Annotated in this window: 52 protein-coding genes (2 of these 52 cut by a window edge); 11 read left to right on the forward strand and 41 right to left on the reverse strand. The window is 42.0% G+C overall.

Annotation, left to right across the window (positions count from 1 at the left end; genetic code table 11):
- The 6 genes from ACDD58_RS05450 to ACDD58_RS05475 form a co-directional block, all read right to left on the reverse strand.
- Nucleotides 1-711: the 5' portion of an undecaprenyl-phosphate glucose phosphotransferase gene (locus ACDD58_RS05450; protein ID WP_370776283.1), read on the reverse strand. Its footprint begins 708 nt before the window's first position; only the first 711 of its 1,419 coding nucleotides appear in the window; it begins with the start codon at nt 709-711; its stop codon lies off the left edge, out of view.
- A 147-nt stretch (nt 712-858) separates the two neighbouring features.
- Complete coding sequence (locus tag ACDD58_RS05455; RefSeq protein WP_186900135.1) at nt 859-1,815, reverse strand: glycosyltransferase family 2 protein; 957 nt, start codon at nt 1,813-1,815, stop codon at nt 859-861.
- 11 nt (nt 1,816-1,826) lie between these two features.
- Complete coding sequence (locus tag ACDD58_RS05460) at nt 1,827-3,767, reverse strand: glycosyltransferase (protein WP_370776285.1); 1,941 nt, start codon at nt 3,765-3,767, stop codon at nt 1,827-1,829.
- A 2-nt stretch (nt 3,768-3,769) separates the two neighbouring features.
- Nucleotides 3,770-3,970: a hypothetical protein gene (locus ACDD58_RS05465; RefSeq protein ID WP_006855882.1), complete on the reverse strand. Its 201-nt coding sequence runs from the start codon at nt 3,968-3,970 to the stop codon at nt 3,770-3,772.
- Nucleotides 3,971-4,001: 31 nt separating this feature from the next.
- The gene (locus ACDD58_RS05470) at nt 4,002-6,485 is read right to left on the reverse strand and encodes a glycosyltransferase (protein WP_370776288.1); all 2,484 of its coding nucleotides are present in this window, start codon (nt 6,483-6,485) and stop codon (nt 4,002-4,004) included.
- 15 nt (nt 6,486-6,500) lie between these two features.
- Nucleotides 6,501-7,685, reverse strand: a complete 1,185-nt coding sequence (locus tag ACDD58_RS05475; protein WP_370776290.1) for a nucleotide sugar dehydrogenase — start codon at nt 7,683-7,685, stop codon at nt 6,501-6,503.
- Nucleotides 7,686-7,855: 170 nt separating this feature from the next.
- On the opposite strand from ACDD58_RS05475, the gene ACDD58_RS05480 reads away from it, so the two are divergent.
- Entirely contained in the window at nt 7,856-8,779 is a 924-nt protein-coding gene (locus tag ACDD58_RS05480; protein WP_370776294.1) for a ComEC/Rec2 family competence protein, read from the forward strand.
- A 140-nt stretch (nt 8,780-8,919) separates the two neighbouring features.
- Here ACDD58_RS05480 and ACDD58_RS05485 read toward each other — a convergent pair whose 3' ends face one another.
- From ACDD58_RS05485 to gmd, 5 genes are all read right to left on the reverse strand, one after another.
- The gene (locus ACDD58_RS05485; RefSeq protein WP_370776296.1) at nt 8,920-10,332 is read right to left on the reverse strand and encodes a M56 family metallopeptidase; all 1,413 of its coding nucleotides are present in this window, start codon (nt 10,330-10,332) and stop codon (nt 8,920-8,922) included.
- The gene (locus tag ACDD58_RS05490; protein ID WP_117920980.1) at nt 10,319-10,693 is read right to left on the reverse strand and encodes a BlaI/MecI/CopY family transcriptional regulator; all 375 of its coding nucleotides are present in this window, start codon (nt 10,691-10,693) and stop codon (nt 10,319-10,321) included. The genes ACDD58_RS05485 and ACDD58_RS05490 overlap by 14 nt, the downstream gene beginning before the upstream one ends.
- A 373-nt stretch (nt 10,694-11,066) precedes the next feature.
- A complete protein-coding gene (locus tag ACDD58_RS05495) occupies nt 11,067-12,404 on the reverse strand; it encodes a sugar phosphate nucleotidyltransferase (protein ID WP_117920981.1) in 1,338 nt (445 codons plus the stop codon).
- Nucleotides 12,405-12,520: 116 nt separating this feature from the next.
- Nucleotides 12,521-13,462 (reverse strand): GDP-L-fucose synthase, encoded by a 942-nt coding sequence (locus ACDD58_RS05500; protein WP_117920982.1) that lies wholly within the window; start codon nt 13,460-13,462, stop codon nt 12,521-12,523.
- Nucleotides 13,463-13,567: 105 nt separating this feature from the next.
- Nucleotides 13,568-14,602, reverse strand: coding sequence for a GDP-mannose 4,6-dehydratase (gene gmd, locus ACDD58_RS05505; RefSeq protein ID WP_117920983.1), 1,035 nt, complete (start codon nt 14,600-14,602; stop codon nt 13,568-13,570).
- A gap of 128 nt (nt 14,603-14,730) precedes the next feature.
- On the opposite strand from gmd, the gene ACDD58_RS05510 reads away from it, so the two are divergent.
- The gene (locus ACDD58_RS05510; RefSeq protein WP_117920984.1) at nt 14,731-15,609 is read left to right on the forward strand and encodes an AraC family transcriptional regulator; all 879 of its coding nucleotides are present in this window, start codon (nt 14,731-14,733) and stop codon (nt 15,607-15,609) included.
- Nucleotides 15,610-15,921: 312 nt separating this feature from the next.
- Here the strand turns inward: ACDD58_RS05510 and ACDD58_RS05515 are convergent, their stop codons facing one another.
- The 9 genes from ACDD58_RS05515 to ACDD58_RS05555 form a co-directional block, all read right to left on the reverse strand.
- A complete protein-coding gene (locus ACDD58_RS05515; RefSeq protein ID WP_370776300.1) occupies nt 15,922-16,950 on the reverse strand; it encodes an acyltransferase family protein in 1,029 nt (342 codons plus the stop codon).
- A 3-nt stretch (nt 16,951-16,953) separates the two neighbouring features.
- Nucleotides 16,954-18,828 (reverse strand): asparagine synthase (glutamine-hydrolyzing), encoded by a 1,875-nt coding sequence (asnB, locus tag ACDD58_RS05520; RefSeq protein ID WP_117920986.1) that lies wholly within the window; start codon nt 18,826-18,828, stop codon nt 16,954-16,956.
- 117 nt (nt 18,829-18,945) lie between these two features.
- Nucleotides 18,946-19,674 carry a WecB/TagA/CpsF family glycosyltransferase gene (locus tag ACDD58_RS05525; RefSeq protein ID WP_186900127.1) on the reverse strand — a complete coding sequence of 243 codons (729 nt, stop codon included), beginning with the start codon at nt 19,672-19,674 and terminating at the stop codon, nt 18,946-18,948.
- A gap of 64 nt (nt 19,675-19,738) precedes the next feature.
- Nucleotides 19,739-20,572 (reverse strand): Nodulation protein Z (NodZ), encoded by an 834-nt coding sequence (locus ACDD58_RS05530; protein ID WP_370776303.1) that lies wholly within the window; start codon nt 20,570-20,572, stop codon nt 19,739-19,741.
- On the reverse strand, nt 20,569-22,314 hold the full coding sequence (locus ACDD58_RS05535; protein ID WP_117920989.1) for an ABC transporter ATP-binding protein: 1,746 nt from the start codon (nt 22,312-22,314) through the stop codon (nt 20,569-20,571). Before ACDD58_RS05535 ends, ACDD58_RS05530 begins: the two co-directional genes overlap by 4 nt.
- 13 nt (nt 22,315-22,327) lie before the next feature.
- Nucleotides 22,328-23,230: an alpha-1,2-fucosyltransferase gene (locus ACDD58_RS05540; RefSeq protein WP_370776306.1), complete on the reverse strand. Its 903-nt coding sequence runs from the start codon at nt 23,228-23,230 to the stop codon at nt 22,328-22,330.
- A 56-nt stretch (nt 23,231-23,286) separates the two neighbouring features.
- The gene (locus ACDD58_RS05545; RefSeq protein WP_370776307.1) at nt 23,287-24,987 is read right to left on the reverse strand and encodes a hypothetical protein; all 1,701 of its coding nucleotides are present in this window, start codon (nt 24,985-24,987) and stop codon (nt 23,287-23,289) included.
- 61 nt (nt 24,988-25,048) lie between these two features.
- Nucleotides 25,049-25,909, reverse strand: a complete 861-nt coding sequence (locus ACDD58_RS05550; protein WP_118210155.1) for a UbiA prenyltransferase family protein — start codon at nt 25,907-25,909, stop codon at nt 25,049-25,051.
- Nucleotides 25,910-25,920: 11 nt separating this feature from the next.
- On the reverse strand, nt 25,921-27,531 hold the full coding sequence (locus tag ACDD58_RS05555) for a glucosyltransferase domain-containing protein (protein WP_370776310.1): 1,611 nt from the start codon (nt 27,529-27,531) through the stop codon (nt 25,921-25,923).
- Between the two features lie 177 nt (nt 27,532-27,708).
- On the opposite strand from ACDD58_RS05555, the gene ACDD58_RS05560 reads away from it, so the two are divergent.
- The 3 genes from ACDD58_RS05560 to ACDD58_RS05570 all read left to right on the forward strand — a co-directional run bounded on the left by ACDD58_RS05560 (nt 27,709) and on the right by ACDD58_RS05570 (nt 30,859).
- The gene (locus tag ACDD58_RS05560) at nt 27,709-28,662 is read left to right on the forward strand and encodes a hypothetical protein (RefSeq protein ID WP_370776313.1); all 954 of its coding nucleotides are present in this window, start codon (nt 27,709-27,711) and stop codon (nt 28,660-28,662) included.
- 17 nt (nt 28,663-28,679) lie between these two features.
- Nucleotides 28,680-29,699: a hypothetical protein gene (locus ACDD58_RS05565; protein WP_117920995.1), complete on the forward strand. Its 1,020-nt coding sequence runs from the start codon at nt 28,680-28,682 to the stop codon at nt 29,697-29,699.
- A 113-nt stretch (nt 29,700-29,812) separates the two neighbouring features.
- On the forward strand, nt 29,813-30,859 hold the full coding sequence (locus tag ACDD58_RS05570; protein WP_186900121.1) for an acyltransferase family protein: 1,047 nt from the start codon (nt 29,813-29,815) through the stop codon (nt 30,857-30,859).
- Between the two features lie 84 nt (nt 30,860-30,943).
- On the opposite strand, the gene ACDD58_RS05575 is transcribed toward ACDD58_RS05570, so the two are convergent.
- From ACDD58_RS05575 to ACDD58_RS05615, 9 genes are all read right to left on the reverse strand, one after another.
- A complete protein-coding gene (locus ACDD58_RS05575; RefSeq protein WP_186900120.1) occupies nt 30,944-31,978 on the reverse strand; it encodes an acyltransferase in 1,035 nt (344 codons plus the stop codon).
- A gap of 43 nt (nt 31,979-32,021) precedes the next feature.
- Nucleotides 32,022-33,101 (reverse strand): hypothetical protein, encoded by a 1,080-nt coding sequence (locus ACDD58_RS05580; RefSeq protein WP_117920997.1) that lies wholly within the window; start codon nt 33,099-33,101, stop codon nt 32,022-32,024.
- Nucleotides 33,091-34,224 carry a hypothetical protein gene (locus tag ACDD58_RS05585; protein ID WP_370776318.1) on the reverse strand — a complete coding sequence of 378 codons (1,134 nt, stop codon included), beginning with the start codon at nt 34,222-34,224 and terminating at the stop codon, nt 33,091-33,093. The genes ACDD58_RS05580 and ACDD58_RS05585 overlap by 11 nt, the downstream gene beginning before the upstream one ends.
- Nucleotides 34,225-34,235: 11 nt before the next feature.
- The gene (locus ACDD58_RS05590) at nt 34,236-34,967 is read right to left on the reverse strand and encodes a toxin-antitoxin system, toxin component (protein WP_241070895.1); all 732 of its coding nucleotides are present in this window, start codon (nt 34,965-34,967) and stop codon (nt 34,236-34,238) included.
- 121 nt (nt 34,968-35,088) lie between these two features.
- Complete coding sequence (locus ACDD58_RS05595; protein ID WP_241070894.1) at nt 35,089-36,183, reverse strand: DUF3048 domain-containing protein; 1,095 nt, start codon at nt 36,181-36,183, stop codon at nt 35,089-35,091.
- 135 nt (nt 36,184-36,318) lie between these two features.
- Nucleotides 36,319-38,352 carry an InlB B-repeat-containing protein gene (locus tag ACDD58_RS05600; protein WP_370776321.1) on the reverse strand — a complete coding sequence of 678 codons (2,034 nt, stop codon included), beginning with the start codon at nt 38,350-38,352 and terminating at the stop codon, nt 36,319-36,321.
- Between the two features lie 26 nt (nt 38,353-38,378).
- A complete protein-coding gene (locus ACDD58_RS05605) occupies nt 38,379-39,323 on the reverse strand; it encodes a glycosyltransferase family 2 protein (protein WP_117921001.1) in 945 nt (314 codons plus the stop codon).
- Nucleotides 39,324-39,331: 8 nt separating this feature from the next.
- Nucleotides 39,332-40,309, reverse strand: a complete 978-nt coding sequence (locus ACDD58_RS05610) for a glycosyltransferase family 2 protein (RefSeq protein ID WP_117921002.1) — start codon at nt 40,307-40,309, stop codon at nt 39,332-39,334.
- A 67-nt stretch (nt 40,310-40,376) separates the two neighbouring features.
- Nucleotides 40,377-40,838, reverse strand: coding sequence for a GtrA family protein (locus ACDD58_RS05615; protein WP_370776324.1), 462 nt, complete (start codon nt 40,836-40,838; stop codon nt 40,377-40,379).
- Nucleotides 40,839-41,289: 451 nt separating this feature from the next.
- On the opposite strand from ACDD58_RS05615, the gene ACDD58_RS05620 reads away from it, so the two are divergent.
- The 3 genes from ACDD58_RS05620 to ACDD58_RS05630 all read left to right on the forward strand — a co-directional run bounded on the left by ACDD58_RS05620 (nt 41,290) and on the right by ACDD58_RS05630 (nt 45,150).
- Nucleotides 41,290-43,038 carry an IS1634 family transposase gene (locus ACDD58_RS05620; RefSeq protein ID WP_370775937.1) on the forward strand — a complete coding sequence of 583 codons (1,749 nt, stop codon included), beginning with the start codon at nt 41,290-41,292 and terminating at the stop codon, nt 43,036-43,038.
- Nucleotides 43,039-43,340: 302 nt separating this feature from the next.
- Nucleotides 43,341-44,594 carry a transposase gene (locus ACDD58_RS05625; protein ID WP_370775537.1) on the forward strand — a complete coding sequence of 418 codons (1,254 nt, stop codon included), beginning with the start codon at nt 43,341-43,343 and terminating at the stop codon, nt 44,592-44,594.
- A gap of 334 nt (nt 44,595-44,928) precedes the next feature.
- Nucleotides 44,929-45,150 carry an alpha/beta-type small acid-soluble spore protein gene (locus ACDD58_RS05630; protein ID WP_015559764.1) on the forward strand — a complete coding sequence of 74 codons (222 nt, stop codon included), beginning with the start codon at nt 44,929-44,931 and terminating at the stop codon, nt 45,148-45,150.
- A gap of 150 nt (nt 45,151-45,300) precedes the next feature.
- Here ACDD58_RS05630 and ACDD58_RS05635 read toward each other — a convergent pair whose 3' ends face one another.
- Nucleotides 45,301-45,861 carry a DJ-1 family glyoxalase III gene (locus tag ACDD58_RS05635; protein WP_370776327.1) on the reverse strand — a complete coding sequence of 187 codons (561 nt, stop codon included), beginning with the start codon at nt 45,859-45,861 and terminating at the stop codon, nt 45,301-45,303.
- Between the two features lie 658 nt (nt 45,862-46,519).
- On the opposite strand from ACDD58_RS05635, the gene ACDD58_RS05640 reads away from it, so the two are divergent.
- Nucleotides 46,520-46,966: a CYTH domain-containing protein gene (locus ACDD58_RS05640; protein WP_370776330.1), complete on the forward strand. Its 447-nt coding sequence runs from the start codon at nt 46,520-46,522 to the stop codon at nt 46,964-46,966.
- A 59-nt stretch (nt 46,967-47,025) separates the two neighbouring features.
- On the opposite strand, the gene ACDD58_RS05645 is transcribed toward ACDD58_RS05640, so the two are convergent.
- The 4 genes from ACDD58_RS05645 to ACDD58_RS05660 form a co-directional block, all read right to left on the reverse strand.
- On the reverse strand, nt 47,026-47,586 hold the full coding sequence (locus ACDD58_RS05645; RefSeq protein WP_370776332.1) for an SAM-dependent methyltransferase: 561 nt from the start codon (nt 47,584-47,586) through the stop codon (nt 47,026-47,028).
- The gene (locus ACDD58_RS05650; protein ID WP_370776334.1) at nt 47,583-48,188 is read right to left on the reverse strand and encodes a methyltransferase; all 606 of its coding nucleotides are present in this window, start codon (nt 48,186-48,188) and stop codon (nt 47,583-47,585) included. Before ACDD58_RS05650 ends, ACDD58_RS05645 begins: the two co-directional genes overlap by 4 nt.
- An 84-nt stretch (nt 48,189-48,272) precedes the next feature.
- A complete protein-coding gene (locus ACDD58_RS05655) occupies nt 48,273-48,809 on the reverse strand; it encodes a DUF1653 domain-containing protein (RefSeq protein ID WP_117921007.1) in 537 nt (178 codons plus the stop codon).
- Between the two features lie 24 nt (nt 48,810-48,833).
- Nucleotides 48,834-49,442: a hypothetical protein gene (locus tag ACDD58_RS05660; RefSeq protein WP_117921008.1), complete on the reverse strand. Its 609-nt coding sequence runs from the start codon at nt 49,440-49,442 to the stop codon at nt 48,834-48,836.
- Between the two features lie 120 nt (nt 49,443-49,562).
- Here ACDD58_RS05660 and ACDD58_RS05665 point away from each other — a divergent pair, with 120 nt between their 5' ends.
- Together ACDD58_RS05665 and ACDD58_RS05670 are read left to right on the forward strand one after the other, a co-directional pair.
- Nucleotides 49,563-50,906 (forward strand): TrkH family potassium uptake protein, encoded by a 1,344-nt coding sequence (locus ACDD58_RS05665; RefSeq protein ID WP_370776339.1) that lies wholly within the window; start codon nt 49,563-49,565, stop codon nt 50,904-50,906.
- 15 nt (nt 50,907-50,921) lie between these two features.
- Complete coding sequence (locus tag ACDD58_RS05670) at nt 50,922-51,572, forward strand: TrkA family potassium uptake protein (RefSeq protein ID WP_186900112.1); 651 nt, start codon at nt 50,922-50,924, stop codon at nt 51,570-51,572.
- Here ACDD58_RS05670 and ACDD58_RS05675 read toward each other — a convergent pair.
- The 7 genes from ACDD58_RS05675 to ACDD58_RS05705 all read right to left on the reverse strand — a co-directional run.
- Nucleotides 51,567-52,709 carry an aldo/keto reductase gene (locus tag ACDD58_RS05675; RefSeq protein WP_370776340.1) on the reverse strand — a complete coding sequence of 381 codons (1,143 nt, stop codon included), beginning with the start codon at nt 52,707-52,709 and terminating at the stop codon, nt 51,567-51,569. The two genes, ACDD58_RS05670 and ACDD58_RS05675, sit on opposite strands and share 6 nt — an antisense overlap.
- 571 nt (nt 52,710-53,280) lie before the next feature.
- A complete protein-coding gene (locus ACDD58_RS05680; protein ID WP_370776343.1) occupies nt 53,281-53,904 on the reverse strand; it encodes an AAA family ATPase in 624 nt (207 codons plus the stop codon).
- A gap of 12 nt (nt 53,905-53,916) precedes the next feature.
- Nucleotides 53,917-54,627 (reverse strand): ABC transporter ATP-binding protein, encoded by a 711-nt coding sequence (locus ACDD58_RS05685; RefSeq protein ID WP_118210172.1) that lies wholly within the window; start codon nt 54,625-54,627, stop codon nt 53,917-53,919.
- An 18-nt stretch (nt 54,628-54,645) separates the two neighbouring features.
- Nucleotides 54,646-55,404 carry an ABC transporter ATP-binding protein gene (locus ACDD58_RS05690; protein ID WP_117921015.1) on the reverse strand — a complete coding sequence of 253 codons (759 nt, stop codon included), beginning with the start codon at nt 55,402-55,404 and terminating at the stop codon, nt 54,646-54,648.
- Nucleotide 55,405: 1 nt separating this feature from the next.
- The gene (locus tag ACDD58_RS05695) at nt 55,406-56,482 is read right to left on the reverse strand and encodes a branched-chain amino acid ABC transporter permease (protein ID WP_370776346.1); all 1,077 of its coding nucleotides are present in this window, start codon (nt 56,480-56,482) and stop codon (nt 55,406-55,408) included.
- A 20-nt stretch (nt 56,483-56,502) separates the two neighbouring features.
- Nucleotides 56,503-57,384 (reverse strand): branched-chain amino acid ABC transporter permease, encoded by an 882-nt coding sequence (locus tag ACDD58_RS05700; RefSeq protein ID WP_117921017.1) that lies wholly within the window; start codon nt 57,382-57,384, stop codon nt 56,503-56,505.
- A 215-nt stretch (nt 57,385-57,599) separates the two neighbouring features.
- Nucleotides 57,600-57,671: the 3' end of an ABC transporter substrate-binding protein gene (locus tag ACDD58_RS05705; protein WP_370776350.1), read on the reverse strand. The gene runs 1,125 nt beyond the window's last position; 72 of the gene's 1,197 nt are visible here — the last part of the coding sequence; its start codon lies off the right edge, out of view — the gene reads right to left on this strand; the stop codon is at nt 57,600-57,602.

Below are 57,671 nucleotides of genomic sequence, written 5' to 3' on the forward strand. Positions count from 1 at the left end.
ACATTCCGCAACGATCTTCTCCAACTTATAATATTCTTCAAGTCCAAGTGTGATCGCAATCTCATCTAATTTATTCTCCGGCAGAATATAAAGCAGATTGCCAATACTTCCAATGACCTTTATCCCCTTATAAGTTGTCCCTCTCGCTATATTGTCGTCTAAAATCCCCCTGACATTGTACCCCCACTGCGGATTCTGCTGTATCCGGTCTATATACTGCTCAGCGGCACGCGAATATCCCACAAGTAGAACATGCTTAAGGTTATAGCCGTTTTTGCGTATCGTGCGCAGAAACTGACGTATCAGCAGACGTAATACCTCTTCTAATACCGTGTTGATCGCAAAGAAATAAAAGAACATCTCACGTGAGAAATTTCGAAACTGCTCCACATAAGACTGCAGGTTGTACAATACTGTAAAAATCAACAGAAAACCTACAATATTCGCCATCACGATATTGGAAAACTCCAACCGCCGTCCCTGTACCCTCTTTGGCGCATAAAGATTAAACGCATAATACAAGATCAGATACAATGGAATGATTACGACCAGTGCCCTCATGTAAAATCCCAAAGACAATGCACCGCCCGGTGAGTCCAAAATACCGCTCGAAAACTTCAGCCACCATGCTATGATATATGATACCGCAATGACAAACGCATCTATGATCACATGCAGTCTGTTAAAATGCTGTTGATTATCTTTTATCATAATGTCATCCTTTTTTCATTTTCAAGCTACCATAAAAATAATAATACAATAATTTTCCATAAAGCACAACTTCTTTTTCTTAAAACTCTTGTCACAATTTCTTAATTATTTCTTTATTATTCTTTGACGCTCAAACGATTTTTCCTGTTATCTGTGCGATAACACACGAAATATATTTGTAATGAGTTCCCACTCAATTTTTACATAATTGCGAAGATTCCCCGCCTTAAAATGAACTTTTCTGCATTTTTTACACTGCGTAATTCCTTCTGTGATCCCTTTCAGATAACAATGACCAAATCCTTTTCTGCAAAAAAACAGCCACTTGATCAGAACACCTGCAAGTAAAAACGGCAGATTGATCAAAAGCTGCAACACCGGCATATTTTTATAGATCACATACATGGAGTTGCGTGCAGCAAGAAATACTTTTTTTTCATTATAGCGTGAGCCTGTCGTAGCACTTCCGACATGATACACCTTCGCCCCCGGAATATAACAATTGCGATATCCTGCGATTTTTGCACGGTATCCAAGATCAAGATCCTCCAGATAGGCAAAATGATTTTCATCCAGCACACCGATCTTCTTTAACACAGACATCCGGTAAATGGCTGCACCGCCACAGCAGGAAAATACTTCCTCTGGTTTTCCATAATCTGCAGCCGGTCTGCCTTTCCCCCGTGCCACTGCCCAGCCTGGCAGCGTATAAAGGTCTCCTGCATTATCAATCAGATCCCGCTGTCTGAAATCAAGCATCTGCGCTCCACAGGAAAAAATATGTTCCGACTGCCTGATTCCTTTTAGCAGTTCCTCCACAAAATGTGGTTCTACCTCTGTATCGTTATTCAAAAGGATTGCATAGGGTGTTTCTGTCATTTTAAAACCAAGGTTTACCGCTCCACAGAACCCGGTATTTTCCGGCAGTGCGACCATTTCCATATCCAGGCTTTCCGATGTAACTAAAGTGCTTCCATCTGTAGAGCCATTATCGATCACAAGCAGTTTAAATTCCTGACAAGTCTGCCGTTCCAGTGTTTTTATGCAGTTTTCCAAAAGTTTTTTTCCGTTATAATTCGGAATGATAATCGTAACTTCCGTCATCCATCCTCCCTTCAACTGTTATCCTTCAGTGAATAATTATTATAAACCGAAGAAAAGTTTGGATTATAATACGGATCTCCATTTTTTAAGATACCGATCCAGTGATTTCTCATATATTCGATCTCGCGCTGGAAACGCGCTGTTTTTTCTGCCGAATCCTCCGCACCACGGGATTTCGACTCGTAATGATATGCCTGGACATGCGGATCATAGACAACTAATTTTCCAAGTCTGCGCACTTTTAAGCAGAAATCCACATCATTAAACGCAACCGCAAGCTGCTCCTCAAAGCCGCCTGCCTGCTCGTAAATCTCTCTCTTCACCATCAGACATGCTGCCGTAACTGCACTGTAATCCAGCTGGATCGATGCCTTATGCATATAACCGCTGCGCTCTCCGGCGAGTCCGACAAACATATTGTCTCCGATTCCACGTGCATTTCCTCCGATCCCGACCACGATTCCGGCATGCTGGATCGTATGATCCGGGTAAAACAGTTTTGCACCGACAACTCCTGTTTCTTTTCGCAGGCAGTTTTCTAACATCCGCTTCATCCAGTCATTTCCGATCATTTCAATATCATTGTTCATCAGGAGATAATAACTGCCCTCTGCAAATTTTACGCCAAAGTTATTTAATCTGGAATAATTAAAGCCTTCCGTGTAAACCGCAACACAGATGCGCTGTCCACCGGCAAGTTTTCCTTCCATGCAGCGTATTCCATCAACCATATTTTCTTCCGGTGCAATATTTTTATAGTAATCGAATGTCTCCTCACAACTGTTATTCTCCACCACGATAACTTCATAATTACCATAAGAAGACTTTTCAATCGCAGCAATACATTTCTGTAAGGTTTCCACCTCATCCTTACTTGGTATGATGACCGACACAAGTGGTTTCTCTGTCAGAGCATATTCTACCTCATAAAATCCCATATCCTTCGTCGGTGTCACAACCGCATCCACACCAAGCCGCTTTAAATGCTCCCCGATCGCACGCTTTCCCGCATCAACCGCATATTGTTTTGAGAAAGGATTCTCAGCAGTCGACTCTTTATGACATCTCCAGTGATACAGTATCCTTGGGATATGACCAATTGCTCTCGCCTGTTCTGCACAGCGGAGAATAAAATCATAATCCTGCGCCCCGTCAAAATCAGGGCGGATGCCACCCACTCTTTCAAGAAGGGATCGTTTTACCGCAAGGAAATGCGTAATGTAGTTATTTGACCGGAGCAGATCAATATTAAAATCCGGCTTTAAATGCGGCTGAAAATGTGTTTTACCATCCATATCAACCTTATCTTCATCCGTGTAGATCATTTCATAGTCACTGCCGGCTTCCTGATAGATTGTTGCTGCCAGTCCGTCTTCATTATGAAATCCCTGTCTTATCATCTTTACCAGCTCAAACAGAGCATCCGGTGCAAGCAGGTCATCATGATCCATAAATGCGATCCAGTCTCCATCTGCTAATGCGATCGCTGCATTTGTATTTCCTGCGATCCCCAGATTTTTGTTAAGACACTGATACCTGATCCGTACATCTGCCGATGCATATTCGGCTGCAACACGCTGTACAACTGATGATCTAAGATCTGTTTCTTCCTCCGCAGATTCACTGCCATCCGCAAGACACAACTGCCAGTTTCCATAAGTCTGCGCCTGCACCGACTCGATCATCCCTCGAAGAAAAGTTTCCGGTGTCCGGTAAAGCGGCACCACAATACTGATCTTTGGCGCATCTTTCCATTTTTCTGCCTGCTTTTTTTGTTTTTCAAGCTGATCCGCTGCTGCCTTATGTTTTTCATACCATGGCTCATACGGAACATTTTCCGCCTCCATTTTTTCCTGAAGACGTATCACAAATTCTTTCCATCCATAATGCTTCAGATAGCGTAATCCTTTCACAACTTTCTGAATGGTTATTTTCTGAAAAATTGATTTCATGTTTATTTTTTCGCTTTCTGATGGATATAAAGCCATCCGTTTGCGTAATCCTTTCGTTCCTCCTCCGACATTGAGGTAAATGCATCAAAATCCACCTTTGCCAGCGTCATCTGCTCGTTTCCACATTTAAAGCACTCCACGTCTTTGCGTCTTGATACAACACGCATCCATCCGCATTCCGGGCAAATAAATACTTTCATCATAGGAACTTCTGCCTCTCTCCTTTTTTACTTCCTATCTGCGCAGGGAAAAATCTGAATTATCCAGTGTCAGATTCGGATTATAATACGGATCCCCCTGCTCAATGATCTCTCTCCATGAACGAAGCAGTATATCCACCTCGTCATTAAACCGTTCCACTTTCTCCGGTGAATCCTCATATCCTCTGGATTTCGATTCATAATGGAACCACTCTGCATACGGATCGTAGACCACAAGTTTTCCTGCTTTCCTGACTTTCAGACAAAAATCCACATCATTAAATGCAACTGCAAGTTCTTCTGTCAGTCCGCCGACTTCATCAAACACGCTGCGTTTTATCATCATACAGGCAGCCGTTACAGCCGAATAATCCTGTGCACATAAAATTCTGCCAAAATAACCGGTATCATACCGCGGTTTGCCGATAAATGCGTGTCCGGCTGTTCCTCCAAATCCCAAAACGACTCCGGCATGCTGTATGGTCTCATCCTCATATAACAACTTTGCGCCGACAATCCCGACATCCTCTCGCATGCAATAGCCTAACATTTCATTGACCGCGCCACCATCGATCATCTCCGTATCATTATTGAGGAGCAACAGATACGATCCCTTTGCAGCATCTGCGCCGAAATTATTGATCTTTGAATAATTAAAATCTCCCTCATAGAAAACGACATGTACATTTTCATGCATCACTTCAAGTTCTTTGTAATAATCAAAAGTTTCCTGTTCCGTACTGTTATTTTCCACAATGATAAACTCAATGTTCGGATAAGTGTTTTTTCCGAGGATAGAATTCATACATTTTTCAAGGTCTTTCTTATGATCTTTATTCGGAATAATGACCGATACCAGAGGTTTTTCCTTCCAGTCATATTTTGTCCGGTACATCCCGTAAAATGCTGCATTCTCCACAGTTACAGGAATTTCCATCCTGTCATAATGTGCCTCTATCGCGCGTCTGCCTGCCTCAAAAGCGTACAGCTTGCTCTCCGGATTTGCAGCCGTAGACTGCATATGACATCTCCAGTGATACAAAATCTTTGGAATATGTCTGATATTTTTCGCATTCTCACAACATTTTAATATAAAGTCAAGATCCTGCGCCCCGTCATATTCACTGCAAAATCCACCTGTCATATCCACAAGTTCCTTCTTTGCTGCAAACAGATGGCAGATATAATTGACACTGCACAGAAGATCCAGATCGAAATCCGGTTTAAAATGAGGTTCAAACCGCTTTTTTCCATCCATGCTGATCTTATCTTCATCCGAATATAAAACATCAATACTCTGATCCTGATTCAGGGCATCTGCCAGCTCATAAAGTGCATTTGCAGGAACAATATCATCATGATCTGCCAGAACAATATAATCACCTGCTGCCATTGCAAGTGCTGCGTTCGTATTGCCGGAAATACCGAGGTTCTTTTGAAGCGTCGTAAAAGTGATCCTTGCATCCGCCTTTGCATATTTCTCTAAAACCGGTGTCAGCTCCGTCACAAAGGAATCCTTCTGTCTGTCCTCATCATCCCCGGAGAGACTGCCGTCTGCTAAGCATAACTGCCAGTTGCCATAAGTCTGTGCCTGCACCGATTCGATCATTTCCTGTAAATATTCCGGTTTTGTCCGGTATAACGGTACAACGATGGAAAATAGCGGCTGATAAGAAAATACATGTTTTCTCTGTTCGTCAAGTTCTTCTTTACCTGCATCGTATTTTTTGCACCACGCATCATAGGATGTCTCCGATCTGCCCGCCAATTTCGTCTCGATCTTATGAATCGTTGCAGCCAGTCCGTTACGTTCTAAATAGCGGAATGCATCCTGTGATTTTTCCAGAACATACTGCAATCTGCCGCCATCATCCCACTTTCTTAACCGGGTGCGGGAATAATGTTCTGCATTTCGCATTTCAAGGAAAAAATTTTTATCATCCACCTGTCTTTTCACCGACGCCTGGATCATAAACCCTGGTTTTGCCTGCGTGTCACATTCCGGGAATACCGAAAGAAGATCTTTTCTGAAATAATGATCCGTTTTTACCTGAAGTTTCTGTCTGCGCTGATCCAGCAGATAAAGATTCACTTCCCCTGCTCCCATACACCAGCCGGTCACAGTTACAGTATCCTCATCACGGTGACAGTTTTCAATATAATATTCCAGTCTGCTCTCCCGCACGCGCAGTTTTTTTGTTGAAACGGCATACGCTCTTTTTTTCTTTTCCCCATCATCCGTAAAAATCTCAAATTTCTTTCTTTCACGCCAGTCTTTTGGCAGTGTCACGATTCCTACGACTTCCTCATTGATCTCATTGATCGTTCCAAGGTATTTCTGGCGAACCTCAGCACCTTTGTTTACTGTAAGGGTAACCGGCAGTTTTTCACCATCCAAATAAGCCATAACCTCTCTGCCGGCGGCTTTTCCGTCATAAAACCAGCCGACTAACACAAGCATATCCGGCTCATTCAGATGAAATCTGAGTTTCTCCACAAAAAATTTATGTGTATCCATATGCAGTCCTTCCAATCAGTCTCTGAAATAAATGTCTCTCGTATACACTTTTTCTTTTACATCTGATAACATTGCATCCATACGGTTTGCCACGATCACATCACTCATGCTGCAAAATTCATTAAAATCACGGATCACTTTGGAATTTTCAAACGTATCTGTTTTTAATGACGGATCAAAAATGACAATATTTACACCCTTTGCACGAATACGCTCCATTACACCTAAAATAGAGCTCTGTCTGTAATTATCCGAATTTGCTTTCATTGCAAGGCGGTAAATACCAACTGTATCCGGATTTTTCTCAAGGATCTGCTCTGCGATAAAATCTTTTCTCGTACGATTGGCATCTACGATCGCACCGACGATGTTATTCGGTACATTGTCATAGTTTGCTAAAAGCTGCTTGGTATCTTTCGGCAGACAATAACCACCATATCCAAAAGAAGGATTGTTATACTGCATTCCGATTCTTGGATCGAGTCCGATTCCCTCAATGATCTGTTTCGCATCAAGTCCTTTCATTGCCGCAAACGTATCAAGTTCATTGAAAAAAGAAACGCGGAGCGCAAGATATGTGTTTGCAAAAAGTTTTACTGCCTCTGCTTCTGTGAGATTTGTCATAAGTGTCGGGATATCCTCTTTGATCGCCCCTTCCTGCAGCAGATGTGCAAACGTCTCCGCTGCCTTTTTCATCTCGCTGCTTCCTTCTTTTGAACCGACGATAATCCTTGACGGATACAGATTATCTTTTAATGCCTGTCCTTCCCGCAGAAACTCCGGTGAAAAAAGGATACGGTCTGTGTGGTATTTCTCACATACAGACTGTGTATAGCCGACCGGGATCGTGGATTTGATAACGATCACAGCATGCGGATTCACTTTTAAAACCAGCTCTAATACTTCTTCTACGGATGATGTATCAAAATAATTTTTCTTTTCATCATAATTTGTCGGTGTTGAGATGATAACGTAATCTGCATTTTCATATGCATGTACACCGTCTGTCGTTGCGGTCAGATCAAGTTTTGCATTTGCAAGATAATCCTCAATCTCACGATCCACAAGCGGTGATCTGCGCTGATTGATCATCTCCACCTTTTCTTTTATAATATCTACTGCAGTCACCTCATGATGCTGCGCCAATAAAATCGCATTTGATAAACCAACATATCCTGTTCCCGCGATTGCAATTTTCATCGTATTTCTCCTGCCTTTCCATTTAAAAGTCAAAAATACTCCATATTGTTTTATAGTACCATTTTCTGTAATATCATGCAAGTTTGAGATTTTAACCAATCTGTACAATTTACAACAGCACATTTTTTTGCTAATGTAGAAAGAAAAAACAATCTTGGAATGGAGCATTTATGAAAAAAAGAATCTGCTTAAGTACACTGCTTTTAATCTTATTTACCCTGCTGATCGGTCTTGCAGCATGGTTTTCCTACCAGAAAGGCCGTATGGACTCCACCGGACACATACCTGATCCCGATACCGAATATCTTATCACACAATATGCAGATGCAACCGGCGTCCAGGGTACCTTTTATACGATCACAAACAATGACACCTTAATCATCATCGATGGAGGCTGGGCAGGCAATGCCGACGCTGTCCGGAAAGTGATCGCAGAACATAACAACACAGTGGACGCATGGATCATTTCCCATCCACACCAGGATCATGCCGGTGCATTTAATGTCATTTATTCCAATCCGGGAGATATTACCATAAAAGCTATTTACGACAATGGTTTTGATTATGATTTTATCGAAGCTGCCGGTGAACCCTATGATGATATCACAGTCATGGAGACGTTCCATGCCCTGACAAAAGATGCCGGCAATGTCACTCATTTAAAACGCGGCGATAATATCGCACTTGCCGGTGATCTGACTCTCTCTGTTTTTAATGCATGGGATGACTCCGTAATTTCCAATATAGGAGATGAAAAAGACTACCAGAACAATGCTTCTTTGCTTTTTAAGATCAGCGGTACGACGAACAGCATGTTATTCTGTTCTGATATCAAATACGATATAAATGATTATCTTCTAAGTACTTACCGGGATGACATTTCCTGTGATTATATCCAGACCGGTCATCATGGAAACTGGTCATTCTCGGATGAATTTTATGAGGCAGCAGGTGCATCCTTCGCTTTTATCGATGCACCGTCCTCCATCACGGACAATCCTGATTTTCCTGCCAGTTCCCTAAAGGCTTTTCTGCAGAAAAAAGGAACGGTATTTGATTTTTCTACCGCTCCTAATTCTGTTACTTTGAAATAGCCTGATAAGATCTCCCGGATTTCGTCCGATCATATTTTTTCGATGTAAATTGTTATCAAACGTCGATTTCAGTTGTAGTGATATTGTTGTAAAAGATAAGAGGTGTTTCACCTCTTTCTTTTATTGGCTAAATGAATTGCCTATTCAAAGTAATAGCTTCCACCTGCTGATACATTTTTTGTTCCACGGTTCTGCACAAAGGCACGGTATTTTCCGGTTTCAGAAACAGAAAACGTATGTGATAATGCACCTTTTCCTTCCACATAACGTACATTATTGTGCGGGTCCATAATACCAATCCAGCAGGTCTGTGTACTTGGTGTTGTTGCTGCAACAATCGTTATCTTCTGTCCGCTTGACACTTTAAATTTACCGGAGCAGTAACGTGTTCCAGGCTCTACTGTCCAGTTAAATGATACAGTTTCATTGGCATTCAGTAATGGTGCTACCGGACTGAGATCCGGTCTTGCATATTTGATACGGGAATAGTCGTTATTCTCAGATGCCGGAACAAATACCTCTTTTAATTCCGGTGTCTCAGATAACTCACCCTGTGTTCCTTCTGCCTCCTGATACAATTCGTCATGCACACCCGCTACTCCGTAACTTGCTGCATAAGTCGTAGTTATTGATGTTACCACAAACAAAAATGATAATGCAAATGCTGATATTTTTGCCCCTCTTCTGGCTTTCACATATTTTTTCATATACTCTATTCTCCTTTCCAAACTCTGTTGGCTCTCATATAGGGTAGAAAAAATATAATCCGGCTTTGAATCCTCCGGCATACGTTCCATCAGATCTACGATCACTTCAAAATAACGTTTGGGCGTTGTCACATCACGCAATGCACAGACTGCCGATGCATCACAGGCACACTCACTCCACTCATTGATCCATGACAGAATATGTTTTGCCCCGGAGGTCATATGCTGCATCGCACCGATATAAATGCTGCAAATTTTAAAGAAAGGGTCATTATGCTTACAATGTACCAATTCATGACAAAAGATCACCGTCAGTTCTTCTTTACTGTAGTGATCCTTCGGTAATAAGATATTGTATTGGAATACTCCTGTCACCATTGGACTCTGAATGGAATTACTATAGTAAAGTCCTATCTTCCGATGGATATGGAGCATATTTTTTACTTTCGAAAACTCTGCTAAAACCTGCTCATCTGCCACAGGTATCCTATATCTGCAGAGTCTTTTCCAGCGGATAAATTCAATCATGCCATCTGCGACATTTTTGATCAGGAATATCAGCCAGATGATCCCGGCTATTCCAAACACGAGATCCATGTCTCCTGCCATCTCAAAATTAGGTTTCCATATGCTATCTGCCCGCAGATATCCCCGCCATGTCAGTCTGACGATCAGATATCCAAACGGAACTATATACATCATGCATACAAACCGTAATGTCACATATATCAATCTGGGGTCCAGTTTCAGTAATAATGGCTGAAATAACTTCCAGAACCCCAGACTGACCGTACCTGTAAAACAGGCGATCAGGATAATCAAAAATATCTGACTAATTAAGTTCATCTAATTTTTTCTTGAGTACCTGAATCTCTTCCTTAGTAAGTGCATCTTCGCAAAGGTGGCATGCAAATGCAGCCATATCTCCCTTATCAAAGTATCTTGCGTTCTCCTGTACGGTTGCTTTCCAGAAATCTTCTTTGCTTACTGCAGGCTGATAGAATGAATATCTTCCCTTGCGGTAAACTGTTAAAAATGATTTCTTAACCAGTCTTGCCAGAAAAGTAGAAACCGTCTGTGGCTTCCAGCTTTTTCCGTTCTCCTGATTTACTCTGTTCATGATATCCTGTAATGCCAGATCCTCAGTGGAATCCCAGATAACTTTCATGACAAGTCTTTCGCATGCTGAAATATCGTTCGTATCCATGAACCAATCTCCTTTCTTCTCACGCAGTGATTACTACGTCCGTAAACAACATATCATCTTTTTATGCCGTTTTCAATATTTTTTTTATTTTTTTATGTTTTTCCTGATACCAGAGATTCTGTTTATAAATCCCCTGTTTTTCAAAGAAAGACGTATATACATCTTTTATTATAAAACATTTTTAGCCAAAATGCTACATTTATCTTTTTTATTCAGATAATCTTCATACTTTTAGTTACTGTTCACTCGTACCTCGTTCCAGTAACGGATTTTGCCGATGCTTCGCATTCCAAATCGGCAAAATCTGCTGCCCCCACTGTATCATACGGCATTTTCAGTTCAGAAAATGCCTGCCTGTGAACAGTAACTACTTTTAGCCTAGAACCTGCTCATCATCACAGGTAACACCGAGACTTACTTCGATCAGACGCAGATCCGAACCGAGAGCCTTGATGGAATGTTTCTTTCCGGATGCAATGCTTACCGTAGAACCTGCAAGCAGATCTACCTCTGTTCCCTCGAGAATAAGTTTTCCCATACCGGAAATAACGGTGATCGTCTCTGTATGTCTCGCATGTGTATGATATGGCATCGTCTTTCCTGCCAGGATCTTAATACGTTTTGTTACACTGTGTATTCCATCCTCGTCGTTGTTATCGATCGTCTTGATCGTACCCCAGCGGCGTTCCTCAAATCTGGATTCATCCGGGATATTTTCAAGGCAGTCTTTGATATAGGAGCTCTGATGTTTATCTGCCACTAAAATACCATCATGTGAGGCAACGATCACCATATTTTTCGCACCCATGACTACCATCGGAACACCGAGCACATTGATGGCATGGCTGTTTTCACAGGTCTTGTCCCAGGTCACATCTCCAATACTCTGCTCGTTCATCTCCTCAGTCAGGGTATTCCAGGTTCCAAGATCTTTCCAGATCCCATCGTATTGAACCGCAACAATGTTTTTCCAGTGCTCTAACACTTCATAGTCAAAACTCTGTTTCGGCAGTTTTTCGTAATCGGTAACCATCTCATCATAGTTTGTCGTAACACCGTATTTTTCCAGCCACTGTGCAGCCATATTTAATTTGAAACAGAACACACCACAATTCCAGAGTGCACCCATGTCCACAAGTTCCTGTGCAGTTGCTTCATCCGGTTTTTCGCGGAATCCTTTTACCGCAAACGGCTCAGACTCATTTTTTTCAGGAACGATATATCCATATTTGGTAGATGGATATGTCGGTACTCCGCCAAGCAGTCCGATCACACCATCCTGTTTTTCGATATACTCACCTAAAGATTTGATCTTATAAAAAAACTCTACCGTGGTGTACGGATCTACCGGAAGAAATGCGACCACATCATCCGGTTTTGCCCCCTTGTTTGATAGCAGATATGCACAGGACAACATGACAGCCGGGAATGTGTTCCGGCGCATCGGCTCAACAGCAACTTCTGCCTGTCCGTCTAACTGGCTTTCAATGAGTTCCACCTGGGAATCACTGGCACACACGATCGTATTCTCAGAAAGTGATGCCGCCTTAAGCTGCCCGAACACCCGCTGTAACATGGAACATTTTTCCGTACTAGCCGAATGTTCTGCTTCATCCGGATTCATTAACTTAATATACTGCTTGGAACACAGATCGTTTGATAACGGCCAGAGACGTTTTCCGGAACCGCCTGATAATAAAACAATATACATGTTATTCTCCATTCTTGCGCTGTCTTTCAATAAAAACAACGTTTTTATTTGCATCTCAAGTTTGTGCGTAAGCGCAAATCTTGCATGTGAAAAATCTTATTTTTCACATTGCTCTCTTAGCGTTCTGCACGCATTGGATTGTGCAGGAAATCGTCATAAGTCAGACGGATTCCTTCCTCTAACTCTGTTTTATACTTCCATCCGAGTCCTTCTAATTTGCTTACATCAAGAAGTTTTCTCGGTGTTCCGTCCGGTTTTGTAGTATCCCATTTGATCTCACCCTCAAATCCGACTACTTTTGCTACCAGTTCTGTCAGTTCTTTGATGGTCAGCTCTTTGCCGGTACCAAGGTTTACAGTCTCATTTCCACTGTAATGGTTCATCAGATATACACAGGCATCTGCAAGATCATCTACATAAAGGAACTCACGAAGCGGTGTACCGGTTCCCCAGCAGGTTACTTCTTTTAATCCTGCCTCTTTTGCCTCATGGAAACGGCGGATCAATGCCGGCAGCACATGGCTGTGCTGTGGATGATAGTTATCGTTTGGTCCGTAAAGGTTTGTCGGCATTACGGAAATATAATCGGTTCCGTACTGACGGTTTAAAAATTCACAGTATTTCAGGCCACTGATCTTAGCAAGTGCATATGCCTCATTTGTTTTCTCCAGTTCACTTGTCAGAAGGCAGCTCTCTTTCATCGGCTGTGGTGCCATACGCGGATAAATGCAGGAAGAACCTAAAAACATCAGTTTTTTGCATCCATTTTTCCATGCCTCATGGATCACATTCATCTCAAGAACCATATTGTCATACATAAAATCAGCAAGTGCTTCGCTGTTTGCCATGATACCGCCTACTTTTGCGGCTGCAAGGAATACATAATCCGGTTTTTCCTCTGCAAAGAATGCCTCAACAGCATCCTGACGGCAGAGATCTAACTCTTTATGTGTTCTTGTGATAATATTTGTATATCCTTCTTTTTCAAGCTGACGGACAATTGCGGAACCTACCATTCCTCTGTGTCCGGCAACATATATTTTTGCATCTTTTTCCATGATCTTTTCTCCATTCCTGCCTGTTTCTCAAGGCATAACAAGTTTGAGCGCAAGCACAAACTTGTGTGTGAAAAATTTTATTTTTCACACTTTTCTCCAAATATATTATTTCTCGTTTTTTACAAGCTCCATGTCATGAGCTACCATGATCTTTACAAGTTCCTCAAAAGTAGTCTTTGTCGGATTCCAGCCAAGCTCTGTTTTTGCTTTTGTCGGATCTCCCCAGAGATTTACAACATCGGTCGGACGATAGAACTCCGGTGATACTTTGATAACTGTTTTTCCGGTTGCTTTGTCGATTCCGACTTCATCCATTCCTTCACCCTTAAACTCTAATTCAATACCTGCTTCACGGAATGCATGCTCACAGAATTCACGTACAGAGTGCTGCTCGCCGGTTGCAATAACAAAATCTTCCGGTTTCTCATTCTGTAAGATCAGCCACATACACTCAACATAATCTTTTGCATAACCCCAGTCACGCAGGGATGATAAGTTTCCAAGGTAAAGAACATCCTGTTTGCCCTGAGCGATTCTTGCTGCTGCAAGGGAAATCTTTCTTGTTACGAAAGTCTCACCGCGGCGCTCTGACTCATGGTTAAATAAGATACCGTTGCAGCAGAACATATTGTATGCCTCACGGTACTCTTTTACGATCCAGAAACCGTACTGTTTTGCAACTGCATATGGGCTGTATGGGTGGAATGGTGTTGTCTCGCGCTGTGGAACCTCTTCTACTTTCCCGTATAACTCAGATGTGGAAGCCTGATAGATACGGCAGGTCTTCTCTAATCCACAGATTCGTACTGCCTCAAGTACGCGGAGTACTCCGGTTGCGACAACATCTGCTGTATATTCCGGCACATCAAAGCTGACACCAACATGGCTCTGTGCAGCAAGGTTATAAATCTCATCCGGTTTAATGCTTCCGATCAAACGTACCAGACTTAAAGAATCGGAAAGATCTCCATAATGAACGGTAAAGTTCGGATTGCCCTCTAAATGGTCAATACGCTCTCTCTTTTCTACGGAAGAACGGCGTACCATACCATGTACTTCATATCCTTTTTCCAAAAGAAGCTCTGCAAGGTAGCTTCCATCCTGTCCTGTTACACCTGTGATCAATGCTTTTTTACTCATTTCATCTCTCCTTTTATGAATTCTATAATTATTTTGCTAATATCAAATTTTTAAGCCGTTGTATAGATTAATCTAATTTTTTGCATTTTACAATTGAATATATTGGTCTAAAATAGTATTATATTGCTATGAAAAAATTATTTTTTGAAAAATACAAAACCTCCGAAGTTACAAATACGCGAAGCGTCATCAATACTCCCTCTGCATTTACCCGCCAGAACTTCTTTTATATACAGGAAGCCGGCTATTTAAAAAGTCTGAAATCACACTTAAGCCGACGCAGTGAGCTTAATTCCTACCTGTTTTTTGTCGTGCTCTCCGGCAGTGGCGAAGTCACCTATCGGGAACCATTATCCGAGGGTGGTATGATCTCTAGGACTGCCCACACAGGGGACTGTTTTTTTCTCGACTGTTCTGGAGAATACACCCACATAAGTACGGATGAAGACCCCTGGGAACTGCTCTGGATTCATTTCAACGGTCCCCAGGTCAAAGCATATTATACCTATTTCAGGGAGCACCATAACTGGCATTTCCGCTCTGCTCATTTCACAGAACTGATTACCTCGATAGAGAATATCATCCGTTACAACGAAGAACCAACCGATGACACCGATCTTTTGACTGCCCAGCAGATCATTAATATTTTAACGCTCATCTGTACCGAGTCCAACGAAAAAAATGAGCTGCTCTCAGATAAACTCAAAACAATTCTGCACTATCTGGACGATCATTATACGGAAAATATCTCCTTAGACCAGCTCGCAGAACAGTTTTTTATCAGTAAATATTATCTTTCACGGGAATTTAAAAAAGAATTTGGAACGACGATCATCCAGTATGTCCTGGCAAAAAAGATCAATAATGCCAAGGAACTGCTCCGGTACAGCAATTCTTCCATTGAAGAGATTGCGCACCTTTGCGGCATTGATGATGCGAGTTATTTTAATAAGGTGTTCCGGAAGATGGAGGGGTGTACGGCATCAGAGTACCGGAAACGCTGGTAGAAGTGGGTGGCTCGGACGCGGGGAAACGCCTGGGTAGGATTACAAAAGCCAGGTGGGCGGGAGGGTTTTATAAGAAGGCACGCTTGCGCTGCGTGTCGCTCGCAACGGTACTAAGGGAGCAAAATACGCTCCCTAAGGACCGGCGGCTCCCCAGCACCTTCTTTTAAAACTCTCCCGCCCACCTGGCTTTACGTTATGTTTTCGATAGGCGTTTCACCGCGTCCTATCTTTACTTTGGCTTTCGTCGTAGGCGTTTCATTACGACATGGCTCTACCTGGTTTTCCCCGTAGGTATTTCAACACGATCTGATTCTACCTGGTTTTTCGACGCAGGCGTTTCTTTAACCGGTTCAGTATTTCTGAAAACACAAGGCATCCCAGGACGGCGGCGGTAATGCGCAGTGCATGATACAGAACAAATGGTACAACTGCGCCGCCCGGTGCAGGGATTGTGATGAATTTTGATGCGATACGCTCGACAACTTCTAAGGCAAATATGTGGAAGGCGAGCAGGAAGATCGTATTTTTTCCGACGTAGGCGATGAATCTGCCTGGGGCGGTGTTTTCGATCAGTTTTCCAAACCAGATGCAGAGCAGTGAGCCCGTAAGTCCTACAATGATAAAGAATGGTACACTGAGCGCTCCGTAGATGCCGTATTCGCGGATGGACATGTTAATACCAGGATCAAGGCAGCTTGTCAGGATGTAGATAGCAAGCACTGCCACGATCAGTGGAATGTTCCATTTCTTTTCGAAAAACTGCGTTCTGCCAAGCAGAGTTCCTGCGATCATGAAGATGGTTCCAACACAGGCAAGATCAATGCTCCACGGAAGGAGTACCGGAATGTCAGCAAGTGCCATGGTGATCGCAGTTAAAACGATCAGCGTACCGATCAGGAACTTCTTATCCGCAAGGCAGCGGTCGATCACCAGATGATACACAAGACTTGCTGCAAAAAAAGCTGTCAGATACCACATCGCACCATTTGCCACCGTAAACAGGTAAACGTTATCTGTTACAACGGTTGTATCATATAGGCAGTATCTGGAATAAAGTATCCCAAATACAGACTCTTTTGTCTCTGCAAATGTCCTTCCCATTAACGCATAGATTGCTAAAAGTACTGCACTGTAACCAAAATATGGTATCAAAAGGCGCCTTGCCTTGTGAGAAATATTTTCTTTATAACTTCTGCCTTCTTTATAAATATATCCCGACACCACAAAAAACAGCGGAATATAATAATTGATCAGAAAGCGGCTCAGTCCGCAGCTATGTGAAATGATGACAAGTAAAAGTCCAAATCCCCTTGCCACATCCAGATATTGATATCGTTTCATTGTTTACTCCTGTATCCAATCCTGTTTGATCAGTGCACGCTCCCACAGATACGGCTGAATCCTGTTCCAGATATCTGCCGCCTGATGAAACGTGGCATTTTTACCTGCAAGAAAATCGGAAAGGTCACTGCGCACTTTTGCGGGATCATCGATCAGGCTGCAGTTTGCAAAATCTGCCGATGCCACAGTATCTTCAAAAAACTCCCGGTATGGTCCACGCATCCAGTCAAGGATCGGCGCATTAAATCCCAGCTTGGTACGGCGGTAAGCAATCTCTTTTGGCATAAAAGACGCACCTGCATCACGGACGATCGATTTTGAAAAACCGCCATGAAGTTTTGAACGCCAGCCAATGGAAAATGCAAATTCCACGATCCGGTAATCCAGAAACGGCATACGGATCTCAACTCCGGCTGCCATACTGTCCCTGTCATAGTTACGTAAAAGTGTCGGCAGGATCGTCTCATGTGTGGAAACAAATAATGTTTTATTGAGATTATCCAGTTGGTTCCAGTTGGGATGATCCGAATATGCACTCTTTACAGTCTCCCTGCCGAGCAGTTTTTTGGCATGATATTTCAGCATATACTCGCGATAGAGTTTATTTCTCTGCTTTTTAAATGCAGCAGACTGCTGACTCACTCCATCTTCCGCATCCTGATTTAGATATGCAGTCGTGATCATGTCGATCTCTTCTTTTGTCTTTGCATCCGGGTACGCTTTTAATACGTCAAACCCATATCCCGCAAACAGTTCGTCCGCTGCATGCCCATCAAGGGAAACTGTGGTTCCAAGTTCTCTCTCTTTCTTGTAAAGTTCCATCATCGGCACCTGCGGATTGCCCCAGAGTTCCTCGAAACAGTATAGCTGTCGCAAAAACTCACGCTCAGACACTGCGGAATCGATATTCATAAAGGTGTGGCTGATTCCAAGAAAATCCGTAACCTGTTTTGCATATTTTGTCTCATCCTGTGCTGTTCCCGGAAAACATGCCACATAGGCGTGCTGCCAGTCATTGTTGGTGCGCTCATCTGTCATATTCTTTGAAATATAAGACATCGCACAGATGACAGCAGAGGAATCAAGACCACCGGAAAGTCCGGTACCAAGTGTCACGTCACTTCTCATACGGATCTTGCAGGCATCTAAAAACAGCTCACGAAACTGCTCTACCTGCTCCTCATAGGAATCCGGTACACAGATCAGATGGTCTAAGGTATTCCAGTAACGCTTCAGGATGATTTTCCCATCTTTTACCCATGCATTGTGCCCCGCCGGGAAACGTTTGATTCCACGGATCAGACACTCCGGCTGTGATTCATAATGGTTGTCCGCAAAATAACGGTCAAACATCGGCTTATTTGCCTCCACTTTCGGAAGTAACGGCAGAATAACTTTCATCTCCGATGCAAATGCAAAACCGCCATCCGGCAGTTCAGCATAAAATAACGGTTTTACCCCGAAACGGTCTCTGGAAATAAAAAGCTGTTTTGTCTGTTTATCCCAGATAGCAAATGTCCACATGCCATTGAAACGGTCTACGCATGCTTCACCCCACTCGCAGAATGAAGCCATGATCACCTCGGAATCACTGGCACTGCGGAATGTATATCCTTTTTTCTGCAATTCGTCCCTGATCTCGATAAAGTTATAGATCTCACCGTTAAATGTCATCCAGTAACGTTCATTGGCATAGGACATCGGCTGACTCCCGGCATTTGAAAGATCTAGGATCGACAGTCTGCGGTGTCCTAATGTCACACCGTCCTCCTGCCACAATCCATAGCCATCTGGTCCACGATGGATCATCGTATTTAAACATTTCATTGCCAGTTCCCGGTCTATCTTTTTATTGACTACACCGTAAATTCCACACATACTACTCTCCATTCCCGTGTGCGAAAAATTCCATTTTTCACACTGATCTCCATTCTTGTATAGTTACAAAAATTGTAACAATTCCATACTTTTATATCTCAAATTTATATTTCACAATTATTTCCGATGAATCAGCCACAGATAACGTGTATTGGTTACCAGATAGCGTTTAAACAGTCTCTTCGGATCCTGCATGAGACGATACAGCCATTCTAAACTTAATTTCTGCATCCAGCCCGGTGCACGCTTAATATTTCCTGCATGATAATCAAATCCGGCTCCAACACCGATCATCACGCCATTGACACGGTCTTTGTGTGCATACATCCACTTTTCCTGTTTCGGAGCACCTAATCCCACCCAGATAATATCTGCTCCGGACGCATTGATCTTATCCACCATTTCTTTATCCTCCTCTTCGGATAATTCACGAAATGGCGGCGATACCATTCCCGCAATCTGCAGATGCGGATATTTTTCCGTCAGTTTTTCTTTTAACAGTGAAAGCGTCTCTTCACTGCTTCCGTAAAAATAATGTTTCAGTCCGTTATCGCGTGCAAATAATGCAAGCATCAGATCCGGTCCTGTTACACGCTCTGCATCCGGGAATCCGTGTTTCCTGCTGTAACCGGAAAGTGGTCCGCCATCCGGCAGGACAAATGCCGCACCTGCCTGTACAGTATGATACTGCGGATCATCGTGCGCCATCACTGTCGTATGCACGTTTCCCACACAGATATACTGCCCTCTCAACTGCTCTATATTCTGCTCGATCAGATTTATGGTCTTTTTCATATCCGTCACAAGGATATCAAGACCTAAAATATTGCATGTCGTAAGTTCCATATTTTCTCCGTCCCTGCACTGTCTTTTCTAAATGACAGCATCTTTGTCAAAAACATTCCCGCATTTACTTGTGCACCGTCTCAAGCGGTATATTACCAATATACGATGGCAGTAAACTGAATGTACTATTATAACTTCCTAAAATCTTTCTGCACTTTGACAACGCAAGCATTTCAATAAATGCCTCCTCAATTCCCTCTTTCGAATCACGGTCGATCACATCCGACTGTGGGAAAATCAGTTTTGCGTCCGGCAGTAATTCTTTTAACTCCCTGCGCACTTCTTTATCATCGGTTGCTACAAAAAAGCTGATGTCTGCTGCTGTTTCCAGTTCTTTTTTCATTCGTTCGGCAAAGAGTGCCAGCGGACTGTTTGCGATCGCCTCCGTATGATCGGTTCTTCTGACATGTACCCCCACACATTGCCCGGTCAGTTCCTGGAACAGATATGCACCCTTTTCTTCAATATTTTTACTTGGTTTTACAAAGGAATAACTCTCTGCTGTAACTTCGCAGATCGGTCCAAATGCCTTTAAATAAATAACCGGAGTCTGTTCGATCAGGTGGAATAATCCCTCATATCCTTCCCGCTCTTTGATTTTTTCCACCTCATCACACTCCAGAAAACGGTCTGCCGAATTTCTCCATTTCTTTTTGGCACGGTCTCCAAGTATCTGTGCTACCGGCTCTTTTTTGAGACCATTCTCACTGATCTCAACGACTTCAAACGGCAGATCAAATAATTCCTGAAAACGGATATTGCATCCGACTTCACGTTTCCACATCACGACCAGTTTACGGTCTAATTTCTTTGCCACTGCATAGGCAGATCCTAAACCAAGCAGCCTGTTTCCAAGCCCTGCACACGGTTCTATAATTATCATCGGTTCACTACTCATACGCTTTCCTTTTCTTTCCTTGTCACACTTCCGCCCTCTACCTGATATACCATATCACAGTTTTTAATGGTAGACAGACGGTGTGCAATGATAAGCATTGTCATTTTTCCCTGCAGGCTGTCGATTGCTTCCATGACAGCAGCCTCTGTTTCCGTATCCAGTGCGGAAGTTGCCTCGTCAAGAACAAGCACTTCCGGTCTGCGGTAAAGTGCCCGCGCAATACCGATACGCTGACGCTGTCCACCGGATAAGCGGACACCTGCTTCTCCGATCATTGTATCAAGCCCTTCATCCAGTGACTTCACAAATTCATCCAGCTGCGCCTGTTTTAAGGCTTCCCAGATATCTGCATCATCAATGCCTTCTGTCCTTCCAAATGCAATATTGTTGCGGATCGTATCGTCTAACATATAGATTGTCTGCGGAATATAACCGATTTTGTCATGCCATCCACGATAAGATTCTTTGATATCCATTCCATCTACCGTGATTTTTCCTGCCTGTGGTTTTAAAACTCCAAGGATCAGATCGACCATCGTGGTCTTTCCTGCACCGGATGGTCCAATAAATGCAACGGACTTGTTCTTTGGAATTGTCACATTTACATGGGATAATACAGCATCCTCTGTGTCCGGGTAATGGAAGGTCATGTCTTCGACTTTGATTTCTTTGTCCAAGGTTACTTTTTTGTAGTTTTCTTCTTTTTCTGTCTGGATCTCCATGTCACGGATCGCTGCGTACTCCTCGCCGATCTTGTGGATCACGACACCGTTATGGATGATCGATCCTAAATATTCAGACATCTTATTTGCAGAAGGAAGCAGGGCAAATGCTGCTGCCGCAAATACTGCAAGTGTTCCGACAAACTGCTCCGGGCTTGTGGAAGTTGCATTGATACGGACAACGATCGCTGCCATCAGTCCTGTGATGCAGAGTGCTTCCATGATCGGCTTTGGAATGGAACTTAAGAAAGAGTTCTGTTTGATCACATACGTATAAAGACCGTTCTGCTTTACAAATTCCCCTTCAAAATATGCCTCACGGTTTGCAATCTTGATCTCTTTGATGCCACCAAACGCCTGCTGCATGCACTGTAAGATATTGGCATTGTATTTTCTTCTGTCATCACCGAAACGCGCTAAGGTACGGCGCAGTTTTTTCATAAAGATAAACACCATAATAACCATTGCAAATGCAACACCTAAAGTAAGCAGGGCATCTTTTACCAGTAGATATCCGACTAAGATCAGGCTGACACAGAGCTCTGACATAAGCTGAAGCATATTTAATACCGCCGCATAAAACATTTCCGGATCTGTATTGATATCACGCATCAGCTCTGCACTGTTATGATTCAGAAAAAATGTATAATCCCTGCTGATATAATATTTCATCATACGATCCTGCATCTCGCGCTTTCCATAATAGGAAAAACAATACAGCATATTATTGATGAAAATAATAAATGCATTTTTGGCAATATACACAATAATGATCAGCACACATAAAAATGTGATCAGCTGATTTGTATTCTGCATATGAAATCCATCATAAACAGAACGTATGATATCATTTTTTAATAACTGTTCCGGATTCATTACCGCTGTGATAAACGGGGATAACACAGAAACACCAAGCAGGCTGACGCCGGAATTGATCAGTATCAGAAACATCATTCCGACAAGTTTCCGCTTCTGTTTTCCGTCAAAAACTTTTAATACACTTTTTACCAAATCTTTCATTCTTTTGCCTTTCTTATTTTAAAATTATCCAGTTTTTCTGACACATCCGCTCACTTAAAAGATCATCCGGCATAACGACCGTCTTATCCGGATTCTGATTCAGATAAGCTGCCCATGTCGAAAATGTACTGTTTGACAATATCTGGTTCTGGCATGCTGCCATCAGGAAAAATTCGTCCACGTCAGAAAATTTTCCAAGCTGCGTGACAAACTCCAGCCTGTTTTCCATCTGACACACTTCATTTTTCAGCTGATCCCCGCCTGCTTCCTGTTTCTGACTTTCTAATATGGAGGCAAGTGCTTCCCTTGCACGCTCCATATCATTGGTAAACACGATATACCGCACACCCGGTTTTTCCTGTTCCATCCGCTCTATGGCATGTTTAAAATAAATACCGGCAGGTCCCATGATATCCCCGCCTCTGACGTGCACGGCGCAGGTTGGCATCTTTTTGAACTCTTCCTGTAACTTTTTCACTGTCTCACTCTGCTCATAAGCCGGCGTCATCATCGCAGTGATCTCGTCTAAATATTCTTCAAAATAAGCAAGATGCTGCCAATAACCATACAGATATTTATCACGTATAAATTTTTTCTTATATACTCCCGGATCAATATCATTCACATCATAACGGTGGCCACGGTTATGATACACCTCGCGTTCTTTGATCACATGATATTTTAACGCACGTCTTATGTTCTTGTAAATCTTCTGACCTAAATTATGATTTGGAAATGATTCCTTTTTATCATATTTCAGATGAAACTTGTCAAGCTCAAAATCCCGCAGAGTGGAATTATCACATTCCGAAATATCAAGAAGCAGTGAATCGTTCTCCCGCCTTGCCTGGGCATAGCCGCAGGCATAATTAAACAGCTGGTTACCCATGCCGTCTCCAATTTTTACTGCTATCATTTCTCTGTTACCTCATACTTTTCTGTAATATCCGGTGGTTCAACTGCCCATATACTTCAATTTTTCTTTGCATACACTTTATATTCTTCATTTTCAAATACCTGCTGGTAAGAATATTTCTTTACAAATGACAAAACCACGTCCGTCTTTTCCGACGGTTTGTCAAGCGCTGTTTTATTAAAAACCACAAGCGGCATTGTTTTTCCGCCGCTGTCTGACTCTGCCGATGCATCAAGCTGCTGTTTTATCTCTTCTGCCGTGACATAATCTGTCTCGATCCAGCCGCCGCAGCCTGTAATATATGGTGCCCTTCCTGTCAGATAATGTAATATCGGAATTGCACCACAGGCAACCATTTTATCGCTTTCCCCGCCATATGATTTTATAAAGTTTACCACTTCTTCCATTGGCAGGACAATAGCTGTATCATACCTGATGCCACGCAGTTCATCAAGTGTAAACTGCTGCTTTTGTTCTTTATCTCTTACGTATGCCTTTGTCATATATAGACTCTGTGACGCAGTTAATATCACGCACCATATTGTGAATATAATCACAACAATTTTTCTATTGTTCTCTGACTTTCTGATTTTCTCTCCAGCACAGATCAAAATATATGGCAGAATATAAAACGCTTCATTACACAGATGTGTGATTCCCACATTTGAACCGATCGGCATCAGGATTGCAAGCGCACAGGATGCTAATGTAAGTATTTTAAATTCTTCCGAAGTTTCTTTGTCTCTTAAGATCAGAACTGCACATACATACATCATGGCTTTTATCACTGCAACTACATTCAGATAATCTCCAAGCACACGGTACAGGATCGATAATCCTGCAATCTGATCTGCGCCTAAAACTGCTCCTGCCAGCAAAAGCACTGCCACAGCGATCATACCATATCCAATAACCGGCGCAAGCCTTTTTATTTTTGCTGCTGCCAGATAAATAACATAGATCACGGCAAGTAACAACATTCCACGCACAGTTCCCTTGAAATTGATCACCACCATGTTGCCGATCGTATGTCCGTCATTTGAGTTTCCCGCATAGAGAAACATGTCTGCAACCATCTGAAAATAAGTGCTGATCCCACATGTTTTGTACATGAGCACAAGTCCTGCTGCAAGACTGCACAAAACACCTGCCACGCACCATAACACCTGACGTACAAAATATGCCACATCCTTTTTCCGGTAAAGATCATAAAAAAGAACTGCAAATACAGCAAATTGCAATAGGGAAGATATCTTGCAGAAAGAAGCCAGCATAAAAAATGCTGCTGCAAAAAAAAGCATCCATGACTTTTTATCATTGACCGCCCGGATGAGAAAATACAATCCCGTCAGTGCCATAAATGCAACTGCCGTATTATAAATAAAGAAATGAAAATTACATTTTGCAAACACCATAGCAAACGCAAGTGCCGGAAGTATCAATGTATCCTTGCGATATCTTACATAGAGCCGGTAAGACAAGAAGCAAAGATAAAAACAGACTGCTGCCCACGCAGCCTCCATACCGATATATGCCGGTATATGCAGCACTTCAAATAATCTTAACAGACAGCCGCCTAAAATATTCGTCAGAAACAAAGGAAGATAAGTACTGTCCATATCTGTAAAACAAAAACGATACTGATTCAGATTAAAACCGACATCGCTGACATCAATGCTGTAATTCCAGCCCGATAATGGCAACAGCGGAATCAGTGCGATCAAAATGATCCAGCCAAATTTATATGTTCGTTTCATAAAAACCTCATTTCCAAGCTCTTTTCTACTAACTAACCATACTTTTTCAACAGCCTGCAGACTATACTCCGGAATAAAGCATAGCTACCATTACAATACCGTAAACAACACAGAGCGCCATCAGCACCTTATCATGTAAAAGCACCTCAACCGGATCTCCCTCAGAATTGCCCTCAACCGTCAGACTATATTTCATGCAGATTAAGATCACGATCGGTACAGTCCACATTGCATATTTCATTCCTGCATTGGTAATATCCTTACACCATAGAGCATAAAATGTATTGAGCAGGGCAAGACACATATACATGTTCTTGTCGAGAAAATCTCTCGTATAATATTTAAGTACCTTCCTCGTATCCCCGTCTTTTTTCTTCTGCAGTTCGTTTCGTCTCTTTCCAAGGCTGAAATAAAATGCGCCGGAAAGTACAGTCAGATACTGCCATTCAGATACTTCCGTTCCAGTCAGCACTGCACCAAAGAGTACACGGAGCAAAAATCCGGAAGCAAGGATGGTCACATCCAAAAGCGGTACATCCTTAAGTCCCATACTGTATGCCACATTAATAAACAGATATAACAGCACAAGTGTATAACTGCCTGCTGTTGCATCTGATACTGCCAGTAAAACCATTGCCACGATCAGAATGACTGCCATCAGTATCACAGCATGCACCGGTGTGACTGCGCCGGAAGCGATCGGACGTTTTTTCTTCGTCGGATGCATCCGGTCTTTTTCCGCATCCCTGATATCATTAATAATATAGACAGCGGATGTGACCAGCGAAAATGCGATCATTCCAAGTAATGTTGCCATAAATTTCCGGCGGTCTGTGAGATTGCCGCTGAAGATCAGCGGCATAAAAATCAGTATGTTTTTGATATAATGATGTACTCTCATAAGATATAAATATTTTTTCATCCAATCGTTCCTTAATTCATTTCATAATCAGACAATTTTACAATGATCGTATCGTCGATAACCTGAATGGAGCCATCTGCAGGATAAGCCGGCATTTCTTTCACCGCTTCTCTCTGCATCCAGCTCTGAATCTCCTCATAAGTGCCATAATATGGTGAAAATCCAAGGTAGTCAGACATCAGATACAGCAGTGAATTATACCCTAAATTGGTATCTGCTTTTCCACCAACGATAAACGTATCACCGATCAGGCTTCCCATACTGCCTGTGCTGTCTGAGATCTGTGTTCCAACCACGATCACAGCTTTATCCTGGGAATAATCCTCCACACTGCGTATTTTTGTGATCAATGTCTGTACATAGGAAAAATCATGATATTTCGTATATTCAAGTGCCATATAATTTCCATTTGCATACCAGACAAACACGATTACCAATGCTGCTGTAAGCAGTGCCGATACCCAGCCTGCTATACTCTTAACCGGTGCCTGCAGTTTCAGGTTCCACAAACATGCATCCATCCAGAGCAGGAAAAATATAAAGAAAAATACAACCGGATATGCCATCAGTGTATAACAATAAGAATTCGGTGCCATCACATAGATCAAAAACATTGCTGCCGGAAATACCAATATGCCGCACAGAGCAATTACCTTATTTAAATATTCCTTTTTCTTTAAAACCAGATATGCTCCGATACCAGCTGCAAATAACAGCCACATCACTTTGATCAGACGTTTTATGGTCCGGTTATAGTTAATCCCCATAACATCCGAATATCCCAGATCAAAAAACGAAGTATAACACTGCTTCACTGCATCAATGAGCTGCGTAAACGTGATCTTTCCCATCGTATCGCCACCCTGATAACTCGTAAGCTGTATATGCGTTACTGCAAGTACTGCCTTATTAATAAGAAAATAAACTACAATACCTGCTGCCATCACAACTAAAAATCGGACGACCATAAGAAAAAATTCTTTCCATTGTGTTTTCTCTTTTACGCCGCCAAATCCTGCCTTTAAGACCACTACCATAAGCAGGATACATACAGTATCCGGAAAATATGCCTGATATACACCCAGTGAACAGGCAGCCATTAAAACTGCTGCTATGTCTGCAATGATATTTTTCGGATATTTCACAGTCAGCCACGCAGCAAGCACGCTGAAAAATATACCGATCGCATAATAAAGTGACAGAAACATAAAAAAATACATGGACACAACTGCCGGAAATACCGTCATAAGTCCTCCGATAAGTCCTGCGGTCAGCCTGTTTTTCACCTGAAAGATGGAAACGATCATTCCTGCTGATAATGCAAGGAACAAAAGTGCAAAGATCCCGTTAAAAAGAGGCAGTGAATAAGAACCTCCAAATACCGAATGCATAAACCGTCCCATCCAGTTTAACAGCCATCTTCCCTGTTCTGTGCTAAGTCCGATACCTCCGGGTGTATTTGCAAGTTCATCATAGTTATATAATTTATTGGTGAACTGATACAAATGTGCTGCAAGCCCCGCCACAAACGCAGCATAAAAAGCTGTCTTTACCGCTCCCGAAAGATTCCGGTACCACTCGGTCAGATACTGATCCGGCATTTTCCATTTAATCGTATTCATAACGTTTTCCTCTATCTGTTACTTTCTCAACTTCATTTACTCTTTATTGTATCAAATATATATAGTGAGTGTCAAACAGTAGATTCCTCTGCCTGTTCCATTTTTCTTGACACCGCAGGAAGCATTGTTTATGATGTTTATATCTATGTACTGCAATCAGAAAGGAGTGTTCTTAAGATGGGTACGATCCTCGGAGCCTCTTATTATCAGTTAAAATACTGTCTGCGCAACAAACTGCGGCAGGCAACAGATGACTCAGATTTTCTTTACCGGCATTATGTCGGCAAACCGTTCTATGATACGGATACATTAAATAAATATACGGCAGACCTGATTGGTTCCGGCAAGCCATTTATGATGGGACGTTTTGGTGCTGTCGAGCTTTTTAACATGCGCGTGGATGAATTTCACATGGAATCCAAAAAAGAAAAAGCCTGCGAACAGCTTTTTACCTGCGCCGGCTTTTTCCCAAATGATCCTGCACTTCTTCCCCGTTTTAACGATATCATGAAAGATGCATGCAGACAGACCGATATTTTAGGATTATGGCAGAATGCATGCGAGGACTATTATATCCGCAAATACTGTAAACATTTAAGCGCAACATGCCGCCTGATCTCTTTAGAGCCATGGCGCAGCCTAAATCCGTGGTCTGCCGCTCTTGCCGGGAAAAAAGTACTTGTCATTCATCCATTTGAAGAGTCGATTCAAAGTCAGTACAGACACTTTGATAAAATTTTTCCGGCTACGGACATTCTGCCTGAATTTGAATTAAAAACTTTAAAAGCAGTGCAGACCGCAGGCAGTGCTACAGATGCGCGTTTTGCCACATGGTTTGACGCGCTCGATTATATGTGCAGGGAATGCGAAAAAATCGATTTTGACATCGCCCTGCTCGGCTGTGGAGCTTACGGTTATCCATTAGCTGCCCATATCAAAAAAATGGGAAAACAGGCAATTCATCTCGGTGGATGCCTGCAGATATTGTTTGGTTTAAAAGGAAGACGCTGGGACGAGGAAGAACCGGATATCGTTGCCATGTATAACGATTACTGGCATTATCCGATGGCAAGCGAAGTACCGACCGGAAGCAGCGACGTAGAAGGCGGCACTTACTGGAAAAAAGAATAATAAGGGGGACAATTATTATGAGTAAGATTATTCCTGTTATGGTTCACCATGAAACCGGAGAAAAGGCACAGGCTGCCGGAAAAAAGAACCAGGAATATTTAAAATACTGTATTGCACAGGCAAAAAAATATAATGAAAAAGTTGTTTTGTTAGGCGATGAATACAACAAAGCCTGGTGTGACGACTGGCATAATGCGAATGATTTCATCACTGAAAAATGGACAAAGTTCCACTCTGTTTTTGAAAATCTTTCTACCTATCCGACTGCGTGGGCAGAAGGAATCTTCAAACGTTTCTTCCTTATATTAGAGTATTTAGAGCGCAACTCCTTTGAAGAATGTGTCATCATCGACAGTGATGTTCTGCTTTATTTAAATGTCAGTGAATATGAACCGTTCCGTCACTGCAAGGTAGCTGCCGAGACTCCGCTTTTACAGGATTTTGCAATGCTTGAAGAAGGTAACGGTCTAAAATGGAAAACCTGCGCAGGATTTTCCTATTTTACCACGGAAGGTCTTCGTGAATTTACGGATTTCTGTATCGATATGTATGCAAATCATAAAGATATCCTGATGAAAAAATGGGATGTCCACCGCAAATTCGGCATGTACGGTGGTGTCGGCGAGATGGCATTGCTGCACCTTTGGGTTTCATCTCTTCCGGAAGGCGAATATTTAAACCTGTTACAAGACGATGCGAACCACAGCGTATTTGATAATTCTGTCGGCGAATCTTCCGGCTACTTAGAACACCAGTATGAATATATCAAACGCTTAAGTGTGAAAAATCTTCACTGGGAAAACGGCAGACCTTATTGTTATACGATCGACGGACACGAAAAAACCTGGTTTTTGAATCTTCACTTTGTTGATATCACAAAAATCTTCATGGAAGGAATCTATGAAAACCAGTCTTATTCCGCACATGCCAAGTTTGTGACCTATATGTTAAAATGCCGCGGCAGACTTGCGGATATCAAACACGGCAATACAAAGTGGCAGCAGAAACTAAAGATCAGACGCAGCCAGAAAGCATGATCTTTGTATAGATCTGTAATACTCTGCTGCAAAAAATGCACAGAACACCATACAAAACATAATCTGTGCAAAAATTTCTAATGCCCCGCAGCACGGGCAGAAATGGAGACATCATGTCCAAAGAACGTTCTTCGAATTTTGAATTATTACGTTTATTATGCATCTTTGGTATCCTGATGATGCACACTTTCGGAGGTATTGATACATCTGTATCACTGCTTAACACAGAGATCCATGTACTGGTCAATTCCATTTTTAACATGGGAGTTACCTGTTTTATATTAATTTCCGGTTATTTTGGTATCCGTTTTGATTTCAAAAAACTGATCCGGCTTGATCTCATGATCATCTTTTTTACGGTATTTGGTACGATCGCCGTCGGCAATTTTGGCATAAAATCACTGATTAAATCCTGTATTCCTGTAATTTCAAGATATTACTGGTTTATCAGCTGCTACTTTTTCCTCTGCTTTTTAACACCGTTTTTAAACCAGATCCCGGAAAAACTATCAAAGGAAAACTTTAGGAAGCTGCTTGCCATATTGCTGCTTCTTTTCTCTGTGATCCCTACTTTCGGATTTTTTGAGATCATGCAGGACGGTGGAAAAGGGTTAGTTCACATGGTTATGATCTATCTGCTCGGACGTTACCTTTCACTCTATCATAACCGCAGCCACAATGTTCATCGCCTTCTTTCAGGGCTGCTTCTTAGCATTGGCTTTATTTTCCTTGCGGACAGTTCGCTGACGTTTCTTCGTGGAAAACTCTATACGACCTTCTGCCGTGACTGCTCGATCTTCATTATATTCGGTTCTGTCATGGTATTGCTGCTGTTTCGGGAGATTCATTTTCACAGCCGTTTTATCAACCGTGCTGCAGGAAATGTACTTGCCATTTATGTGTTAGACGGAACGGTACAGACATTTCTGCTGAAATGGATCGATCTTAAACCTTATGCAGGATCATGGTTTTTAGTATTCCCTGCGATCGGTTATGTGCTTGCGATCATGGTAATTGCATGTCTGCTCAATGAAGTACGTAAAGCGACGATCGGACGTTTAGAGCCATGGATCGTGGATGTGGTCAACCGCGTGGTAATGTGGGGTGCAAATGTGGTAAGAACTGTAGCAGAAAAGTTAATGGCGTATTTTCTTGCCTGATGATGTTCACTTAAAAGACAAAAAGAGGTGTTCCGGAATTTCCCGGCACACCTCTTTTTTCCAAAATCCTGCTAATTACATTTCCTACAATAATTTCCGGAATACCGGCAATTTCTTCAAAACCAGCGTAACTGCCACTTCGATCAGAAAAGCAATCAGGATCTCAATGATGTACGCCGGCAGCATTCCGATCACAGGGGTTAATGTATTTGCAATGATATCCAGTCTTCCCCCTGTTCCGATAAATCCACCTAAAAGATAACATCCGAATACACAGCTTCCGACACATCCCAGAACTTTTTTCGTGTGCTCAGACAGACGTTCTTCCTGAAAGAGAAGTTTTGCATTTAAGAAGATCACAATGACCGGGACAGACAGCCATGTGCCAAGATATACTTCCTGGTAATTTCCAACGGAAAGGTAATCTTTATATACCATCATCTGCGTGAGAACTGCCGCAGCGATCACAGTCAGGTTTCTTCCTATATTCTGCGGCGTCACAAATTTTTTCTCACTGAAATATTGATCTAACCCATATCCGATCAGCGGATAAAAAATAACATACTGGAACAGTCCGCCGAAATTATAGTATCCGCAGAGTCCATATCCCCACAATACCCACGCTGTAGGTTTCAGGCAATCAAGCAATAACTGCAGAATGATCAGATACCAGAAGGTATTTTTTGTCATATTCTGTGCCAGCGGACGTAATATCGGTAAAATAGTGAGCACGCCAAGATAACTGTATAAAAACCAGTATGGCAGATAAACAAGATCTGATGGCAGGGATAAAAGGAAAGAAAACGGTGTAAACGGACGCTCTCCTTTTAATACCAGTTTCAGATAATATAAAAATGAAAACAGCACGATTACGAAAATCATGCGAAGAATCCTTTTTTGGAATAAGTCTTTTCCACTCTCATTTTTTCCGAGCAGAAGTGCACCGGATACCATGAAAAACAGTGGTACCGCACCTTTGCATATCATGGAAAGGAAAAACGATATTGCATATTCGACGCCACTTTGAACAGAAAATGACATAAATGCTGCAGAATGATTGTACATGACCATCAGGATCGCAGCAATGCGGATGGCTTCAAGGTAATATTTCTTTTTCATAACTAACTTTTCTCCTTTGTGTATAATGGAATAAACAAAACACTTACATATCCTTATCCGCCTTCCCGGTTGCTTCAATCCTGTGCTTTGATGAAGCTGTATCTATCGCTTTGCTTAAGTAATAGCCCTCCCACAGTTTCGGGGCAACGGTAAGTGCTGCCTCTTTCACTTTTTCATAATCTGCTTCACGGAGTACCTGATCCAGATCGCTGAGACGGTCAATAACGATACCGCAGGCATGCTCTTTTACAAAATATGCCATTCCTGACTGACTCCATACGATAACAGGAAGACCTGACGCAAGGTAAAGTGCACATTTGTGTGAATTGTTGTATCGAAGGTATTCACCCAGGCCGCCTTCGATCTCATCTTTTCCGCTGCCATCCCAGACTAATCCATAATCCATCTCTGCAACTGCGAACGGTATCTCATCGGAAGACAATATTCCGTGATAATAACACCCATCTGCCAGCGTTTTTTCACGCTCCGGATCAAGTTTTCCCCATAATTCCATTCTGACATCAGAAGGTATCTCCATGACAGATAAAAATTCTGATTTGTTTAAATTGCCGGCAAATGCAATTTTTACTTCATTTTCTTTTTTGTGTGCATGCGATATTTCACGGATTTTAGCGATCTGTGTCTCATTCATCCGGTAATCCCAGATTCCGACCGGTATCATGTCCGAAGAAATACCGTTTTTCTTTAACATGGAAACAGTATTGACATTCGGTGCAAGAATTTTATCCGCTGCTGCAAGCGCCCTTACCTCACCGGGATCTCCATCGGTCTGTCCGTCATAGCGGAATGCATTCAGATCGTTGACAAAACAGATGATCCGGTATTTTTTTACACGCTGCAGGCTTTTTAACAGACGGATTTTTAAATGATTCTCCGGAATCGAATAAAATACATTGTCGTTTTTGTTCACGTGAAACAGTAAAAACAAAACCAGATATGGCAGATCTAACAGCTTTAAATATTTACTGCAGTGTTTTGGTACGCTCCAGATAATCTTTGCATTTTTATCTGCAAGCACAGAAAACACATCCCGCATTGCTTTGCCTGCTGCATCAAATGTCTCATCCTGTCTTTGATTTAACACATAAATATTATTTTTCATGTTTTTCCTCCACTATGCCCGGATATAATAACATTCCGCACAAAAGTAAAAATATATTCATAAATCCATTTAACACAAACTGCTCTAACACGCCATACAATGCTAAAGTTCCTATCATTACAAGTTCTTTATAACACTCCATCCGGTACAGTCTTATCATAGTTTTAAAGATGATCACAAAGAACAGTACCGCCACAAGAATACCTGCGTAAAATGTCACATTCATATAGCTGTTGTCGATCAGTCCATGATAACTCGTATAAAAAACTGCCTGCGTACGTGGAAACAGAGACAATCCCTGATCTTTATAATAAGTATTCATGATATAAACTCTTCCCGAAACGAGATGATTGATCTTATAAAGCAATGCATTATTTCCATCATAAAAAAGTGTTGTAAGCAGGGAAAATGCTGCACCGACCGGCACCGAGCACACCAGTACAGACTTTATTTTTTTATTTTTTACAATCTTTTCAAATAAGATCAGCCCCCAGCAGAAAAAGAATACAAGCACACCCGTCCTGCAAAATGTCATCTTGTAAAAAACAAGTGCGATCAGCGAAGTCACAGCAAACCACAGTATATTTAATCTTTCATAATTATAATACAATACCAGAAGTAACGCCAAAAATATCGTCAGAAACGCTGTATTCGGTTCCCCCATTGCAAATCCGTAAACATGCTGTTCCACATAGCCCGAATCAAGTTTAGTCTGTTCTCCGATATTAAAAATTCCAATCAAAGAACCTCCCACCAGTATCACTGCTGCCACACAACGGATCCACACTGCGATCTGTGCAATCACAGAAAAACGACAGTTCTTCATCGCTGCCACCGTCATGATCGACAGCAGCCACATGTTCTGTCTTGTGATCACGGAAAGCATCACTCCGATTCCCATCATACCTGCGATCCAGAATACTTCCCGCATGGTATATGTCGTAAATATCATTTTGATGCTCCAGAACAAGATCGCTGTATAAAAAAAATATTTATAGATATTGTCACCATGATCGTAGGAAAATGCTTTCATCAGTACGTTGATTGCAAAATAGGCATAAAAAGAGACAACTCCGATTTTTTTTACGTCAGCATTTTTTAAAAATGTTCTTACCGTATTCATTTGCTATCCCTCTATATTCCTCTCTTTTTGCCAGACACACATATTCCTGCATAAATTGCCACCTCTATTAGGATTCCGAAAAATATCCCCGCCACTGCTGCTTTTGCAATTTCCTGTTTAAATTCCTGTATAGTAGGCGCATAAGCAAGATATCTCTGCTGAACATCTGCCACATATGGCGCATCTAATACATGTACTCCGTTTTTACCAATACTCTCCTGTACCGTATCTTCTATTGCCTCTAACAGATATCCGGCAAATTCCAGGGCATCACTTTCATTTTCCAATGAAAATGTTCCATAGGTTCTTGGGTATTTCACATGCACTGTGATCACAGCCGAAGAAGTATTCTGCTCTAAATCAAACATATCCTGATATGCCAGATATTCCATATCATATCCGCTTAACTGTTTCATCTTCTCATAGGTACTGCGGCTGCCTGCCACTGTGATCACGGTTCCAACACGCTCTGCAGCACTCTCTGTACTGTATTCCTCCACAAATAAAGATGCCATAACACGGTAATCATCCTCATAATTTTTTTCAGAAATATAAGAACGGTTTGAATAATATTTATACCCACCCAAAAGCATTGCTCCTGCCAGTGCTCCAACAAGCATCAGCCACCATACTTTAAGGTTTCCCTTCAGTATCTCCCATACCGTATATTCTCTGTCCGTCTCAAATGTACTTTTATCCACTACAGCTTCTCCGTTTTCTTTCCATTCATTTGCTTCTGCCAAAATTCTGCTTTCTGACTACATATATTTTTCATTTTACCGCAAAACACATGATTTTAAAAGCCTAAAAACAATATAAAAAAATCCGTACTTCATTTCTGAAATACGGATTTTTTCAATCTGCTTATTCAATTACAAGATCAAGCCAGTCATCTACCGGAACAAATCCGACATAAGTCTTACCTGTATTGATCTTAATCTCATTACCTGCCGCATCATAATAACGTGTCGGGGAAGTCATTTTCTCTTTTTTCCATGTAACCGGAATTGCTTTTCCGTTGGTCACATAATATCCTCCACCCTGACTGACACAGTCAAAGATCAGATAACCGTGTTCATCATACTGTGTATATCCGCAGCTCTGGATCAGAAGATTCTTAAAGCAAAGCTGTTTGTTGTCATTGCCCGGATCTACATGTGCTTTACCATACTCTGAATAATAATAGAGCTGGTCATCTGCATTGTACTCTAAATAAGAACCGTTATGAGGAAATGGAAGATCTACCAGTTTTGCATCAATTGCATCAGACGCTGATGAAAGATCCACCGGATTACTCTCACTTGCGAACTGATAATGTGGACCCTCATAATAGGAGGTATATTCTTTGGACACACCGCTGTTCTCAAAGTTCTTGTCCAGATCGCCCGGTAAGATATATTCGGTATACTCTCTTGATTTACCGTTATCCACACGGGAGAAAGTACCACTAAAATTATCCACACTCGGATCTGCCATATATTCATCAATATAGAAAGGACCTCCGTCATGACAGATAACTGCATTCCACTCAGATGCGATCAGTATATTCGTCGGGCGCACACTCCGGATGCTTCCTAACTGTTTGATATTCTCCCAGTCTTTGACAAGTACCATAAATCTGGTGATCCTGCCGTTTAATGTACTGTTCATCATCTCATAAACAACATCTGCCTGGGATAATCCATAATGTGGCAATGCAATAGACTCATTGTCCACCATGACTGCAATCGGTCTCTGATTTTTAAGACTCTCATCGATCAGTTCGTTTGTCAGCTCGCTGCGATACATCCCCTCTGGAAGCACTTCCTCACTTTCAGTCTCGGTTTCCTCTGTTCCTGCTTCTGTCATGGCAACCTCTGTCGAATCAGCTGCCGTCTCGTCTGTGTTTTTGCTGCCGCATGCTGTAATGGATACTGTCATTGCAAGTGCAGTCAGCATTAAAATCGCTCTTCTCTTCAAACTAAATACCTCTCAAAGTAATTATTTGTGCATTTTGCGCACCGTTTCTGTTATTATACCACCCTTTAAGACTTTTTTACCATCTTATTTTCACGTTTTAAGAAAACCTTAAGGTAAAAAGCTGTAATTCATAAATTACTTCTTTTTCCACTTTGCATACAGTGTCTTATTTCCGCTGCTTCCTTTATTGATGACAGTAACTTTCTTTTTAAATTTCTTATCTAAATACCATCCCTTAAATACATACCCTTTTCTTGTCGGATTTTTCAGTTTGATCGTCGAGGTCTTGTATGTATATGCAGTCGGATTCTTCTTCGCATTTTTTCCACCGTTTAGCTTATAGGTGATCTTATATTTTGTGAGTTTCCACTGTGCGTACAGGGTAATGTTCTTTGTGAGCTTGATCTTCTGTTTATTTTTATAAGACTTTCCTTTTCCGTTCGCCTTGGTCTTCCAGCCCGCAAACGTGTAATATTTTTTTGAAAACTTATTTTTTGAGATCGCGGTGGAAACACCTTTTGCCATGCTCTGCTTGCTCATGCTTCCCTTGCCGCCATTGCTCTTGAATGTGATCTTATAAGTTGTCAGCTTTGCGAGTTTCTTCGATGAAACACTGCTGTCCGCATATTTATTGCAGACTGCAACTGCCTTCACCGTCTTACCAGGGGAAACTGTAAATGCTCCCGTATAACGTGTGCCCTTTGAATATGCCGCATTTGGCTCACTTCCGTCTGTGGTATAATAAATAACTGCCCCAGATGTTTTCGATGTTATTTTTACTTTATAGGAGGTACCGCTTACCGACGCTGAAATAACTGGCTTTGCTACTGTCTGAGTGATTGTGGCAATCGTTCCCGGTGCTGTGGATGTCGCCCCGGAATCGATCGTACATGCCGGCAGGTAACCCTCCCAGATATCTTCTTCCGCATGGAAAACATAGGAACTATAATTTACTGTATCATAATAATTATCGCTTCTTTCAAAATAACCATAGTAAATGGTTCCGTCCGCATCATCCCATGTACAGTCTACATTGTACCAGGAATCGTTAAGGCGCACTTTATTCCACTCGTGATAGTAACTTGTTACTGCTACGGCATCGATTCCTGAGCCATTGCACATCATCTCAAATGCCTGTGAATATCCCGCACATACCGTCAGATCTGTGCAAAATACACTGTAGGCAGACTGGGAATATGCCGTATCCTCATCTTTAAAATTATTATCATATAAGGTCTGGTTATATTCCACTTTATCAATGATCAGATCATGGATCATTTTTACCTTTTTCTCATCTGTTGAACATGCATCGATCTTCTTCTGCCAGGATGAAACCTGACTCTGCACTTTTTTTGTTGCAGCTGCACGTGCGGAACCATTTGCAAATGCAGGATAAACACAGCCTGCAATACCATAAGTTCCACTTTTTAAGTATGCACTCTTTAAGAAATAGTACTGTGGATTTGAATAACGGAAGATCTGATATACCTCCTCCATCTGCGATAATGACAGCGAACTGCTGCCTACTATATCAATATAATAGTAAGTTGTCCCACTGATATTGTATTTTGCTGCATCTGCCTGTGTTGTCATATACTTTAAACAAACTTTATTCAAAGCATCCCAGTATGCCTTTTCCTTACTGCTTAACTGATTATAAAAATAATAACTTCCATATTTTTCCCAGGTACTGTTATAATAAGCAGATGATTTTAAAATATTTTCTGCTTCTTCCTCTTCCGCAGTTTCGCGATCCAGTGTGATTTCACCAACTGCTTCAAACGGCAGAAGACCCGTCGGCATCTCCGAAAGTGTGGCTGATCTTGCTTCATTCTCCCCTGTTGTCTGCACATCCACCGTTTCTTCGGTTTCAGCAATTACTTCGACTGTCTGTGTCTCTGCTGCTTCTTCGGTTTCGGATGTTTCTTCAACCATCTGTGTTTCCGGTATTTCTTTCCCCTCTGTCGTCTGTATTTCTTCCGTTTCAGAGGTTTCTGTTTCGACTGTTACTCCCGGTGTTTCATTCTCAAGCAAAGCCTCGGCAGCACTTTTCTCCGTTTCTTCCTGCGTTACCTCTGCTGCGTAAGCACTCCCCATGTCTGCCGGTGCAAGCACAGTCCCCACAGAGACTAAGGCAGCCATAAACATTGCCAATACTCTTTTTTTCATACCTGACCTCCTGTTTCGTTTATACCTTATTTAACCTTTTCCATATCCTCACGGTTCGTATCCGAAACGATATAGTGCGGTCTTTTTTTGACTTCCAGATATGTCTTTGCGATATACTGTCCCATAATCCCCATACAAAATAACTGTATGCCGCCGATCAGCGTGATAATACATACCGTTGACGCCCAGCCATCCACCGGATCACCAAAGATCAGTTTGCGGATAACGATAAACACAACTGCTATAAATGATACAAATGTCATAAACATTCCAAACCAGGATGCTATGGAAAGCGGAGCCTGTGAAAAATTAATCACACCATCGATCGCATATTTAAATAACTTCCAGAAACTCCATTTTGTTTCTCCGGCAACGCGATTGACATTTTCGTATGGAAGCCAGTATGTCTTAAACCCTATCCACCCGAAAATACCTTTCGAAAAACGGTTATACTCTCCCATCTCAACGATCGCATCAACCATACTGCGTTTCATCAGCCGGAAATCTCTCGCACCATCTACAATGTCTGCATCTGAGATCTTATTGATCAGACTGTAAAATCTTCTTGCAAACCAGCTTCTGATCACCGGCTCTCCTTTTCTTGTTGCACGGCGTGTTGCCACACTGTCATATTCCTGATTCTCCAAAATATCGAGCATCTGCGGCAATAATGCCGGTGGATCCTGCATATCTGCATCCATTACTGCTGCATAATCACCGGTCACATTACAAAATCCGGCATACATTGCAGCTTCCTTGCCAAAATTTCTGGAAAATCCGATATAAGTCACATGATCATCTTCTTTTGCGAACTCTTTCAAAAGCCCCAGTGTACCATCCTTTGATCCATCATTGACAAAAATCATCTCATAATCACAGTCCATGGACTGCATCACTTTTTTTGTTTCCCGATAAAAAATCGGTAACGCTTCCTGCTCATTATAGCACGGAATAATCAATGAAATTTTCATATGTTTCTCTATTCTCCCTTTTCCTCATTCTTATTTTGTTTGATCCATGTTCGTTCGCTGATGATATAACGTGGTCTCGCCTTGACTTCCATATAGATTTTTCCAATATATTCACCCAGCACGCCAAGACAGACGAGCTGTACACCTCCCATAAAACAGATCACACAGATCGTACTTGCCCATCCGGTCACAGTTCTGCCGCAGATCTGTGTAATGACCGCCCACAAAACGCCAATAAAACTTAATACAGATACTCCGATACCAATACCAGAAATAAGACGCAGCGGTTTTACACTTAAACTTGTGATTCCATCAATCGCGAGATTGACCATCTTTGCAAGTGGGTAATGTGATCTGCCCGCAATCCGCGCGTGCCTCTCATAAAAAACACTTGTGCTCTTAAATCCAACCAGAGGGATCATTCCCCGTAAAAACAGATTTACCTCCTTAAATCCGGCAAATTCTTTTAAAACCCTCGCCGAAACCAGGCGGTAATCCGCATGATTGTAAATGGTCTCCACCCCCATCCATATTAAAATTTTATAAAATGCCTGTGCCGTAAGCCTCTTGAAGAAAGTATCCGTATCGCGCTTACTTCTGACTCCATAAACCACTTCTGCACCATCATAATAAGCGTCTACCATTGCTTCCATTGTCGCAATATCATCCTGTCCATCACAGTCAATTGAGATTGTGATGTCAGCGACATCTTTTGCCTCCATCAGTCCCGCAAGAACCGCATTCTGATGTCCCCTGTTGCGGCTCTGGCTTATTCCGATAAAATAAGGATTTTCTCTGGCAAGTTTCTCTATGATCTCCCATGTGCGATCCCTGCTCCCGTCATTCACAAAAAGGATACGGCTCTTTTGACTTATCTTTTCCTTCTTAATCAACAACAATAATTCCTCTAAAAAAAGACCGGAAGTTACCGGTAAAACTTCTTCTTCATTATAGCACGGAATTACAATATATAAGATTGCCTTCATTGACATTCTCCCTTTTTCTCTGCACAGACATACCCTTCGATTCTGCTCCTTACCCGGATATACCTTTTTATTTCCGGAAAACCCACAATTTACTGATCACATAATTCAATATGATTACAATAATCTGTGCCACTATCTTAACTGCCATACTTCCAAATCCAAGCTCTGTGATAAACACAAAAAGTATCACTTCTTCCACAAGCAGCGTTGCAACACGTCCGCCAAAAAAGTTCATCATCTGTACAAAAAATTCTTTTGCTCCATTCGTCTTTCCATCAAATACCCAGATACGGTTCGTAAAAAAAGCAAATAAAACTGCTAAGATCCAGGAAAAAATGTTGGCAACAAGCTCATTCATTCCAAGTGAAACATTAAAAAAGGCATATGTGATAACACTTATCACAAATGTCAGTCCACCGAAAAATAAATATAATAGCATTTCCTTATGTTTTTTATAAAATGGTTCAAAAATATTTAAAACAGGCAGATGCATCAGCCGGTCAAATATATCCTGTTTCTTTGTATCCATATATTCCTCCGTTCTTTCGTGCAACTCTATCATAACTTTTTAATTATAGAGTATTCATGGTCTGCTGTCAACGAACCTGAATCATCTTGAGTTTCCGTACTTTTATCCACAAAGCCCCGTTTTCATAATCATCGTCATAAACAACTTTCAAAAAATGCCCAAAATATAAGGAATCCTTTCCTGTTTTGTAGTAAAATTAAGGTGTCTAATCAAAAAGATACTAAACAAAAATCAGGAGGACTCCTTATGCTTAATTCTACAACAAATACTTATACTTTGAAACGGGAAATTTTAACTTTTTCAAATAAAATTTCAAAACACCTGTCCAAGCCGGACACGGGAGTTTGACACATTGAAATGCAAAAACGTACCGCAAAGCCTTGAAATAGACTTATTTTTTTGTCAAATTTTTATTTTTATTATATAGTAATATTTGGTGATATGTTGTATAATGGTGACAGAGGTGATTATTGTGCGTATAACAACATCAAAATCAAAAAATTCTGAGTCCTTTTACATCACTCAGTCCTATACAAATGCCAATGGGAAAAGTACTTCCAAAACCATCCGAAAATTAGGTACATTAGCTGAATTATCAGCGCAGCTCCACACGGATCGTGACGGAGTTGTTGAATGGGCAAATGAACAAGCTCGTCTTGAAACACTGAAATATAAAAGTGAAAAAGAGGATGCTACTGTCATGATCCCATTTCATTCCAACAGACTCATGGACTATAATAAGCAGAAACTTTTTTCTGGCGGATATCTTTTTCTTCAGTCTATTTACTATGGGCTTAAGCTCGATTCTATCTGCCGAAAAATCAAAAGCCGACATAAATTCGAGTATGATCTTAATGCGATTTTATCTGATTTAATTTATACAAGGGTCCTGGAACCTTCCAGCAAAAGTTCTTCTTTCCGAGCAGCAAAACAGTTCCTTGAGCCTCCCACTTATGAACTTCATGATGTGTACCGAGCTCTTTCTGTTCTTGCTTCTGAAATGGATTTTATTCAATCAGAAGTTTATAAAAATAGCTTTTTTCTCGGTGACAGAATGGATCGGATCCTTTATTATGATTGCACAAACTACTACTTTGAAATCGAACAGGAAAATGGAGATAAAAAATACGGAAAAAGCAAAGAGCACCGTCCGAATCCCATTATTCAAATGGGTCTCTTTACGGATGGTGACGGAATACCTTTGGCTTTCTCACTCTTTCCTGGAAACCAAAATGAGCAGAAATCCTTAAAACCTTTAGAAACAAAGATTCTCCAACAATTCGGCTGTGATAAGTTTATCTATTGCAGTGACGCCGGACTTGCTTCTGAGGATAACCGTGTTCTTAATCACATGGGACAGAGGGCATTTATTGTCACTCAGTCCATCAAAAAGCTGCCTGCTGAAGACCGGGCATGGGCTTTAAAGAAAACTGGCTTTAAACGTCTCTCAGATGATAAACCTGTTGACCTCACAAAACTGACAGATGATGACAAGAACCAGCTTTATTATAAAGACGAACCATTTACAACAAAAAAACTGGATCAAAGATTGATCATAACCTACTCCCCTAAATATGCCGCTTATCAGAAATCCATCCGTGCGGAGCAGATCTGTCGGGCAGAAAAAATGGTTGCAAATGGCTCTCTAAAAAAACAGCGCAAAAATCCAAATGATCCTGCAAGATTTGTAAATAAGGTAGCTGTAACCAACGAAGGAGAAAAAGCTAATATCCACTATTATCTCGATACGGATAAGATTGCTGAAGAAGAAATGTATGACGGGCTTTATGCGGTATGTACAGACCTGCTTGATGATAACGTTGCAGATATCTTAAAAGTCAGTGAAGGAAGATGGCAGATTGAAGACTGTTTCAGAACTATGAAAACAGACTTTGAAGCCAGACCCGTTTACTTAAACCGTGAAGACCGAATTAAGGCTCATTTTCTTACCTGTTTTCTTGCTCTGTTACATTTCCGGTTATTAAACCGCTCCTTGAAAGGGACTTATACCACAGAACAATTACTTCACACTTTAAAAGACATAAAATTTACGGATATAGAAGAACAGGGCTTCATGCCGGTATATGAGCGTCAGGAAATCACTGACGATCTCCATGAAACCTGCGGATTCAGAACGGACTATCAATTCATAACAAAACGGAAAATAAAAGGAATTCAGAAAAAAAGTAAGCGGAGATAAAACATTACTATATTTCGTGTATGCAGATAAAAGTGCCACACCCCTTGTATTTACAGGGATTGTGGCACTTTATTAACTAATCAACTGTCAAAAATGAGATTATAGAGTATTCATGGTCTGCTGTCAACGAACCTGAATCATCTTGAGTTTCCGTACTTTTATCCACAAAGCCCCGTTTTCATAATCATCGTCATAAACAACTTTCAAAAAATGCCCAAAATATAAGGAATCCTTTCCTGTTTTGTAGTAAAATTAAGGTGTCTAATCAAAAAGATACTAAACAAAAATCAGGAGGACTCCTTATGCTTAATTCTACAACAAATACTTATACTTTGAAACGGGAAATTTTAACTTTTTCAAATAAAATTTCAAAACACCTGTCCAAGCCGGACAAAAAGTTTTCTGCCGAGATGACTTATGGTATGCTTGCCTCCAGAAGCTGTCTTTTAACCGATGTTGTGGATCAGCTTCACGAAGATTCCAAAAAGGTCAATTCTGTTGAACGGCTGACCAGACATTTAAACAATGGCATTTCCTCCACCGCGCTTAAATCTTATCTTACTGCCATCCGTAAATGGGCTCCGCAAGAACCTGTCATACACATTGATGACAGCGATGTTGTAAAGCCTGATGGTTACAAATTTGAAGCTCTCGGACTTGTCAGAGATGGCTCTAAAAGTACTGCTTCCAAAACAGTTTATGAAAAAGGATATCATGTAACAGAAGCCTGTGTTCTCACTAAAAATAATCATCCTGTCAGTATTTTTTCAGAAATTCATTCTTCAAAAGAAAAACATTTTACCTCTATAAATGATGTTACTTTTTCTGCAATGGAACGTGGTGCAGCTCTCTTTGGCAAAGCAACCTTTGCCATGGACAGAGGCTACGATGACAACAAGATGTTTCTGAAACTTGATGAACTGGAACAAGACTATGTCATCCGTCTTACTGCCAAAAGGAAACTCTTCTTCCATGGAAAATGGGTTCCTGCCACACAGCTTCGTAATCAGAGAAAGGGTAAGATTAAAACTGCCCTGACATACAAGGGTAAAAAGCATGATGCCTATCTTTCTCATGTGAAAGTACAGATTACCGCTTCAAAGAAAGATATTTATCTCGTACTGGTTTACGGCATTACAGAACATCCCATGATGCTTGCAACCAATAAGAAAATCAAATCCAAAGAAGACGTGGTAAATATCGCCCTGACTTACTTTTCCAGATGGCGCATTGAGGAATATTTCCGCTGTAAGAAGCAGATGTTTCAGTTTGAAAACTTCCGTGTGAGGAAGCTCGCTGCAATCAATGCCCTGAATTTTTATATTACCCTGTGCATGGCATTTCTGGCACATATGTCCATGAAACCAGAAACGCATGCACTAAAGGTTGCAATCATACAAAAAGCAGACCCTGTAAAGGAAAAGGTACATTTCTGCTATTACCGGTTAGCCAAAGGTATCTCCGGCATACTATCATATGCAAAAGAAGGCGTCAGGCTGTGGTTTCGGACAAAACGTCCGGCATATCGTCAACTCTGCCTTAAGCTGACCGCTTAGATAGATAAAAGAATACATCTCCCAAAGCCCGATTCCGGTGGGGCTTATTAAAGTGCCTCTACTCATAGAACTGTCAATCTAAAATATCAAAAAAACTGACAGATTGGTGCTTTGGGAAGATGTAATCATGTTTTGATTACATTTTGCGGAAACTCAAGACCTGAATCATTTGCAGGTTCCCGATTTTCTCAGAATTTTCCATCATATTTTTCCTCTCTTTGTAAATAATAGAATTAGGACATACAGTAATTCTTACTTGTAAATCCTAATACCAAACAGTAACTATTCTAAATAGTTACAACAAATAACAGACTAATTTACGGAGGTGAAATCCATGAGTGGATCTAACAATTCTGGTTCTAACACCAGCAAAATGGCTGTACCACAGGCAAAAGAAGCTATGAACCGTTTTAAACAGGAAGTAGCAAGCGAGATCGGTGTGCCGTTAAAAGAAGGTTACAACGGTGACCTTACTTCTGCACAGGCAGGAAGCATCGGCGGCGAGATGGTCAAAAAAATGATCATGAAACAGGAAGAGCAGATGTCAGGCAAGTAAAAAAACAACTTGCCGGAAGTAAAAATCAACTTCCCACAAGTAAAAAAACAATTTGCCGGAAGTAAAAAAGCCTCCACATCCATGGCGTGATGTGGAGACTTTTTCTATTTATTCACGATGATCTGTTCTGTGCCTGATGCCTGCGATCCGTTATTTTTCATTTGCACGGTACACAAGCCCCTGACGGACATGCTCTACTGTTTCATCATCGGTAAAGTAACGCACGATCTCAAATGCAAATGGAATCGCTGTTCCCATGCCGCGGCTTGTGATGATGTTGCCGTCTACTACGACCTCGTCCTCGCTGGTCATAGCACCGGTCAATTTTTCCTCAAATCCCGGATGACAGGTTGCATGCTTTCCTTCTAACAGTCCTGCTGCACCTAATACACTCGGAGCTGCACAGATCGCGGCAACTAACTTTCCTTCATCTGCGAACTTGCGGATCACCGCATTGACAGTTTCATTTTCCAGCAGATGTATAGTTCCCGGCATTCCACCCGGAAGCACGATTCCATCCAAATCCTCATATCCTGTTTCTTCTGCAAGTACATCTGCTAAAAAAGTAACTCCGTGGGAGCTTGTTACTTCTTTTTTCCCGGTGACAGAGATCATAACGATCTCCATTTTTGCACGACGCACAATATCAACTACGGTAAGTCCTTCAATTTCCTCACAGCCGTCTGCCATGAAAATTCCAATTTTACTCATAAATATTGCCTGCCTTTCTTTTATGTACGGTATCACATTCAGCTTAATAATTTAAATAAAGTATAACAAACTGTTTTTTTGTGGTCAATGGCTACCTGTTTTCTGCATGTATGCTCTTATTTATCTATAGTAATTAATTCCTTCAAATTATCTGGAAACTCCTTATGCATATCTTTTAAAAGTCCCTCCTTTTATCTCTGCTGTAACCATTCCGTACTTTTCCTGTGACTTACTTTTTTGTAATACTAATACTATCTTATATTTTCGTTTCATAAACTCATCTATATTTTTAGGAATTACCAATTAATTTAGAGTACTCATATGCAGCTCTATAAATTGCATCCAATAGTTCACTATCAGAAAGTCTTGAATTAACTGTCATTTTTCTCCTACGTAAAAAGGTCCTGCTTACGCAAGACCTTTATCTTTGTTAATACTGCTACTGGTTTATTTAGGTGCGTGCCACCCAATTGAAAGCCTTCCACTTTCATGCGAAATCAACTATTATATTTGTAAATATTTTTCTTTGTCTCTTTGTAACCTCTATCGAAATCTTCTTTTTTCTTACCTGCACAACTGGTATAATAATATACAGCGATGTTGTTTTCCTACATCCCTTTAAAATCATTTCACAAATAACAAAAAGGAGTTCTCTACCATGGAAATCGAACGCAAATATCTGGTAAAAACCTTACCTGACCACTTAGAACAGTATGCCTGTAAAGTGATCGAACAGGGCTACTTAAACACTAACCCGGTCGTGCGTATCCGCCGTTCCAATGACGATTATATTCTAACCTACAAAGGCAAGGGAATGATGGTGCGCGAAGAATGTAATCTGCCTTTGAGTGAGGAAGCATTTCTTCATCTGAAAGAAAAGATTGATGGCAGGCTGATCAAAAAGCGCCGCTATCTGATCCCGCTTGCACCAAAATACACGATCGAACTGGATGTATTTGAAGGAGATTTAGCCCCACTGCTGCTCGCAGAAGTAGAGTTTGAGACTGAAGAAGAAGCAAACAGCTTTACTCCCCCGGAATGGTTTGGGGAAGATGTAACATTCTCCGGCAAATATCATAACAGCCAGTTAAGCAGACTTTCCTGACACTTCGTTATCTGCATTTAAAATTGGTGTGGTAAAACAGCCACACCCATTTTTACTTTTTATATTTTTTTGCTGTCTTTGAGCAGTCTGTACAACGTCGGTGTAAAATGAAACTCCTCCATCATATTTTCCACTTCTGTGAGATAATTTTGTTTTACCGCACGCGGCACAACTTTCTTCTGTACTGCACGGATCAGAATATTCTTTGGCGTATGCGCAAAATCGACAAACTCTAAAAGCTGTGTTTTGTATCCGCATGCCTCTAACAGGTTTGCACGGATCGCATCGGTTGCAAGCGCTGAGAAACGCTCTTTAATGATGCCGTAACGTGTCAGCAGTGAGAACTGGTCTGTCTTTATCTGTCCGTTTAACTCATGCTGGCAGCATGGCACGGAAAAAATCATCTTTGCATTCCACTGCACGGCATTGTAAAGCGCATAATCTGTCGCTGTATCACAGGCATGCAATGTTACGACCATGTCTACCGGAAATGGTGTCTGATAGCCGTTAATATCACCTAATTCAAAATGCAGATTCTGATAGCCGTATTTTTCTGCTGCAAGGTTACAGTTTTTAATAACCTCATCTTTCAGATCAAGTCCAATGATCTGTACATTCATTTTTTTACTTCTGAAAAATAATAATACAGAATAAATGTCAGATAAGACTTTCCACAGCCAAAATCAATGATATTTAAGTGGTCATACGGATAATCACGCACTCCGTCCTCGATGATCTCAAGGAAACGATTGATCTGACGAAACTTATCGTACATGGTACGGACTACTTTTCCCTCTGCCGTAAAAACTCCCATATCAACCAGCGGCGGAATCACGGTTCCCTCTTCCAAAAGATATTTCTTTTTGCGGTTATGGAATTCCTGCGCTTTTGCGGCGCCCTCTGCCTGCTTCTTACAGCGGTAAGTCACTTTTCCTTTTTTCGAGATCAAAAGCATATATTCACTGTTGCCATCCCAGGCATTTAACTGTAAAAATTCACTGCCAACACGCTCTGACAAATAGCTCAAAAGTCTATCCGGCTCTATTTTTTCATGAAAAACCTGTTTCTGCGTATAGGCTGCTGCCTGATAACCGGACGATTTTTTTTCGATCTCGATCTTACGATATTTTGCAGCTTTGTCAGAGGGTTTGCTGACGATCATCTTGTAAACCTCCTGCTGCGTGATCTGTTGTAATTTTGATTTTAATTCTTCTGAAACCATGTAATCTCCATATTTCATGCGTATTGTTAATTCTCTGTCCTGTCACTCTGCCGCTCCTGCCTGATTTCAGGATCCACACATGAATCATCTAAGCCGTGTGCTCTCAAAACGCTGTCTGGTGCGGATACACTGTTTGAGCTGCTCATAACGATCATCGAGATCTCCTTCCGGGATCACAACGTCTAAAACAACTGCCATATTGTTGATCATTTTATCTGTAATGATATCGCGCATGGATATCAGGATATTATACTTTTCCTCAAAGGAATCCGCATCTAAAAACTCCATAAGTTTCGGTTCTACCTGCTCTTCTGTATCAGACGGAACACTTTTATTTTCCTGCGTGCCGGTATCTCCACTCTGATCCTGCACATCCTCTTTCTTCTCCCGCTCCACCAGCTCAAACCGGTATTTCTGCGTAACCTCCGGATATTTTTCGTGATCCACTTCACTGGTAAACATGGAGAGCGGTCTTGCGTACACGCCAAAATCTCCATATAACGCCTGGTAAATGACCAGTTTTTCTCCTGTTTCAGAATGTGTCGCAATCGTTACGATCTGATATAATTTATTTTTAAAATGGCGGTAGATCTCGCCACTTACCGGTATTCTTTCTGCCATACTGTTGCTGTCCTTTCTTTCGCCTTATGCCGTATGTACTTCTGTCAATCCCGCAATTTCGTCCGGCAGCTCAAAACGGTTTAACATCTCCACTCCTTCTGCCACAAAATCGCGTTCAAAACTCAGATTCGCCTGATATCCCATGATCATCAGATCATTGACCTGATCCATCAGGGAACATTCTTCCTCACACTCCCCATGTACCTTTTTCGGCGGTTCCCCTGTTTTTTCATAAAACTGTTCCCGCAGTTCGTCCGTCTGATTTTCATTGACGTTTAAATCTGCACGGCTTAAAATAGTATCTTTCCCGGGATTTGAAACAGGGCTCGCTGCCTGCGTGGACTTTGCCGCATTCGATGCAACCGTGCCATACTTCTGCTGCAGTCTCTGTTTTAATTCCTGCTGTCTTGCAGATAATTCTCTCTGCATCGCATTTGCCGCATCCGCAATAATATCCGGTCTTCCTGCATGACCACCATAAGAAACCTGTGTCTGTGGTACATTTTTTCTTCCTCCGCCAGGCTGATTCGGCACAGCCGCTTTCTTTTGCACTCCTTCTTTTTTCTTTTTATCACTGTAAATCCCTGCTGCAATGCCAATAATTATCACAATCAGACCAAACAAATCATCCATAACTTTTCATGCTCCTCTCCTCTTTAACTTCGTAAAAATGTTATATATACAAAGTTCACTATTCGTATTATAATATTTTAATATACGTTTCTCAACAAAATTTTACTCTTTGGAGGATATATGTTACCAAAAAAATTAAAGCGTCTCTCTGGCATGCAGTTGATCGCACTTGGTTTTCTTCTGCTTATCTTAGGCGGAACATGTCTTTTGATGCTTCCCTGCTCTTCCCGCACCGGTGAAATTACCCCTTTTATCACAGCACTTTTTACAGCAACAAGTGCCACCTGCGTCACCGGTCTTATTTTAGTCGATACCTATACCCACTGGTCCATCTTCGGGCAGCTTGTACTGCTGCTTTTAATTCAGATCGGCGGACTTGGCTTTATTACCATCGGCACTGCCGTCTCTTTAGTTTTGCGCCGGAAGATCGGTTTGAAAGAACGTGGCTGGATCAAGGAAAGTTTTAATGTTCTGGATATCGGCGGCGCAGTGCGCCTGATCAAACGCGTACTAAAAGGTACTGTATTATTCGAAGGCATCGGTGCATTGCTGTTATTTACCCGCTTTTATCCTAAAATGGGATTTTCGAATGGACTTTATTACAGCATTTTCCATTCCATATCAGCCTTTTGTAATGCCGGATTTGATATCATGGGAAAATATAAGCCGTATTCTTCTTTTACTGCCTATTATGACGATCCTGTGGTCAGCTTTACGCTGTGCGCCTTAATCCTGATTGGCGGCATCGGATTTATCGTCTGGAGTGATATCATTGACCACAAATGGCACTTTAAAAAATATGCCCTGCAGACCAAAATGGTCTTGAGTTTTTCGGCAGTTCTGGTATTTGGCGGAGCTTTACTGTTTTATTTGCTGGAACGAAATAATCTTTACGCCGATATGAGCACGACAGGCATCATCTGCAGTTCTTTTTTCAGTGTGATTACACCAAGAACAGCCGGTTTTAATACACTTGACATTGGTGCTTTCACGGAGGGCGGCAAACTGCTTACCATTATCCTGATGTTCATCGGAGGCGGTTCCGGTTCCACGGCGGGCGGCGTCAAAATGGCAACCATTTTTGTTCTGCTCCTGCATCTGCGCTCCACACTCTTAAGAACGACCGGGACAAATATTTTTGGCCGCAGGATCGAAGATGATACGATCACAAAAGCATCCGCCCTGCTTTGTACCTATCTGTTTGCCGGACTTGCCGCAACGCTCGCAATCTGCGGCATGCAGGGTTTCTCTGTCGGTGACACGCTTTTTGAAGTCATATCCGCAATCTGTACTGCGGGAATGACAGCCGGACTGACCAGTCAGCTTAATTTTATTTCACGACTTATTATCATTTTTCTGATGTATATCGGTCGCCTTGGAAGTCTTTCCTTTGCACTTTCTTTTACCGACCATAAAAAACTAACACATATCATGCAGCCGGTAGAACGCATCAACATCGGCTGAGAAAGGAATTTACTTATGAAATCAATTTTAATTATCGGACTCGGACGTTTCGGCACCCATTTATGTCAGGATCTCGCCAGACTAGACAATGAGATCATGATCGTTGACAAAGACGAAGCAAGCTTAGAAGACCTTCTTCCCCTTGTGGTCAGCGCTAAGATTGGCGACTGTACCAACGAAAAAGTCTTAAAAAGTCTTGGTGTCGGAAACTTTGATTACTGTTTTGTCTGTATTGGTGAAAATTTTCAGAGCAGTCTTGAGATTACAAGCCAGTTAAAAGATCTTGGGGCAAAATATGTTGTCAGCAAGGCCAACCGTGATATCCACGCAAAGTTCCTACTGCGCAACGGTGCGGATGAAGTGATTTATCCAGACCGTGATATTGCAGAAAAAGTCGCGGTTCGTTTTTCTGCAAATCAGGTCTTTGACTATGTGGAACTCGGAAATAATTTTTCCATTTATGAAATCGCCCCTCTGCCGGAGTGGATCGGTCATTCGATCAAAGACGTCAATGTCCGCGTCAAATATAATGCAAATATCATCGGCATCAAAGCTGAACACGGCATGAAACTGATGCCGAATGCAGAGTATGTGTTCCGTAAAGAAGAACATCTGATGATCATCGGGCATCAGCGGGATATGGAAAAGATTTTGAAGAAATTATAAGTTCATTTCTTTTTCATAAACGTCTGCTGCCTCTTCTAACAGTTTCCGGATTTCAAGATGCTGCGGGCACTGTGCCTCGCATTTTCCACATTTGATGCAGTCTCCGGCTTTACCGCTTCCGTCGATCTGCCAGCGGTAAGACCCCCGCGCCGCATCCGTCACTCCAAACTGTACACCCATGTTGTAGACTCCAAAAATATCCGGGATACGGATCTGTTTCGGACATCCCTCCACACAGTAACGGCAGTTGGTACAAGGAATCGTTGGAAGTTTTTCGAGTTCTTCCACCACCTTTCCGATTGCCTGCTGCTCTTTATCCGTGAGCGGCTGAAAATCTTTCATATAAGCCGTATTGTCCTGTAACTGCTTTAGATCGGACATTCCGCTTAACACCAGCATCACGTTCGGCAGTGATGCCGCATACCGGATCGCATAAGATGCATAGGAAGCATTTTCATCCAGTGCACTTAAGATCTTCGCCGGCTCTCCGACCATATTTGCTAACGTACCGCCCTTGACAGGCTCCATCACGATCACAGGTACTCCATGCTTTTCTGCCACCTCATAACATTTGCGTGACTGCACGTTCTCAGACTCCCAGTCATAATAATTGATCTGAAGCTGCACAAACTCCATCTCCGGATGATTTGTCAGAATCTCATCCAACACATCTGCCTTATCGTGGAAAGAAAATCCGATATGCCGGATCTTTCCCTCCGCTTTCATGCTCTGTACAAACTGAAATCCGCCTAAGTTCTCCGCCTCTTTGACCCGGTCTTTATTCATGGCATGTAAAAGATAAAAGTCAAAATACTCTACCTGGCATTTTTTTAGCTGTTCCTCGAAATACTTTCCGTAGTCAGTGTACTCTTTGACCAGCCATACCGGCATCTTGCTCGCAAGGAAAAAACGATCCCTCGCATACCGTTGTACCAGACAGCGTCCGACTGCTTCCTCGGATCTGCCATTGTGATATGGATATGCGGTGTCAAAGTACTTAAATCCCTGTTCGAGGTAGGAATCGATCATCTCGCAGAACGCTGCGTCGTTGATATTTTCTGTGCTGCCGTCGGTTACCGGGAGACGCATGCAGCCGAATCCCAGTTTCTTTGGCATTTCTTTAGTTAACTCGCTCATTTGTGTGTGCCCCTTTCTTTTGGGTTGTTATAATAAAACATAAAGTCTTGGGCGAAACTCTTCTGCAGGTTGTGGTGGTCGTTGTATGGCGGGCACCTGTTTAACGAAGGCACGCTCTCGCTGCGTGTCGCTCGTAGCGGATACTAAGCGACCAAAATACGGTCGCTAAGTACCGACGGCTCCCCAGCACCTTCTTATAAACAGGTGCCCGCCGCACAACTACGCTACGTTCTTGAGAGTTTCGCGTTGGCAAACCTTTCTTTTTATTATAACAACCTAAAGGAAAGCTGTATAGTATTCTTTTTCATGCAGGTACGCAGGCGGTCAGCACGACTCGCTCTACAACTCCCCGTGGGCGGCCGGCAAGGCGACGCCCACACCCCGGCGTGAGATGCTGGGTTTGACGGCTGGGAGGGGCGGGTGGCGGGGGCTTTCGGCTGGGGTGACTTTGGAAGGGAATTAGAAAATCTTAGTGCCCCTGCCAACACACCGCACCAGCCGGCAAACCCAGCCACCCCACTCCCACAAAAAAAGCAGAGCCATCCACGCCCTGCTTTTCCTTTCCCGCACCCTAACTCTGGTACACCTTAATAAAATTCTTCACAACTTCCACCAGCTTTTCATATCCCATGGAAGTCGTATCCAGACAGAAATCATAGTTTCTCGCATCATACCAGTCATTCCCGGTATAATATTTATAATAATCCGCACGGTGCTTATCGATCTTTTCGATCTTCTTCTCCGCATCCCGCTCGGTGATTCCGTCATGCTCCATTACACGGACGATACAATCTTCCTTCGGTGCAAAGAAAAACAGGCGGAGCACATTCGGATCATCCTTTAACACATAATCCGCACATCTTCCGATAATGATACAGGACTCTTCCTCTGCAAGCTCACGGATCACTTTTGCCTGATAATTAAACAGATTGTCATCCGATACAAAATCTGCGCTCTCCGGCGGAATCACACCGCCCTTATACGGATTTTTGCGTGCAATACGAAACAAAGGTGATTTCTTTAATTTTTCATCGGTCTGTCCGAAAAGCGCCTCATTGATGCCGCTGTCATCGGATGCCATTCTTAAAATCTCTCTGTCGTAGCAATTAATTCCAAGTTCTTCTGCGAGCAGCTTACCCAGCGTACGTCCGCCGCTGCCGTAACTTCTTGCGATTGTAATCACTGTTTTTTTCATTGCTGCATCCCCCTATTCTCCAAGATATGCTTTCTTGATCGATTCGTTATTCATCATTTCCTTTGCATCACCAGAGAGAACGATATTGCCGGTCTCCAGTACATATGCACGGTCAGCAATGGATAACGCTTTCTTTGCATTCTGCTCTACTAAAAGAACCGTTGTTCCACCTGCAGAGATCTCACGGATAATGTGGAAAATCTCCTCCACGAGGATCGGAGAAAGTCCCATGGACGGCTCATCCATCAGGATGATTTTCGGCTTTGACATCAGCGCACGACCCATGGCAAGCATCTGCTGCTCACCACCGCTTAAGGTTCCTGCAAGCTGGTTTTTACGCTCTTCCAGTCGTGGGAAACTCTCATATACTTTCGCTAAAGTCTCTGCGATCTCCTGTTTATCTTTTCTGGTGTATGCACCCAGTTTTAAGTTCTCATATACGGATAACTCTGCAAATACACGACGTCCCTCCGGCACATGCGCCATTCCCATGGATACGATCTTGTGTCCCGGAATCTTTGAGATATCACATCCCTCAAAAATGATCTCACCTGCTGCCGGGCTTAACATACCTGTAATCGTCTGTAATGTTGTTGTCTTTCCGGCACCGTTTGCACCGATCAGCGCAATGACTTCACCCTCATTGACCTCAAAGGAGATTCCCTTGATTGCCTGGATCACGCCATAGTATACTTCCAGATTTTTTACTTCAAGCATTGCCATAACTTAAAATCTCCTTTCCTATTCTCCAAGATATGCCTTGATGACCTGCGGATCATTCAATACTTCCGTCGTTTTACCCTCTGCTAAAACCTGTCCGAAGTTTAATACAGTAAGTTTCTCACAGATACCGGATACCAGTTTCATATCATGCTCGATCAAAAGCACTGTCATATCAAATTCATCCCTTACAAAATGAATTGTCTCCATCAGCTCTTTTGTCTCGTTCGGGTTCATACCGGCAGCCGGCTCATCTAAAAGCAGAAGTTTTGGATTCGTTGCAAGTGCTCTTGCGATCTCAAGTTTTCTCTGTTTACCATAAGGGAGATTGGACGCAAGAAAATCTGCTTCTTTTTCAAGATCAAATACTTTTAAAAGTTCCATTGCTTTCTCATTCATCTCTTTTTCTGCCTGATGGTATTTTGGCAGACGTAAGATTCCTGTCAGCGTAGAATATGTGATCTGATTATGCAGACCGATCTTTACATTATCAAGCACTGACTGGTCTTTAAACAGACGGATATTCTGGAATGTACGGGCGATTCCTGCTTTGTTGATATCGATGGTCTTTTTCCCTGTGATATCAACTCCGTCTAATGTGATAGATCCGTCATTTGGTGTATACACACCGGTTAACATATTAAATACAGTTGTCTTTCCGGCACCGTTCGGCCCGATCAGTCCGTATAACTGTCCTTTTTCAATCGAAATATGAAATCCGTCTACTGCACGCAGACCGCCAAAGGAGATACCAAGATTTTTTACTTCCAATAAACTCATGTTACAGTACTCCTTTCTTTGTGTTCTTTTTCAGTTTTGCAGCTACACGCTGTCTGAACTCAATACATTTCGGTGCCCAGTTAAAGAGCATCATTGCGATCAGTACGATGGAATAAATCAGCATACGATAATCGGAGAGTCCACGCAGTACCTCCGGCAGCAATGTCAGGATCACAGCCGCAATGATAGAACCGCGGAAACTTCCCATTCCACCTAATACAACAAATACAAGGATCATGATCGACATGTTGTAACCAAAGTTTGCAGGTGTTGCTGTAACGGTTGACAGGTTGTGTGCATATAAAACACCGCCGGCTCCTGCGATCGCTGCGGAGATCGTAAATGCCATCAGTTTAAATTTTGTAATGTTAATACCAACCGATTCAGCTGCAATACGGTTATCACGGATCGCCATGATGGCACGTCCGCTTCTGGAATTTACCAGATGATATACAATGAAAAGACAGATCAGAATCATAATCACGCCGGCGGTAAAGCTGGATAAGTGCGGAATCTTTGCAATTCCTTTTGCACCATTGATCAGCCACTCTCCTTCATCGGAAAGTTTGATTGCATTTCCGTTTGAAATTGCAAAATGAAAACCGTCCGTATCTTTTGCAATGTAAAGCACATTGATCACGTTTTTGATGATCTCCCCAAACGCCAGTGTTACAATGGCAAGATAGTCACCTCTTAAACGCAGTACCGGAATACCGATCAGAAATCCGAAAAACGCTGCTGCCGCTGTTCCGATGATCAAAACAGTGATGAATAAAATGATCTGGTTTGGGATCACATTCTGTAAAAGTTTTGTTGCAAATGCACTTGAAAAAGCACCGACACACATAAATCCTGCATGTCCGATACTGAGTTCCCCTAAATACCCCACGCACAGATTTAATCCGATCGCAACAATGGAATAAGTGCACATCGGCACTAAAAGTCCCTGCATCAGGGAGGACAACACTCCGGCTGCGATCAGTATCTGGACGATGAGATAGGCCACAATTACCATCGCAAAGGTAATCAGATGGTCTAATGTACTTTTTTTCATTGATTTTACATTTAATTTTGACATATCATTACTCCAATCTGACCTTATACTTTTTCATGAATCTGTTTTCCAAGAATACCGGTCGGCTTTACAAGCAGCACAATGATAAGCACTGCAAACACGATTGCATCTGACAACTGGGATGAAATATAAGCACGTCCTAAAATCTCAATGATACCAAGTAAAATACCACCGATCAACGCACCAGGGATAGAGCCGATTCCACCGAATACTGCTGCTGTAAACGCTTTGATACCAGGCATGGAACCTGTATAAGGAGTTAGTGTAGGGTATGCAGAGCAGAACAGCACACCTGCGATCGCTGCAAGTCCAGAACCGATCGCAAATGTCAGGGAAATGGTTGCGTTAACATTTACTCCCATCAGCTGTGCCGCATCTTTATCTTCCGAAACAGCAAGCATAGCCTGTCCGGCTTTTGTTTTTTTGATAAATAACATCAGACCTGCCATAATGATGACACATGCAAGAACCGTCACGATCGTGGTTCCTGAAATTGTAAGGCTGCCGCCTGCAAGTTTTAAAGATGGCAGTGTTACAACATTGGTAAAAGACTTTGTGTCCGCACCAAACAATAACAGTGCTGCATTCTGTAAAAAGTAGCTGACACCGATCGCTGTGATAAGTACGGCAAGAGGAGTAGCCCGGCGCAATGGCTTGTAAGCAATTTTTTCAATGACGATACCAAGAACCGTACAAACAATAACGGATAAAACAACCGCTACAAGCGGCGGCCATCCCTGACCGTTCATGGCTAAAAACACCACGTAACAGCCGATCATGATAACATCTCCATGTGCAAAGTTCAACATCTTTGCGATACCGTATACCATGGTATATCCCAGTGCAATGATCGCATAGACGCTTCCAAGACTGATACCATTGATCAGGTAAGATAAGAAATTCATAACAATCCTCCATTCTTACTTTATAACGTTAATACATTGATTTTTTTATTATACCATTTGAAATACTTGTATACAATCTTTTTGTTTCAAAAAACGCCACAATGTGACGTTTAAAAACATTCTGTCATAAGTACAAAAGGGGCTGACTGCGACAACTTTGTCTGCAAACAACCCCTTTCTTTCCTTATAAAATAGCTATTTATTTTTTATTTCATTTACATTGCTGCGTAAGCACCATCTTTGATCACTACTGCCTTCGGAGCCTTGCTGACCTCTCCGGTTGCCTG

The organism is Roseburia sp. (genome assembly GCF_041325975.1).
Taxonomy (GTDB): domain Bacteria; phylum Bacillota; class Clostridia; order Lachnospirales; family Lachnospiraceae; genus Roseburia; species Roseburia rectibacter.

Excerpts from the sequence above, each read along its gene's own strand:
- ACDD58_RS05625 (WP_370775537.1), top strand. The coding sequence starts at position 43,341 with ATGCTTAATTCTACAACAAATACTTATACTTTGAAACGGGAAATTTTA.
- ACDD58_RS05610 (WP_117921002.1), bottom strand. The coding sequence starts at position 40,309 with ATGAAGGCAATCTTATATATTGTAATTCCGTGCTATAATGAAGAAGAA.
- ACDD58_RS05530 (WP_370776303.1), bottom strand. The coding sequence starts at position 20,572 with ATGAGTAGTGAACCGATGATAATTATAGAACCGTGTGCAGGGCTTGGA.
- ACDD58_RS05470 (WP_370776288.1), bottom strand. The coding sequence starts at position 6,485 with ATGGATACACATAAATTTTTTGTGGAGAAACTCAGATTTCATCTGAAT.
- ACDD58_RS05475 (WP_370776290.1), bottom strand. The coding sequence starts at position 7,685 with ATGAAAATTGCAATCGCGGGAACAGGATATGTTGGTTTATCAAATGCG.
- ACDD58_RS05525 (WP_186900127.1), bottom strand. The coding sequence starts at position 19,674 with ATGGAACTTACGACATGCAATATTTTAGGTCTTGATATCCTTGTGACG.
- ACDD58_RS05570 (WP_186900121.1), top strand. The coding sequence starts at position 29,813 with ATGTCCAAAGAACGTTCTTCGAATTTTGAATTATTACGTTTATTATGC.
- ACDD58_RS05655 (WP_117921007.1), bottom strand. The coding sequence starts at position 48,809 with ATGGCAGAAAGAATACCGGTAAGTGGCGAGATCTACCGCCATTTTAAA.
- ACDD58_RS05545 (WP_370776307.1), bottom strand. The coding sequence starts at position 24,987 with ATGAAACGAACATATAAATTTGGCTGGATCATTTTGATCGCACTGATT.
- ACDD58_RS05510 (WP_117920984.1), top strand. The coding sequence starts at position 14,731 with ATGAAAAAATTATTTTTTGAAAAATACAAAACCTCCGAAGTTACAAAT.
- ACDD58_RS05495 (WP_117920981.1), bottom strand. The coding sequence starts at position 12,404 with ATGTATATTGTTTTATTATCAGGCGGTTCCGGAAAACGTCTCTGGCCG.
- ACDD58_RS05605 (WP_117921001.1), bottom strand. The coding sequence starts at position 39,323 with ATGAAAATTTCATTGATTATTCCGTGCTATAATGAGCAGGAAGCGTTA.
- ACDD58_RS05685 (WP_118210172.1), bottom strand. The coding sequence starts at position 54,627 with ATGGCAATGCTTGAAGTAAAAAATCTGGAAGTATACTATGGCGTGATC.
- ACDD58_RS05500 (WP_117920982.1), bottom strand. The coding sequence starts at position 13,462 with ATGGAAAAAGATGCAAAAATATATGTTGCCGGACACAGAGGAATGGTA.
- ACDD58_RS05670 (WP_186900112.1), top strand. The coding sequence starts at position 50,922 with ATGAAATCAATTTTAATTATCGGACTCGGACGTTTCGGCACCCATTTA.
- ACDD58_RS05585 (WP_370776318.1), bottom strand. The coding sequence starts at position 34,224 with ATGAATACGGTAAGAACATTTTTAAAAAATGCTGACGTAAAAAAAATC.
- ACDD58_RS05480 (WP_370776294.1), top strand. The coding sequence starts at position 7,856 with ATGAAAAAAAGAATCTGCTTAAGTACACTGCTTTTAATCTTATTTACC.
- ACDD58_RS05490 (WP_117920980.1), bottom strand. The coding sequence starts at position 10,693 with ATGGATACGAACGATATTTCAGCATGCGAAAGACTTGTCATGAAAGTT.
- ACDD58_RS05620 (WP_370775937.1), top strand. The coding sequence starts at position 41,290 with ATGGTGACAGAGGTGATTATTGTGCGTATAACAACATCAAAATCAAAA.
- ACDD58_RS05460 (WP_370776285.1), bottom strand. The coding sequence starts at position 3,767 with ATGAAATCAATTTTTCAGAAAATAACCATTCAGAAAGTTGTGAAAGGA.
- ACDD58_RS05465 (WP_006855882.1), bottom strand. The coding sequence starts at position 3,970 with ATGATGAAAGTATTTATTTGCCCGGAATGCGGATGGATGCGTGTTGTA.
- ACDD58_RS05540 (WP_370776306.1), bottom strand. The coding sequence starts at position 23,230 with ATGATAGCAGTAAAAATTGGAGACGGCATGGGTAACCAGCTGTTTAAT.
- ACDD58_RS05515 (WP_370776300.1), bottom strand. The coding sequence starts at position 16,950 with ATGAAACGATATCAATATCTGGATGTGGCAAGGGGATTTGGACTTTTA.
- asnB (WP_117920986.1), bottom strand. The coding sequence starts at position 18,828 with ATGTGTGGAATTTACGGTGTAGTCAATAAAAAGATAGACCGGGAACTG.
- ACDD58_RS05640 (WP_370776330.1), top strand. The coding sequence starts at position 46,520 with ATGGAAATCGAACGCAAATATCTGGTAAAAACCTTACCTGACCACTTA.
- ACDD58_RS05615 (WP_370776324.1), bottom strand. The coding sequence starts at position 40,838 with ATGGATACAAAGAAACAGGATATATTTGACCGGCTGATGCATCTGCCT.
- ACDD58_RS05555 (WP_370776310.1), bottom strand. The coding sequence starts at position 27,531 with ATGAATACGATTAAATGGAAAATGCCGGATCAGTATCTGACCGAGTGG.
- ACDD58_RS05660 (WP_117921008.1), bottom strand. The coding sequence starts at position 49,442 with ATGGATGATTTGTTTGGTCTGATTGTGATAATTATTGGCATTGCAGCA.
- ACDD58_RS05645 (WP_370776332.1), bottom strand. The coding sequence starts at position 47,586 with ATGAATGTACAGATCATTGGACTTGATCTGAAAGATGAGGTTATTAAA.
- ACDD58_RS05650 (WP_370776334.1), bottom strand. The coding sequence starts at position 48,188 with ATGGTTTCAGAAGAATTAAAATCAAAATTACAACAGATCACGCAGCAG.
- ACDD58_RS05580 (WP_117920997.1), bottom strand. The coding sequence starts at position 33,101 with ATGAAAAATAATATTTATGTGTTAAATCAAAGACAGGATGAGACATTT.
- ACDD58_RS05600 (WP_370776321.1), bottom strand. The coding sequence starts at position 38,352 with ATGAAAAAAAGAGTATTGGCAATGTTTATGGCTGCCTTAGTCTCTGTG.
- ACDD58_RS05680 (WP_370776343.1), bottom strand. The coding sequence starts at position 53,904 with ATGAAAAAAACAGTGATTACAATCGCAAGAAGTTACGGCAGCGGCGGA.
- ACDD58_RS05630 (WP_015559764.1), top strand. The coding sequence starts at position 44,929 with ATGAGTGGATCTAACAATTCTGGTTCTAACACCAGCAAAATGGCTGTA.
- ACDD58_RS05695 (WP_370776346.1), bottom strand. The coding sequence starts at position 56,482 with ATGTCAAAATTAAATGTAAAATCAATGAAAAAAAGTACATTAGACCAT.
- ACDD58_RS05560 (WP_370776313.1), top strand. The coding sequence starts at position 27,709 with ATGGGTACGATCCTCGGAGCCTCTTATTATCAGTTAAAATACTGTCTG.
- ACDD58_RS05690 (WP_117921015.1), bottom strand. The coding sequence starts at position 55,404 with ATGAGTTTATTGGAAGTAAAAAATCTTGGTATCTCCTTTGGCGGTCTG.
- ACDD58_RS05700 (WP_117921017.1), bottom strand. The coding sequence starts at position 57,384 with ATGAATTTCTTATCTTACCTGATCAATGGTATCAGTCTTGGAAGCGTC.
- ACDD58_RS05635 (WP_370776327.1), bottom strand. The coding sequence starts at position 45,861 with ATGAGTAAAATTGGAATTTTCATGGCAGACGGCTGTGAGGAAATTGAA.
- ACDD58_RS05455 (WP_186900135.1), bottom strand. The coding sequence starts at position 1,815 with ATGACGGAAGTTACGATTATCATTCCGAATTATAACGGAAAAAAACTT.
- ACDD58_RS05535 (WP_117920989.1), bottom strand. The coding sequence starts at position 22,314 with ATGAAAGATTTGGTAAAAAGTGTATTAAAAGTTTTTGACGGAAAACAG.
- ACDD58_RS05550 (WP_118210155.1), bottom strand. The coding sequence starts at position 25,909 with ATGAAAAAATATTTATATCTTATGAGAGTACATCATTATATCAAAAAC.
- ACDD58_RS05575 (WP_186900120.1), bottom strand. The coding sequence starts at position 31,978 with ATGAAAAAGAAATATTACCTTGAAGCCATCCGCATTGCTGCGATCCTG.
- gmd (WP_117920983.1), bottom strand. The coding sequence starts at position 14,602 with ATGAGTAAAAAAGCATTGATCACAGGTGTAACAGGACAGGATGGAAGC.
- ACDD58_RS05565 (WP_117920995.1), top strand. The coding sequence starts at position 28,680 with ATGAGTAAGATTATTCCTGTTATGGTTCACCATGAAACCGGAGAAAAG.
- ACDD58_RS05675 (WP_370776340.1), bottom strand. The coding sequence starts at position 52,709 with ATGAGCGAGTTAACTAAAGAAATGCCAAAGAAACTGGGATTCGGCTGC.
- ACDD58_RS05485 (WP_370776296.1), bottom strand. The coding sequence starts at position 10,332 with ATGAACTTAATTAGTCAGATATTTTTGATTATCCTGATCGCCTGTTTT.
- ACDD58_RS05665 (WP_370776339.1), top strand. The coding sequence starts at position 49,563 with ATGTTACCAAAAAAATTAAAGCGTCTCTCTGGCATGCAGTTGATCGCA.